This is a genomic window from Marinobacterium ramblicola, assembly GCF_019084545.1.
GTDB classification, from domain to species: Bacteria; Pseudomonadota; Gammaproteobacteria; order Pseudomonadales; family Balneatricaceae; genus Marinobacterium_D; species Marinobacterium_D ramblicola.
In genome coordinates, this window is sequence record NZ_JAHREP010000028.1 from 1 (window position 1) to 56,643 (window position 56,643).

The window sequence follows — 56,643 nt, forward strand, 5'->3', positions numbered from 1 at the left end:
CAACTGGTTGAGAACAAGGATCATATGAAGCGGTTGGCCATGAGCGCATTGCGTAGCATCCAGAAGCTGCCGAACCTGGTCCGATCATTTTTCAGGCAACCCGAATGCCAGTATATTGTTTCATGACATTACTTTCCGAAATGTTAGTATGTTACCGAGTTACCCACGAACAGTAGACACCTTCTATAGTTAGGTTTACGCCTGACGAGCGGTACACCAGGGAGGTTGAGGCGACTCTGCATTTAAAAACGAATTGGAAGCAAGCCTATGAACCAAGAACAACCCAATAACCCATTACATGGGTTAACACTTGAAAAAATATTGACTCGGTTAGTGGAGCACTACGGTTGGGATGGTTTATACGCAAGAATAAACATCAACTGCTTCAATAACGAACCGTCGATCAAGTCGTCACTGAAGTTTCTGCGCAAAACCCAGTGGGCGAGAGACAAGGTGGAGTCTCTGTATATCAATACCTTCACCTGAGGGGCAGGCAGAAGCGGTTACAACTGGGGCCGTGCAGATTGAGTGGCTGAGGTGTCCGTTTTTTGGTGAGAAGGTAGGGGGAGGATCAATGTCCACCCCGTACCGGTAATTGATCTTGTGTCACTCGGGCAACAGGGCTCACAGGCCGTTGAGCATCATGTTGCAGGTCGCCAGTTTCGGCGCGAAAGGGGAGTATTCGGTCGCATTGACCACCGCCTTGACCGCTTTTCCGCCCTCAAAGGTGATGACCATCTCGCACAGCCCTTGAGTCGCCTTTTTGTTCTGAATCATATCGGAGTGGTAGGTCCACACCGTGGTATTGGGGTCGGGATGTACTATGGTGCGTGGCTGACCCAATACCCTTTTTATATCCTCGGGTGTCTGCTCGATCAGGTAGTCGCTCACCTCATCGGGGGTCACAAACCGACTCGTCTGCGTAGCACAGCCGGCGAACAGGAGCCCGATCAAACTGACTGCGAATATTTTGGTGATATTAACCATCAAATCATTTCCTTTATACGTCCAGAAGCCCCGGTAGATGGGGGATATTGGGCGGCATTCTATCGAAGCGCTGATTACTCTGGCGATTGAAATTTTTGACTGTTCAGCCTGTTAGTAACCACTTGATACCGGGTGTCGGAACCGTTAGACAAGGTTGATTAACTTCCGTTCTTAAACAACCCATACCGCCAACCCCGTATCGCAATGATCACCGTCGCCCCGTGCCGTTGATCTAACTCCAGGGCCACGTCTTCGCGGTTGAACTCCTCGAACTCCCGTGCCAGGCGCTGCATGCGGCGTTGGAACGCCTGGTTGGATGATTTCGACAGCATGCCGTTGAGCACCAGCAGGCATTCATCCTCGCCCTGGAAGCGGGTGCTGAAGTATTCGGCGGCGATGCGCTGCTGGAAGAACTGCTGAATCGGGCCGTTCTCGATCCAGTTGAAGTTGGTGGCGACCTTCAGCTTGATGCGGTTTTTCGGTAGCAGGTCGATGATCTGTAGCCGGTCCAGGCGCGCCAGTTTCTGGATGCAGGTGTGCTGGTCCAGCTGGTGGACGCGCAGGATGTCGTCCAGGCTCCAGCGGTTGAGCACGCAGACGGTGATTAGCAGCAGGGTCAGGTCGTTGGCGATCTCGCGCTCCTGTTCGACGGTCAGACGTTCGATCCGGCCCGCCCGCTCCTCCATCAGTTTGACCAGGTCCGAGATCTCGATACCGATCAGCTGGCAGATCTCGTCCAGGCGGGAGAGGGAGAGCTGCTGGGTGGAGAACAGCCGCTTGACGCTGGCTTCGGAGAGGCCAAGCCCCTTGGCCACGTCGGCGTAGGTTTTACCCTGGGCTTTGAGGCTATGCTTAAGGGCGGCGATCAAGGCTTTGGTTTGTTTGGCCATCCGTGTACCGACTCCGTTCTGTATAGGCGGTAGAAAGTATCAAAATATAATACCTTTTGGCGTCTATTGCGCGACACTGAAGGTGTAGGTTGTGAATAAAGAGCGGTAGGGCAGAATTTAACCACTTCTAACCCCAAGCAACGGAACCGGCTATGAACCAGCTCTTCAAGATCAAGGGATTTCTGCCCTATATCCTGGTGGTGTTTATCAACGCCTTTGTCGATCTTGGCCACAAGATCGTGATTCAGAACACCATCTTCAAAACCTGGGATGGCGAAGTGCAGGTGATTCTGACCGCGATCGTGAACGGTCTGATCCTGCTGCCCTTTATCCTGCTGTTCTCCCCCTCCGGTTTTCTCGCCGACCGCTTCCCGAAAGAGAAGGTGATGCGCTACGGCGCGCTGGCCGCGGTAGCGGGCACGACGCTGATCACGCTGAGCTACTGGATGGGCTGGTTCTGGATGGCGTTCGGCCTGACCCTGCTGCTGGCGATCCAGAGCGCGATCTACTCCCCGGCCAAGTATGGTTATATCCGCGAGCTGCTGGGGGATGAACGGCTGGCGCAGGGGAACGCGCAGGTGCAGGCGGTGACCATCGTGTCGATCCTGTCCGGAACCTTCGTGTTTTCGGCGCTGTTCGAGCAGTTCTACCAGAGCGGTTTCAGCTCCACCGCCGAGATCATGCAGGCGATCATGCCGCTGGGCTACATCCTGATCGCGCTGTCGGCGCTGGAGTGGCTGATCTGCTGGTACCTGCCCAAACGCTACGCCGGTGATGCTGCCAAGCGGTTTACCCTTGATGCCTACCTCAAGGGCAGCTATCTGCGCCGCAATATCGTCGCGATCCGCAGTAAAAAGGCGATCTGGCTGTCGATCGTCGGCTTGTCGATGTTCTGGGCGGTGTCCCAGGTGGTGCTGGCGACCTTCCCGGCCTTTGCCAAGGAGACGCTGCTGGAGACCAATACGCTGGTGATCCAGGGGCTGTTGGCGGTGAGCGGCATCGGCATCGTGATCGGTTCGGTGGTGGCGGGGCGTGCGTCGCCCAGCCATATCGAGCTGGGGCTGGTGCCGGTGGGTGCAGTAGGGATCGCGGCTAGCCTGTTGCTGCTGCCGCAGTTGGAGAGCGCCGGCTCAATCGCCGCGCTGTTCCTGCTGCTGGGTGTCTGTGGCGGCTTCTTTATCGTGCCGCTGAATGCGCTGATCCAGTACAGCGCCGGGCAGAAGCGTTTGGGTACGGTATTGGCGGGCAACAACTGGATCCAGAACATCGCCATGCTCGGCTTCCTCGGACTGGCCGTGGCTTTCTCGTTGCAGGGGCTGGACAGCCGTGGCCTGCTTTACCTGCTGGCGCTGACCGCCATCGGTGGGGCGATCTACACGATTTACCAGCTGCCGCAGTCGCTGGTGCGGATCGTCGCCGGGGTGATCCTCAAACGCCACTACCGTGTGACCGTCTCCGGGTTGGATAACCTGCCGAAAGAGGGCGGGGTACTGTTGCTGGGCAACCATATCAGCTGGATCGACTGGGCGATGGTGCAGATCGCCTGTCCGCGTTCGGTGCGCTTCGTGATGCTGCGCCGCTACTACGACGTCTGGTACCTGAAGCCGTTCCTGAAGTTCTTCGGCGCGATTCCGATCAGTCCAGGCCGCAGCCGCGACGCCTTGGCGAGCGTGAACCAGTGCCTGCAAAACGGCGAGGTGGTGTGCCTGTTCCCGGAGGGGGCGATCAGCCGCACCGGCCATCTGGGCGAGTTCAGGTCCGGTTATGAGCGCGCGGTTGAGGGTCTGGACAGCGGCGACGTGAAGATCGTGCCGTTTTACCTGCGTGGCCTCTGGGGCAGCCGTCTGTCCCGCTCACATAGCGAAAAACTACGCGAGAACACCCGCGAAGGGTTCAAGCGCGGAGTGATCGTCGCTTTCGGGGAGCCGCTGGCGGTAGAAACCAAGGCGCAGCAGCTGAAGCAGAAGGTACTCGAGCTGTCGATCACCGCCTGGGAGGGCTACACAGCTCAGCTCGACCCGCTGCCGCTGGCCTGGCTGAAGGAGGCCAAGCGCAAGCCCGCCGCCGTCAGCCTGATCGACTCAACCGGCGCGCAGTACTCGAATATCCGGGTGGTTGCCGGCACCACCGCCATCGCCCAGGCGATGCGCAGGATCAGCCCGCGCAAGACCGAGCATCAGGTAGGGCTGGTGCTGCCCTCCAGCGCTGGCGGCGTGATGGCGAACCTGGCGGTGATGCTGAACGGCCAGACCGCGGTAAACCTGAACTTCACCGCCGGTGTGGACGCGGTTCAGGCGGCGATCCGCGCAGGCGAGATTAAAACCGTGTACACCTCGGCCCGCTTCGCAAAGAAGCTCGCGGCCAAGGGGATCGAGCTGGAGGCGATGCTCTCCGGTACCCGTGTGGTCTACCTGGAGGAGCTGAAGGATCGCATGAGCAGCGCCCGCCTGCTCGGCCATCTGCTCAGCGCCCGGTTGCTGCCGGCGGCCTGGCTCTATCGCCTGCACGGCAGGGCAGTGGAGAGTGACAGCCCCGCGCAGATCCTGTTCTCCAGCGGTAGTGAGGGCACACCCAAGGGCGTGGTGCTGACCCACCGCAACCTGATGGGAAACATCAAGCAGATCAGCGATGTGCTGAACACCCGCCGCGAGGATGTGATGATGGCGACGCTGCCGCTGTTCCACTCCTTCGGCCTCACCGTCAACAGCCTGCTGCCGATGGTGGAGGGGATTCCGGCGGTGTGTCACCCGGACCCCACCGATGTGCTGAATATCGCCAAGGCGATCTCGCAGTACAGGGGCAGTATCCTCTGTGGCACCGCCACCTTTCTGCGCCTGTACACCCGTAACCGCAAGGTGCAGCCGATGATGCTGGACTCCCTGCGCATCGTGGTGGCCGGTGCGGAGAAGCTGACCGGCGATGTGCGCGATGCGTTCGAGCTGAAGTTCAAGAAGACGATCTACGAGGGTTACGGCGCCACCGAAACCGCGCCGGTGGCCAGCGTGAATATCCCCGATGCCATCGATCCGGGCAGTTGGAAGGTTCAGCAGGGGCAGAAACAGGGCACAGTCGGCCTGCCGCTACCGGGCAGCTGCTTCCGTATTGTCGATCCGGCTACCTATGAGACCCTGCCGGTGGGCGAGGATGGCCTGATCCTGATCTCAGGCGGCCAGGTGATGCTGGGCTACCTGAAGAACGAGGAGAAAACCTCCGACGCGATTATCGAGCTGGATGGCCGCCGCTGGTACAAGACCGGCGACAAGGGCCATGTCGACGAGGACGGCTTCCTGACCATCGTCGACCGCTACTCCCGTTTCGCCAAGATCGGCGGCGAGATGATCAGCCTGGGTGCGGTGGAGGCTGTCGTACGCGAGGTTGTGGGCGAGTTTATGAAGGGCGATGAGATCGAGTTCGCCGCCACCAATGTGAAGGACGACAAGAAGGGTGAGCGGGTGGTGCTGCTGATCACTCCGGGGGCTGATGCTGCAACCCTGCGTCAGCGCCTGATCGACCGCGGTACCAATCCGTTGATGATCCCCTCTGAGATCATCGAAGTGGAGGCGCTGCCCAAGCTCGGTAGCGGCAAGATAGACTTTGCCGGGCTGAAGCGGCTGGCGGCGTGACCTGGGGAATTTCGCACCGAATGTTCCAAGGTTGGGATGGGAGTTGATTTTCGGGACAGTCTGCCGCCAAGTATGGCGGCAGACTGTTCCCCGGGTGGTTGTATGGCGTGTTCCGTAAAGCGATGCCCCTTCCAACCGGGCAGGGTCGACGGTTCTAGAACAGCTCCAGTACGTTGCCGTCGAGCGGGTTGCTCACATTAACCGCCTGAACCTCCTGCACCGTCAGAGAGCCTTTACCCACTACCGCATAGGCACTGGCCTCGTTATTGGTGGTGGTTACCTCGTAGGGTGCGCCGGTATCCGGGTCATAGGCGGTATAGGTGCCGTTGGTCACATCGGCACTGGAGAGTGCCTGCGCGACCACTTCGACCCTATGATCGCCCGGTGCCAGATCGTGCATGACAAAGTTGAAGTGATGGGCCGCCGTGGTGCTCAGCACCAGGCCGATCTCTTCGTCCGATACCAGACAGTCGCGCTCGATCACCACCGTGCCTTCATATACGCCATCGCCATCCTCATCGGTGCTGGTGACCTGGCAGCTTTCGATCACGCCGCCGAGCGTGGCGCTCAACTCCTGGAAGCGTTTGGCGAAGGTTACCTGACCGGGCATCGCCGGTACTCCGTCGACCAGCACGCTGACCTGTATACCGCCTTCGGCGCCCGCGACCTCTGAACTGCCGTTTTTACCTTTAACGTTGGTTTCAGTGTATAGACCGGCCTCCAGAGAAACGCCGATCAGCAGATCCTTTTTATTCGGCGTGCGGATGGTGGCATTCAGAATGGTCGCGGCCTCAGGGGCATCGATTTTATTTGTGTTGCTATCGGCATTGGTCGACAGTAACTGGGTGTCGGCAACATATGCGGCGAATTTTGCGGAGGCCGCATAGGCTGGTGACATAATAAAGGCGGTTGCCAGTGCACAGGCGAGGGAAAGTTTGCTCTTGCTCATTGTTTTCTAAGCTCCAACTGCATCTGCATTAAGATGAATACAATCCACTTGCTGATACCCTCCCACCCGGGAGATATCATCAGCCGTTCCCTGGAGCCGGGGAAAAGGCTTAATAGCCCTATCGATCCGGCAAGGCGGAATGCACAGGAAGTGGATGGATACAGAGGGCACAGAGGCTGCAGAATGGCAGAGGCTTTGGCCGGTATATCGAGCTTCCAAATACATTCAAGTGAAAGACCCACAGCTACCGGCAGTAGAGAAGAGTTCTCTTCGGTAGTCCGGCTATCCATCGAGGGACCCGTGACTTTGCGTCATCCGATTGCTCGGATTTTGCCATTATCGGGAGAAGATCTTTCCGAGTTACTCCAGCGACTATAAACAAACTGAAACACTTTGGTTTATTGATAGCCCGTTTAACTCGTAAGGGAATACTAACAAGAAAAAAATAAGTATGGATATATTTATTTGTTATAAAAGTGCAGGTTTAAGCGTCCAATATTAAAATTTATTCAAGAGTGTAACGTCTGCTTTATATTGAATGTAAACTCAGCGATACATCGATTAATAATGTGATACAAAAATGAACATTTAAAATGGTGTTCTGGTGATATTGTTATCATTCGGTAACACAATATAAGTGTTTCCGGCTATGCTGCTTGTTTTACGCATTTATTACAAACCTTAAATGTCTGTTTCATCACTGCCGAAGTCCCGGATGCCAGGGCACAATGCCGCGGTCAGGGCGCAGGTCTACCTGCTCGACAGCGGCAAAGCCGCCATCGCCGATCTGCTGTGCGAGGGCGGCTGCGGTGGATAAGACTTATTTGAACTGCTTAAGCGCCTCTGCGCCCAGCGCGTAATACTTGGCCATCTCCTCCACCGGCACCATGTTACCGCCGGTGGCCCAGGCGATATGGGTGGCGTTGTGCAGAGTGGATGTCAGGCCCAGCGCCTGGAGCGTCTCCTGGTCGGCGCTCATCAACCAGGCGAACCCCGGCAGGCCCGCCGTGGCGGAGGGTTCCACAGCGAGTTTTTCGCTGTCGGTGAGCAGGGTCACCAGCGCGTACATCCGCTCGTCGCTGAGGGTGTAGATGCCGTCGAGCAGGGGTTCCATGATCTTGCCAATGAAGGCGGAGGCACGGCCGACCGCCAGCCCGTCGGCGCAGGTCAGGTTGTCCAGGCCGATATCCTGCACGCTGATGCCGTTGTGCAGCCCGGAGTGCATCCCCAGCAGCATGCAGGGGGAGTGGGTGGGTTCGGCAAAGAAGCAGTGCACGGCATCGCCAAATAGTTGCTTGAGGCCGAAGGCGATACCGCCGGGACCGCCGCCGACGCCGCAAGGCAGGTAAACGATCAGAGGGTGCTCAGCGTCCACCGGGATATTCTGTGCCGCCAGTTGCTGCTTCAGGCGTAGCGCCGCGACGCTATAGCCGAGGAACAGCGAGGTGGAGTCCTCGTCGTCGATAAAGTGGCAGCCCGGCGTATTCAGCGCCTCCTGCCGCCCCTGTGCCACCGCGACGCTGTAGTCGGACTGGTGCTCGACCACGTTGACCCCCTCCGAGCGCAGCAGCGCCTTTTTCCACTCCCGCGCATCGGCGGACATATGCACAGTCACCCTGAAGCCGAGCTGGGCGCTGATGATGCCGATGCTGAGCCCCAGATTGCCGGTGGAGCCGACGGCGATGCTGTGTTGGGCGAATAGTTGGCGAAAGGGTTCGGAGGCGAAGCAGCTGTAGTCGTCCCCGGCGTTAAGCAGACCATGCTCAAGCGCCAGTTGCTCGGCGTACAGCAGCACCTCGTAGATACCGCCGCGGGCCTTGATCGAGCCGGAGATCGGCAGGTGGCTGTCGCACTTGATCAGCAGGTTGTCCGGCACGTCGCTGTGCTGAAACTCGGCGATTAGCTTTGCGCCCCTGTCCACACGGACAAGCTCCGATTCGATGATGCCACCGCGGGCGGCGGTTTCCGGAAAGGCGACAGAGAAGTAGGTGGCGAAGCGCTCCAGCCGGGCAGCTGCGTCCTCGATATCGGCGTAACTCAGCGGCAGTTGCTGCTTCACGCGCTCGAACGTGGCTCGCTCGGGGTTTATCCACAGCTGTTCGCGGCACTGCTGCAGGTTTCTCAGTACCGGATCGTCGTTTGCACGGGCGATCCAATCGTTAACGGGGGAGAGCGCCATATTCCTAACCTTGATCTTTTGGGTGAACAGGGTAGGAGATTAGACCAGAAAACGCTCCCCGACGCTTAACGGTTGCGCACCATATCGGCGATGGCGAACAGCGGCGCCTGGAGCATCTCGCGTAGCTGCGGCTCCACGTCGACCGCTTCCAGCGCCTTGTGCATGCACAGCAGCCACTGGTCGCGTTCTGACTCGCCGATGGCGTAGCCTTTGTGAGGGCCGGTCATGCAGACGCTGCCATATTTCTCGGCGTAGATCTGCGGGCCACCCAACCAACCGATCAGGTATTCCGCCAGACGCTCGCGCATCGGGTTCAGGTCGGCCTTGTGCATGGCGCGGATGCCGGCGGCTTCCGGCAGGCTGTCCATGATGTCGTAGAAGGCGTCGGTCAGCTCGCGAATCTTCTGTTCACCAAGTACTTCATAGGGAGTGGAGTAGGCTGAGTAATCGGTCATGGCCTGGCTTATCTCGTCGTTATTATCGTAGGTACCCCTAACGGGAGCTCTTGGAGTGTGTCGGCAGGGCGGATGTGCGGCAAGGCTCGGGGGCGCGAATCGGGGGCGATACTGACGCCGGTCAAGGTTCGGTCATGTCCCGGAAACGGAGTTATGCTGCAGTGCCGTTAGACTAAAGTCTACGAACGCCGCGGGTACAGTTTTCACTACACTGCTCCTCCCCCCCTATAGGGGAACTCACTTACAGGACTGAATAACAGGAGTCCGGTTATGAAACTGAGCGCAAGCGACTTCATCCAGCGCAAGGGAGTTAAACCGATCCCGATGCTGACCGCCTATACTTGCCCGGTTGCCCGTGGCATAGAGGAAGCCGGAGTACCAGTGATCCTGGTCGGCGATACGGTCGGCATGGTTGAGATGGGGTTCGACAGTACACGCGACGTGACCATCGAGCATATGGAGTACCACATCGGCGCGGTTCGCCGCGGCGCGAAGGAGACCCATATCATCGGCGACCTGCCCTACCTGACCGATGCCAACCCGGAGATCGCACTGGCCAGCGCCAGGCGTCTGATGGCAGCCGGTGCCGACAGCATCAAGCTGGAGGGGCCGAAGCTCGACGTGATCGAGCATCTGGTCGCCAACGGCATCCCAGTGGTGGGACATACCGGGCTGACGCCGCAGACCGCCGAGAGCTTCAAAAAGGTGGGCAACACCAGCGAAGACGCCCAGCGCATCCTCGACGAAGCGCTGGCGATCCAGCAGGCGGGCGCCTTCATGCTGGTCATCGAGCATGTGCCGGCAACGCTGGGCCTGTCGATCACCCAGTCACTGCGTATCCCCACCATCGGTATCGGTGCCGGCCCCGACTGCGACGGCCAGGTACTGGTGATCAACGACGCCATGGGCCTGGGCGATTACTGGCCGCCGTTCTCCAAGCAGTACGCCCACGCCAGCAAGATTATCCTGAAGGTGGCGACGGAGTTCGCGTCGGAAGTGGAGACGATGGAGTTCCCCAACAATATCCTGCAGTTCACCGGTACCGGACGCCGGTAACAAAAAACGCCCCGTACGTATGAAACACGTCGGGGCGCTTTTTTGTCCTTACTATTCTGCCTAAGCAAGTCTTCCTGAGTAAGCTGCTATCTGCGTCTGACTCAAGTTTACTTCTCCGGCGGCGCGTCTCTCAGGAATACCCAGTTATCTCCCTGGGAGTGCTCGGGGCTGAAGTAGTAACCCTCCAGATCGAACCCCTTCAACGCCTCCGGCTCATCAATACGGTTCTCGATGATGTAGCGGCTCATCAGTCCGCGCGCCTTTTTGGCGTAGAAGCTGATGATCTTGTACTGGCCGTTCTTCAGATCCTTGAACTCAGGGGTGATGATACGGCAGTTCAGGGCTTTGGGTTTGACCGACTTGTAGTACTCGTTGGACGCCAGGTTGACCAGTACCGGGTTGGCCTGCTCGCTCAGCTCGGCCTGCAGCGCTTCGGTAATGATATTGCCCCAGAACTGATACAGGTTATCGCCACGGCTGTTCTTCAGCTTGGTGCCCATCTCCAGACGGTAAGGCTCCAGCAGGTCCAGCGGGCGCAGCACGCCGTAGAGGCCGGAGAGGATGCGCAGGTGCTGCTGGGCGAACTCGAACTGCTCAGCGCTGAACGTCTCCGCTTCCAGCCCGGTATAGACATCGCCCTTGAATGCCAGCACCGCCGGGCGGGCATTGTTCAGCGTATGTTCGGCGCTCCAGCTCTCATAGCGTGCCACGTTGAGGCTGGACAGCTTGTCGCTGAGTTTCATCAACTCGGCGATATCCTGTACCGCCAGGGTGCGCAGCTGTTCGATCAGCTCGGCCGAGTGCTCCAGAAAGCGTGGCTGGGTGTGCGTGTCGGTGGCGAGCGGCGACTCGTAGTCGAGTGTCTTGGCGGGCGATATCAGCGTCAGCATCTTGGTCGGGCCTGAGTCTAAATGTGTGAAGCCCTCGATAATACCCAACCTGGCCAGTAGGCAAAAGCGCAAGGGCCGGATATGGAAAAGGGGGATAGAGTGCAGGGGGGCGCTTTGCCTGCACTCTAATGAATAGCGGTCGGATATAGGGCGGGCGTCAGTGCGTACTGCGCAGGCGGCTGTTAAGTTCATCCACCACTTCAGCCCAGTCGGAGTCGGAGTAGATCGCGTCCTTCAGGAATTCGGCCTGGGAATTGCTCCAGAAGGTCGCCTGATGCAGCGGGATCTCCTGGGTAAACAGGCGATGGGTGGCGATAAAACGCTCGATCTCTACGGTGGTGCTGGGAAGCCCAAGCTGTTCAAACAGCGTATTCAGCGTATGGGGGCTGGTATCCATGGGTTACCTCCCTGGTTCTTTGAATTAGTTATTCGATAAAACACAGGAGACCGTTCGCGCGACACCCTCCGTCGCGGCATGTGCGGCTGAGTTAAGTATGGTGTCAGTCGCCGGGCTGTCAACGATAGCAAGGGCTTAGCCTCTGCGTTTTACATACCATTGCTGAGCCAGTACGCAGATCAGGGCGCCCATTACCACCAGCGCCGAGTTGAGCAGAGCGGGACTGCCTTCGCCGAGCACACTGATCAGCGCCCCGGCGAACAGCAGGCCGCCAAACATGCAGAACAGCGCCACCAGCAGCGTGTGCGCGATATGGCTGGCAGAACGCTCCGGCTGGCGCTTCAACATGATGCCGGCGGGCAGCAGAAAGCCGGCCAGGGTGATCAGGGAGGGGAGCATGTCGGACATTGTTATTCTCATCGTGATTACCGAACCTCTGTTGTATCACCGTGGCCGCTCGGGAGCTACCCGCCATTGGTCAAAGGCTGGCCGAGTTCGTGTATGATATCGGGCCTTAAAACGCCAAGAACCCAATAGAGCAGACGATGAGCAAGAAGACCGTACTGACTGGTATCACCACAACAGGTACACCGCACATAGGCAACTATCTCGGCGCCATCAAACCGGCGATCGAAGCGAGCGAGAACCCGGCGTTCAACAGCTTCTTCTTTCTGGCCGATTACCATGCCCTGATCAAGTGTCACGAGCCGGAGCGTGTGGCACGCTCCACCCGTGAGATTGCGGCTACCTGGCTGGCGTTGGGGCTGGATACCGACAAGGCGACCTTCTACCGTCAGACCGATATTCCCGAGATCACCGAGCTGACCTGGCTGCTCACCTGTCAGACCTCCAAGGGGTTGATGAACCGCGCCCACGCCTACAAGGCGGCGGTGGACGCCAACCGCGAAGCGGGCAACGAGGATCTGGACGACGGCATCACCATGGGGCTGTTCAACTACCCGATCCTGATGGCCGCCGACATCCTGATGTTCAACGCCGATATCATCCCGGTGGGCAAGGACCAGATCCAGCATATCGAGATGGCGCGCGATATCGCCGGGCGTTTCAACCACGTCTACGAGCCGCTGTTCACGCTGCCGGAAGCCCAGGTCGACGAAGAGACCCAGCTGATTCCGGGGCTCGACGGGCGCAAGATGTCCAAGAGCTACGACAACACCATTCCGCTGTTCTGCTCCAGTGACGAGCTGCGTTCGCTGATCAACAAGATCAAGACCGATCTGCGCGAGCCGGGCGAACCGAAGGATGCCGACAACAGCACCCTGTTCCAGCTCTACAGCCACTTCGCCACCGCCAGCGAGAGAGCGGCGATGCGTCGCCAGTACGAAGAGGGGATCGCCTGGGGAGAAGCCAAGCGCGAGCTGTTCGAGTTCCTCGATGCCAAGCTGGCCGCACCGCGTGAGCGCTATAACGCGTTGCTTAACGATCTCGGCTATGTGGAGAAGATTCTGCACGAGGGTGCCGAGAAAGCCCGCGCTTATGCGACGCCGTTCCTGCAGAAGGTGCGCATCGCCTCTGGTATCCGTCCGCTGACCTACGTGCCGGCGCAGAGCACTACGGACGAGGGCGCGAAGAAGGAGAAGAAGAGCGCCGAGGAGCTGGCCCGCATCGAAGAGGGGCGCCGCCGTGCGATCCTGAAGCAGGTGCAGCACCTGATCGATCGTGTCGATAACGCCGACGACAAGTCTGCCGAAGCGGGAAGGGTGATCGAGGAGAAGAGTTCCGAGGTCGAGCAGTTGAAGAAGAAGGCGAAGCAGAAGGCGCAGAATGAACTCGATATCCTGCGCGAAGAGCTGGCCGCTTACCTTTGACGCCTGGCTTTAAATAGGGCCCGCATGGCCGGCGCCAAAATTTTTAACTATCTGATAACAGGGGGATCCATGTACGAAACGCTGATCGAGGTAGACCAGCTCAAGGCGCTGGAGACCCCCCTGATTTTCGATTGCCGCTTTGTGCTGTCGACCCAACCCGAAGACCGGGATGCCGGTCAGCGCGCTTTCGCCGAAGGCCATATTCCCGGTGCGCACTACCTGCACCTGGAAGATGATCTTTCTTCACCGATCACACCGGCAAGCGGACGCCATCCGCTACCCGATCCGGATCGTCTGTTGGCGAAGCTGACGGCGCTGGGGCTGACGGCCGAACGCCAGGTGGTGCTCTACGACGCCTCCGGCGGCGCCTTTGCCGCCCGCGGTTGGTGGCTGCTGCGTTGGCTCGGCCATCGTGCCGTGGCGGTATTGAACGGCGGCTGGCCCGCCTGGCAGGCGGCCGGCGAGCCGTCCGAGCAGGGTGCCGGTACCGAGGTGCTGAGCACGGCTGGCGTATCCAGTCATCCGGGTGAGGTGGTGACGGCCGCGCAGCTGCAACAGGTACTGGCGAACGATGCCTGCCTGCTGGTGGATGCCCGCGCGGCGGAACGCTTCCGCGGCGACGTGGAGCCGCTGGACCCGATCGCCGGACATGTGCCGGGCGCGGTAAACCTGCCGTTTACCGAGCACCTGGTCGATGGACGCTTTGTGCCTGCTGAGCAGATGCTTGAAAAATGGCAGGCCGTGCTGGCTGGCAGAGCGGCGTCAGAGGTGGTGCATATGTGCGGCTCCGGGGCCACCGCCTGCGTCAACCTGTTGACCATGGAGCATGTCGGCCTCACCGGGTCGAAGCTGTATGCCGGTTCCTGGAGTGAGTGGATTCGCGACCCTGCACGGCCGGTGGCAACAGGGGCATGATGTCGTTGAATTACAGTTTCACCACCCCTGAAAACTGATATCGATCAATAACTGTCTATATTTTCACCAATGGGCTGTGGTCGAAGTGTAATCACGTTGTCATACGCCGCTTCTAAGCTATACTTGTGTAGTTAAATTACAAGAATAGGAAACCTGGGGGTGAATATGGAAATGCAGCAGACGGTAAAGATGATCGCCATTCTGGGCGTAGATGGCGATACCTTCGAGGTGGACGGCGTGTATATTGGCGAGGCACATAAACCCAGCTGGTATACGCTGACCAAAGCGAACGACCGCAGTGTCTGTTTTGAAAAGCTGGAAAGCTTCCCGAGCCACGATCAGATCCGGGAAATGATTCACTGATCGACGCTCTGGAAAGAAAAAGAAGCCGTGGCCTGAACCACGGCTTTTTTGTTACGTACAGGACGTACGGTATGCCGCGGGCGCATGGATGCGCAGGAGCGGCGATGCACGGGATGTACGGTATGCGTGTTACTGCACCATCTCGTTGTCGCTGAACACACCTTCGAACAGGGCGGAGGAGAGGTAGCGTTCACCGGAGTCGGGCAGGATCACGACAATCATCTTGTCCTTGTTTTCCGGCTTGGCGGCAATGCGCAGCGCGGCAGCGGTGGCGGCGCCGCAGGAGATGCCGGCCAGAATCCCCTCTTTCTCCATCAGTTCGCGGGCGGTGGCGATCGCGTCGTCATTGCTGACCTGCTCTACACCGTCCACCAGATCCAGCTGCAGGTTTTTCGGTACGAAACCGGCGCCGATACCCTGGATCTTGTGCGGTGCCGGTTTCACCTCGTCACCGTTGATCGTCTGGGTAATTACCGGCGAGTCGGTGGGCTCCACGGCGATGGAGGTGATCGCCTTGCCCTGGGTCTGCTTGATGTATTTGGATACGCCGCTGATGGTACCGCCGGTACCGACGCCTGCGACCAGAATATCGATCTGGCCATCGGTATCGTTCCAGATCTCCGGGCCGGTGGTCTGCTCGTGAATCGCCGGGTTGGCCGGGTTCTCGAACTGCTGCAGCATCAGGTATTCGCCGGGGTTGGCATCGACCAGTTCCTGCGCCTTGGCGATTGCGCCCTTCATCCCCTTGGCGGGTTCGGTCAGCAGGATCTCGGCACCGAGTGCTTTTATCAGCTTGCGCCGCTCAAGGGACATGGAGGAGGGCATGGTCAGGATCAGTTTGTAACCCTTGGCCGCCGCAACAAACGCCAGTGCGATACCGGTATTGCCGCTGGTCGGCTCGACCAGGGTGGTACCCGGCTTGAGCTGACCGCTAGCCTCGGCAGCGTTGATCATGCTGGCGCCGATACGGCACTTCACGGAACCTGCCGGGTTGCGTGACTCGATCTTGCCGTACAGGTTGCCGGCAGGCCAGAGGTGCTTGAGCCGAACCAGGGGGGTGTTGCCGATAGTCTGGGAGTTGTCGTCGTAGATTTTCATAAAGCTCCACTTCCTTGAAGTCGTTTCACTTCTGGTGTTTTGAAGACAGGTTCTTTCAGCCAGGTCCCCGTTGGACTGCTCTGAAATACACCAGTCGGCAGTTGCAACTTGCGAGTTGGCTGACAGTGTAACCAATATAGCGGGCAATGCTCATACAGTCTTTGCATAAGGTTATAAAAAATCTATTCGATATAATGTATGGCCCTATTGGGTCTCTCCTGCTTTGGATATGTTGGTCGGCTGGGGTAGATTGAGCCGAGTCTGGATTCGTGTCACAGGGAGTCGCTATGCGCCTGGTTATGAAGTTGCTCGCACCACTGCTGTTCTGGATCGCCTATGGCCTGTTTCGCAGCCGCGTTTGGCGCGGTTCGCGCCGGCGCCATACGCTGGCGATGAAACTGTTCCGGCTGGCGGCCGATAACGGCAACCGCCGGGCGCTGTCCGTTTACGGTCACCTGCTGCATTTCAGGGGGGAGGGGGTGGCAAACCGGATTCAGGGCGCGATCTACCTGCAGCGCGCCGCCGAAAAGGGGGATGTGAAGGCGCTGTATCAGATGGGGCGGATCCATGAGCAGGGCTTTGAACACCATTTCGGCATTGAACCGGCGCAGGCTGTGCAGGCCTATCGGCGTGCTGCCGAACTGGGCCATCCGTTGGCAGTAAAGCGCATGGTCGAGCTTTGCCGAGAGGGTGGGCTCGGGTTGAGCCCTGACGCCGAACAGTTGACCTACTGGCAACAGAAACAGGCGGTATTCCCCTCTAACGGCTAAGCAGGACGTTCACTAGCGGCGGGTGAGCTCCACCTGGTAGCTGAGTGTGGTCGAGCCGCCTGCCGGTATGTCGATACGCCACAGCGCTCTGGCACCCTGGCTTTCGGCGGGGTGGCTGCTCTGGGTGATCTGCCAGTTCTGGTTAAAGTCTGCTGTCAGCTCAACGGTCTTGCGTTGGTTTCCGGCGTTACTCAGAGTTACCTGATAGGCCATCCGGGTAGTGTTGCCCAGGCGTTCGTACAGGCTCTGGGTCTGTTCGATGCCGATATCGAACGCCTCTCCCAGCATCATTTCCACCTCCTCACCGGCCGCATGGGCGGGCAGGTTCTGGCCACCAATAAAGCTCAGTCCTGCAGTTTTGCCCTTTACATAGACGCGGGCGTTACCGGCCGGCAGCGAAAACTCCCGCTGCTCCTGCTGAGGCAGGGTGAAACTGATGGTCCTGCTCGGTCGCCCCTTGATCGGCTCGGGCTGGGCGTTACCGTACACCGGCATCTGGAACCGGTAGCTGTTGTGGTAATCCAGTTTCTGTGTCGGCATCAATGCCACGCTGGTGCTGGCGCCGGAGGGCAGGTCGATTCTGCTGGGCAGGGTGTACAGATGGTAGTCCTCGAACGCCTGCTCGGTCGGCATGCTGTCCGTGGCCATCTCCATCGCCGCCTTGGCCATGTACAGGCGCGGTGCGCCCTGCGGCTGATTGACCTGGCCCGCCAGCAGGCGCACCTGACTTTGCGGCAGGTCGATACCGGTGTGGTTGCTCAGTGTGGCTTGAGCCTGCAGCCACAGGGTATTGGACTGGGCTTCCAGCGTCAGTGCGTAGTCCGCCTGCCAGTTCAGACCGCCGGCCATGTAGTTCAGGGTGAGGGTATCGGAGGCGTCGCCACTGCGTTTGATCTGCAGGTAAGGAGTGTTGGCGTAACGTGGAGCGGGTCCGGGCAGCAGCAACTGCCAGTCCGATTGTAGCGGTAGATATTCAACTCGCTCGCCATCTTCGAGCAGCAACTGGTTACCCTCGATGCCGAGCAGGCGGGCCTCGCGATAGATGGCGCTGCCATCCTGAGCGTAGCGTTTAAGGCCGAGTGTTTCGCCGATCATCCCTTGCAACCGCTGTTGTATTCCGTCGTTGGGCGAGATCAGGGCGATCTGCTCGATATCACCGGCGCCTTCGACCAGTGCCGAACCGGGCTGCATCTGAGGATTGATCTGCGCGATTTCGATAATGCGATCGGCTGTTTTGTCTGCCAGCTGATACTGTTCGCTGAACAGTGACTGGCCCGACTGGAAAATCATCAGTTGGCGCTGGTTCAACGCCTGATCGGCGAGTCTGAGCGGTTCGCCAGCGACACTCTGTCCGGCCATCGCCAGTAGCACGCCGGCAGCCAAGGTGCGGATCATCATGCTGTTTACTCCCTGTATGCTGTCGCGGCCTGAAAGCCGCGCTTGTCTATTCGCTGTTGGGCAGATCCAGCGCCACGCGGAAACCCCAACTGTTACGGCTGGTGTTGGCCGGATGACGGTAGCGGCTGGCGGATCGGATCAGGCGGGGAATCTCGAACCAAGAACCGCCCCGCATGACGCGGTGACTGCAGTTGGAACCCGTGCTGGCACTGCCGTCTGTCGGTGCGCCGTCATAAGTGCCGCTGTAGCAGTCCTCGACCCACTCGTCGACATTGCCGTTGAGGTCATGGATGCCCCAGGGGTTGGCTGGAAAGCTACCGACCGGTGCCGGGCGTTGTCCGTCCCATTGGGTGCCGCATCCATCACAGACCGCTATCCCGTCACTGAGTTCATCACTCCACCAGTATTTGGTTTCAGTACCGGCGCGGGCGACATACTCCCACTCCGCCTCTGTGGGCAGGCGATAGGGTTGGCCGCTCTGTTCCGCCAGCCAGCGGGTGTAGTCCTTGGCATCCTGCCAGCTGACATTGATCACCGGCTGGTTGCCGCGTCCCCAGCCCTGGTCATCGGGCAGGGGGCGGCCAGTGTCCTCGGCGAACTGGTCATATTCGGCGAAGGTGACCTCGAAGCGGCTCAGGGCGAAGGCGCGACCGATGATCACCTGGTGCACCGGATATTCGTTGTCGTCCCCTGCACCGTGGAGATCGCCCATCCGGAAGCGCCCCTTGGGGATCACCACCATCTGTGGCGCGAAGCGGTCCGGTGCCCATTGGTCGCGGAAAGCGCTGAGGTTATCGGCCGGCTTTTCCGCCTCGCGCATCGCTTCGCCCGTTGTAACGTCGCCTGTCGTAACCGCTGCAGGGGGGATCTCCGCCCGCGTACTGCTTTCAGCTGGCATGGAGTTGGCTGAATCGGTGGCCGTGACCGCCCCTTGCAGTTGCTGCAACCGCTCCTTCAGAATTAGGTTTTCCTGCCGCAGTTGAGTCAGCGGCTGTGTATCGGATGTTGGCGCGCTAGTGGTTGCAGTTGTCTCTGAATAGGCCAGCCAGTAGCCCAGCGCCACACCGCCTGCAAACAGTGCCAGCCCGGATAGCACAGGCCTGGTCCAGCCGGTTGGCAGCGCCCATCTTCTGGACGGACGGCTTGCGGGCTGAGTATCGATTTCGGCCGGCAGTTCCGGTGTGGAGTCGGCGGGCTTTTCCGCCTGAACTTTCGCTTCGTCGGCCTTGTCTGCATAGAGCTGTCGCACCAATGCCAGCGGTGAGTCGGGGCGTTGCTCAGTCTCGTAGGCGAGGGCGCTGTGCAACACTTTCCACTGCTCCTTGCTCAGACCAGAGGGGGCTTTCAGCTCTTTTTCGCGACGGCCCTGTTCGCCATCCTCTGCGCTGAATGGGGGCTTGCCGGCATACAGTTCGTAGACCAGGCAGGCGAGGGCGAATACATCTTCACTGGCATCCAGCAGATTGGGGTGGAAGGCGTCGGCGGACTGCCAGTCGAGGTAGCCCGGAGGTGACTCCAGAAGCGGAACTACGGGCTCCAGCAACGCGCGCCACTGGTATCCCATCAACCGCACGCCGTTGCTGCGGTTCAGGTAGATAAACTCCGGTGCCAGCGTGGCGTGGGGCTGGTTGAACTGCTTGAGATGGGCTTGCAACGCTTTGCCGACCTGAATGATCAGACCGCGCTTTTGTGGCTCTTTCATCTTGTAGGCACGGCCGTCGGCCAGCATCTGTGCCAACGTCAGGTCGTCGAGTGCTTCCCAGGAGCAAAAGAACATTCCGCGCCAGCTGAACAGGCCGTAGCAGCGGGCGGCCAGCGGATCCTTGATGGTTCGATTGCGGTTAAGCACATCGCGAAGCTTGTCGACGAAACCGCTTTGGCCGAGCAGTTGCGTACTCAGGAACAGCAGGGTCACTGGGGTCGGCTGGGTGGTGGAGATGTCCTCTGCCTGCCAGAGCTGGCCCAGCATATGGGGGGATAGCAGTGTCTTAAGCCTGAAACGATGATGTTCTGGTCCTATGACCAGCTCGGGTTTCAGGGCGTCCAGCGGTGGTTTGGCGGTGCTATCCATAGACGGCTATTCCTGATCGCTACACCCGGCAGCTGTGCAGGGTGTAGCAGAAGGCTCCGGTATCAGCCCGAGGTGTCCAGCGCCGGGAACTGCTTGACCAGCTCGTCGATCGCCTTCATCTGTGCCAGGTACGGCTCGAGTTTGTCCAGCGGAAGGGCGCAGGGGCCGTCGCACTTGGCCTTGGCCGGCTCCGGGTGGGCTTCCAGGAACAGCCCGGCAATCGCCTGGGACAGACCCGCGCGGGAGAGCTGGGCGACCAGGGCACGACGTCCGTCGGCGGAGTCGGCGCGGCCGCCCGGCATCTGCAGGGCGTGGGTAGCGTCGAACATCACCGGGTAGCCGAACTCCTTCATGATGCTGAAGCCGAGCATATCGACCACCAGGTTGTTGTAACCGAAGCTGGTGCCGCGCTCGCACAGGATCAGGCGGTCGTTACCCGCTTCCTTGCACTTGTGCAGGATATGTTTCATCTCCTGCGGTGCCAGAAACTGCGCCTTCTTGATGTTGATCGCGGCACCGGTTTCGGCCATCGCCACCACCAGGTCGGTCTGGCGCGACAGAAATGCAGGCAGCTGGATAATGTCGCACACTTCGGCGACGGGAGCGGCCTGGTACGGCTCATGTACATCGGTGATCAGCGGTACGTTGAAAGTGTTTTTTACCTCCTCGAGGATTTTCAGACCCTCATCCATGCCGGGGCCGCGGAAGGAGTTGAGCGAGGAGCGGTTGGCCTTGTCGAAGGAGGCCTTGAACACATAAGGGATGCCGAGCTTGGTGGTGACTTCGACATAGTGCTCGGCGATCTTCAGCGCCAGGTCGCGGGACTCCAGCACGTTCATGCCGCCAAACAGCACCATGGGCTGATCATTACCGATGGCGATATCGCCGACACGTACCACTTTCTGTTGCATATCCTTAACTCATCCAGTTTGCATAGAGCGGCCATTATAGCAGGCTCGGGGAAAACTACCCGCAGGGTCGATCCGACCCAGAACCCTCGATTAGAGGCCCTCGGTCGGAAATTGTTCAGCGAATTTTTCGACCCATTCCCGGGCGGCGTGTTCCAGTGTCGACGGTTGCCCTTCTGTATCAAGAATGTGACGGTAGTGCTCGATGTGGCAGAGCTGCTCCATCATGCGAAGGGTGTAGAGGTCTTCACTGCTGTAGAAAGCCACCCCCAGTTGATAGCGATCGCCCAGGCGGCGGCACCAGATGATCTGGCCCAGGCTGCGCATATCCGGCGCCAGATGTGGACTGCTGATCTCGACCAGGGTGCCGTTGGCAAGTTCCTGTAACGAATTGCAGATCAGGCCAAGCGGGAGGGGCGGTTTGTTGGGAGGTAGAGAGGGCCGTGCATCCAGACTGAGGGGGGTGTTGTCCGGGTGTCGTATATAGCTGATTGGGCTGGGTAAAGAGGTCATTCCGGTGCCTCACTTTAGCTCACAATCTACTCTATTCACCGTTATCGGCAGTTGGCGCTACAGCTTTAGGCTGTCGTCGTCAGCAGTAACTCCAGTCCTACCCAGAATGCAAGCAATGCACATGCCATGTAGCCGGCAAGATACCAGCGAAAGCGGGTCAGCAGTCGCTCTTCGTCTAGGGTGGAGAGCAGAAACGGCTGCCCCGGCTGCTCCGGATCCTGCAGCAGATCCACGGTCGGCATGGCGTCCAGCTCATGCTGCCGGGACTTGGCCTGTTGTACCGCAGCATGCTGTGCCTGCGTCCACTCCTCGCTGTCGATCTTGCCGTCGCCATCGGCATCGAAGCGGCCAATCAGTGCCGCCTGGTCGCTTTTCCACTGGCGCAGGAGGTCACGGCTTGCCGCCTTCAGGTCGAGTCGGTCGCGACCGCCACCTAGGCTGCGAAAGCGGCCCAGGGCGTAGACCCGCTCCTGTTCGAGTATCAATTGCTCGGTATAGCGATAGCGCCCGCTGCCGCCGATGATCGAGATGGCGTAGTGCTCGAAACCGGCGCTGTCGGCCCGGCCCGCCGGCATCTCCGTACTGCCATACCAGACCTTTTTGTACTGAGTGTCGGTTTCGGCACCGGCAGGGTCGATCAGACAGACGCCGGTGCCATCATCGATCTGAAACCAGCTGCTTGATGTATCGCGAAAGACCCGCTCCCAGCGCCCGCCCTTGCGGCTTGCGTTGCGCACATAGCGGTCGACCCGGGTGTGGTACCAGACGCAGGGAGTGGCCGATAGCGGGGAGCGCAACAGGCCGTCCTCACCGGCGATCACCTGGCCGATCAGCTCGACATAGCCCTGGGGCGCGGAGCGGATCAGGGCGGTGGGCGTGTCGGCAACCAGACGGTAGCGAGTGAAACGGCGGAAGGCGAGGAAGATACAGAGTGTAAAGCCGATGATACAACCGATCAGGCCGAACAGCCTTTCATTGCTGGAGATATCCAGGTCAAGCAGCATGTGTAAACTCAGCTGAACAGTTTCTGCATATCCACATCGGCCTTTTCGGCGTCGTCGAATTCCAGCAGGGTGGCGGCCGCAAATCCCATGCGGCGAGCGATGATCAGATCAGGGAACTGTTCGATACGGATGTTGTACAGGTTGACCGAGTCGTTGTAGTACTCGCGGCGGTCGGCGATGGCGGATTCCAGTCCGCTGATGCGGTTGTGCAGGTGGTGGAAGGATTCGCTGGCGGTCAGTTCCGGATAGGCCTCGGCTACGGCGAACAGGTTGCCCAACCCCAAACGCAGCTGGCTCTCAGCCTGTCCCAACGCCTTGATATCACCCTGTTCGCTGGCGCTTGCCACCGCACTGCGGGCGCGCATTACCGCTTCCAGCGTTTTCTGCTCGTAGCCCATATGCTGTTTGCAGGTTTCGACCAGCTTGGGCAGTTCGTCGTGGCGCTGTTTCAGCAGCACGTCGATATTGGAGAAGGCGCGGGAGACGTTGTGCTTCAGTCGTACCAGATGGTTGTAGATGAAGATGGCATAGAGAATAGCCAGCGCCAACAGCACGAAAACAGTGATCAAAACCGGGTCCATGGGGCACTCCCTGCAAAACGTCTTTGCAGGGACTATAACGCAGCTCGGCCTGGATCGTAACCGCCGCTGGGCGGATGTGATCGGCGCTGTACAACTTTTTGTACTAAATGGCCTGTCGGAATCTGACAAGAGGTCAGATAGTGCCACCTTCGATCAGCTCGACGACGACGGTTTTGACCAGAAAGGCGGCCAGGCCCAAGCCCAGCGCGAAGAAGAGCACAAAGGTACCGAAGCGTCCCGCGTTCGATTTCTTGGCCAGGTCGTAAATGATGAAGAAGATAAAGCCGGCAAAGACGACCAGGCCAATGTTCAGCATCAGGCTTTCAGCTTCGGCAAGACGCATGGGGGAATCCTCGAAATTGGTCAAAAATTGCGCGCAGTTTACTGGTCCGCACGCCGTTAATAAACAGATTCTTTATAGGGACTTAGGGCGCTAGCCGTTGACGGAGAGGATTCAGTCCTCGGAATCCTGGCTATCCAGCACCTGGTCGCGCCAATCCGGGCCCAGCTCCTGTTCGATAAAATCGCGGATGAACTTGCGCACCATCTGCGAGGGGGTCACGTCATGTTCGAAGCAGAGCTTTTCGAATACGGCCTTTTTGTTCGGGTCGATCAGCAGCGTCAGGCGCGCCGTTCGTTTTTCGGTCTTATCCACGAGCGGTTCTCTTATCTTTCGAGTTGAAGTATCGAGTGGCCTATCGATTAGTACTATATGTTAATGTTATTAACATTGCATTCTAACTCAGTTAGCTTGTAATGTTTATATCTATAAACCTCCAACTGTTCAGGGGCTCATGACCATGTCTTCCAGTCGCGCCAGACTGCATTCGCTCTCCTTTGCCAGCGCGTTGCGTGAATCATGGGTGGCGGGATATGGCAAGCGGGATCTGGGGTCGGACCTGATTGCCGGGATCACGGTAGGGATCATCGCCATTCCGCTGTCGATGGCGTTGGCTATTGCCAGTGGCGTCCGGCCTGAAAATGGGCTGTACACGGCGATCATCGCCGGTTTTCTGATCGCGTTGACCGGCGGATCCCGCTACAGCGTATCGGGCCCAACCGCGGCCTTCGTGGTGATTTTGTACCCGGTTTCGCAAAGCTTTGGCCTGGCGGGCCTGCTGGTGGCCTCGGTGATGGCGGGGTTGATTCTGGTGGGCCTGGCGCTGGCTCGATTGGGGCGTTTGATCGAGTATATCCCCGAGTCGGTCACACTGGGTTTCACCGCCGGTATCGCGATCGTGATCGCCACGCTGCAGGTACCCGATCTGCTCGGTCTCTCCAGCGAAGGGCTTCCCTCGCACTATACCGACAAGGTCATCGCGCTGGCCCAGCGGTTAGCGGATTGGCAGGTAGCGGACGCAGTGGTTGCCGGTTGTACTCTGGCGACGCTGATTCTCTGGCCTCGGCTGCGAATACCGGTTCCGGGCCATCTGCCGGCACTGATCCTGGGTACGCTGCTGGCGTTGTGGCTGAATCAGCAGGGTGCCGATATCGACACTATCGGCAGCCGGTTCAGCTTCGAACTGTCCGATGGCACGTTGGGGCAGGGGATACCGCCGATCCTGCCGAGCTTCGAGTGGCCCTGGCTACACGCCGGTGCCGGTGGCGAACCCTTTGAGTTGAGCTGGAACACGCTCCGCGAGCTGTTGCCGGCGGCGTTTTCCATCGCCATGCTGGGAGCGATCGAATCGCTGCTCTGCGCGGTGGTGCTGGATGGCATGACCGGTTATCGCCATCACGCCAACGGAGAACTGTTGGGGCAGGGCATAGGTAACCTGGTTGCGCCTTTCTTCGGCGGGATCACGGCGACTGCGGCAATCGCGCGTTCTGCTGCCAACTACCGTGCCGGCGCGCGTTCACCGCTGGCCAGTATCATTCACGCACTGGTGGTATTGGCCGGCCTGCTGTTGTTGGCACCGATTCTGGCCTATCTGCCGATGGCCAGCATGGCCGCGCTGCTGCTGATCGTGGCGTGGAACATGAGCGAAGCACCGAAGGTGGTGGAGCTGTTGCGCAAGGCACCCCTGGGGGATGTGCTGGTGCTGCTCTGCTGTCTGTCGCTGACTGTGCTGTTCGATATGGTGATCGCGATCTCGACCGGGATCGTGCTGGCGTCGCTGATGTTCATGCGCGATATCGCCGGCATGACGCGGGTGAACGATATCTCGACCCAGCGCAAGCATGTGCCCGCCGAACTCCCTACCGGCTGGAGTGTGATCAAGGTCACCGGCCCGCTGTTCTTTGCAGCGGCCGACCGGGTGTTTGAAGAGGTGCTGGCGATGGCCGAAGAGCAGCAGGGGATAGTGCTGTATATGGATGCGGTCCCGCTGCTGGATGCGGGCGGACTGAGCGCCTTTGCTCGTTTTCAGAAGCAGTGTGCGGGACGGGGTATTCAGTTGATCGTCGCCGATCTGCAGTTCCAGCCATTGCGTGCGCTGGCGCGTGCGGGGGTTAAACCGTTGCCGGGGGCGCTCAGTTTTACGCCGACGCTGACCGCGGCACTTGAGGAGTTGGTTGGAGTCCCCGATCAGGCGTGAGACCGGGCCTGGTCCGATTGCCACTGCAATAACTGGGTGATCTGTTCAGGAGCGTTGCAGATATCGGCGAGTGTGTAGTTGCCCAGCTCACGCATGAATGCCTCCTGCGCCTTGTACAGTATCCCCTGTAAACGGCAGTTACCGACGATAGGGCAGACTGGCAGCTCGCAGTTGACCGGCTGCAGTGTCTCTTCGGTGGTTTCCACCAGTGTTCTCAGGTTGATCTTCTCCGCCGGCATACCCAGGCGTATACCGCCGCCCTTGCCGCGCACCGTATCGATGAAGCCCTCTTTACCCAAGTGGTGCACGATCTTGATCAGATGGTTGCGCGGAATCTGGAAATGATCGGAGACCTGGGTGATGGTGACCCGGCTGTCCGGTGCCTGTATGCCGAGGAACATCAGGGTACGTAGCGAGAAATCGGTGTATTTTGTTAGTTGCATCTATCCACCGCTTAAAGGTACGACATGAGTCTGATCTGCCCGCTGGGAGCGAGTTTCTCCAGTGGCGGGTGAGTCGCGCTGTTGTGTTCTATGTGGTAATACATTGCGGAATGCTAATGTATTTTCCCTGCTTTATACAGAGTCTTCCTTAAGGGCGGGTTAAGTGGCTTCTGTCGGTCGATCGGCTCCTTGATCGAGCGCAAAGATCGATGGAGAAAGAGTTTCAATGGGCGCTTAAAGATGTAGTATATATGCATCTTAAAGATGGGAGCTGACAAATGTTGATCACACCTCCGTTAGAGCCTGCCGGACCCTGGCAGCGCTTTTTCAGCAATGGCTTTCGTCCGCTGTTTCTGGTCTGTGCGCTTCAGGCGTTGTCCATCATGCTCATCTGGCTGCTGTATCTCGGCGGCAGTGTCAGTCTCAGTGCGCCAACCGGCTGGGGCGCGGTTGCCTGGCATGGGCATGAGATGCTGTTTGGCTTTGTCGGTGCCGCCGTCGGCGGCTTCCTGCTGGCGGCGGTAGCGAAGTGGACGGGACGCAGGCCGGTGCATGGTGCTCCGCTGGTGCTGCTGACGGCGCTCTGGATCGCCGGTCGCCTGGTCACCTGGAGTGGGGTCGACAGTCTCGTTCCGCTGGTGCTGGCCAATACCGGTTACTGGATATTGCTGAGCGTACTGATCGGCCGTGAGATCCTGATTAGCGGCAACAGGCGCAACCTGGTGGTGGTATTGGCACTTGGCATCATGAGTCTGTTCAGCCTGATGTTCCAACTGGGTTGGGTTGATCGTATCCACCTGTTGGAGTCGATGGTGCTGCTGATTGCGTTGATGATCTCTTTGATCGGGGGGCGTATTACGCCGGCCTTTACCCGCAACTGGCTGATCCGTCGGCAGACATCGCCGGAGCAGATGCCGGCGCCCTTCGGTTGGGTCGACAAGCTCGCCATCGGTAGTTCCATTCTGGCTACCCTGGCCTGGGTCAGTCAGTTGTCATCGGTTGTGTCCGGCGTGCTTCTGCTGCTGGCCGGTTGTGCACAGATTCTGCGCCTGCTGCGCTGGCGGGGGCTGGCGAGTCTGGCCGAGCCATTGCTGTTTGCACTGCATCTGGGCTATCTCTGGGTGGGCATAGGGTTTTTGCTGCTGGGGCTGAGCCAGTTCACTGCGATTCCGGTGACGGCGGGGATCCATGCGCTGGGCGTCGGCGCCATGGCGGGCATGATCCTGGCGGTAGCCTCTCGCGCGGCATTGGGACACACCAACCGGGAGCTGCGCGCCGGTACTCTGGTTTCGCTGGCCTTTCTGGCGATCCATCTGGCAGCGCTGGTGCGGGTGTTGGCGGCGCTGTTGCCGCAGTTGTCTCTGATGCTGATGATGCTGGCCGGCACCATCTGGTTGCTGGCGTTCGGGCTCTTTGCGGTGCGCTACGTGCCGATACTGATTGGTCCGGAGGAGAGTCTGTCAGAGGCGCTGCGCCGGGCGCGGGGCTGAAGAGGCTTAGTGTTGATGGCTGAACCGGTATTCGGTTGGCTCTTCAGTTAGATAGGTTCGCCCTTGGGCAGTCGCGCCCGGTTGTTGCGGTCGCGGCTGCGCCGGATCAGCTCATCGCCAAGCCTCAGGTCGGGCGACTTGGCCAGGCGATCGTACAGCACGACATTGACCGTGGCTGACAGGTTCATGCAGCCCGTGGTCGGGATATAGATTACGTCATCAACCCACTCCAGTATCTCCTGACCGAGCGAACCATCTTCGGGACCGAAGAGGTAGAACGCGTTACCGGGATGCTGGTAGTGCATCAGCGGTGTGGCGCCCTCGATCAACTCCACCGCAACGATACGGGCGCCCAATGGCACCACCTGTTTCAGTTCGGGCACACCGATCAGCGGGATACGCTGATGCACCTTCTGGGTGTCGGTATAAAACTGCTTGGCGCGGTCATAACGGGTGCCGGTGTAGAACACCGAATTGACCCCGTAGCAGCCCGCGGCGCGCATTACATTGCCCACATTTTCCGGACTCTTCGGGTTCTGCAGGCCGATACAGGCGAAGCCTTTTTTCATCGCTAACGTCGTGTTTGCTGGGTGAAGGGCTATTGTAGCGCGTTTTGCAGGCGGGCGGTGTTGTGGCAGCCGCCCTGGTCTCGCGTGTCAAAGCTGATTGGCCTTGCGATAGCGCCCTTCGTAGTCGAACAGGCGCTCGCGCACCCGCCAGTGATGCTTGTTGTGGCGGCGGGCGACGACGAAGTCCGGTGCCTGGAAACCGCTTGCCTGGGCAAGCACTTCGTCGACCGAGTTGAAGCGCCGGGGCTCGGTGCCGGCGTTGAAGCGGCGCCCGAACAGGCGGTTGAACACGGCGCGCTGCCCTTTATGTCCGAGGTCAAAACTTTCGTGTAACTCCTCCCCCTGCTCGTCGTGGTAGGTGATGCGCAGGCGCCCCTGCCGTTCGGAGAAGCTGACCCCGGCACAGCTGATCACCAGGGCATCCTTCAGTTGCAGCGCGCGCTTGAGCAGGTCGTCCGGGTCGACCACTGCTTCTCCGCACGCATGGCAGTCGCGGGCGGCGATATCGTTCTCGGCGCCGCAGTGCGGGCACTCCTTGAAGCGGAAGCGGTAGTCGCACTGTTGCGGTTTCTCCCCCTCCATCTCCAATACCCCCTGGCAGCGTCGGCCGTAGTGCTCGATCACCTGCCCCTGGGCGTCGGTCTTGCCCCAGAAGATATTGGCGAAGCCGCAGCCGGGGCAGAACACCTGTACCGGTTCGGAGTCCGAATCCGGTTTTGGTGAACCCACCTCCGGGTGGAACAGGTCGAATCCGGAGCCGGCATAGTCGATGATCAGACACTCCTGCTTGCCAAGACTCAGGCGCAGTCCGCGGCCGACGATCTGCTGGAACAGGCTGACCGAGGCGGTGGGGCGCAGGATCGCGATCATATCCACATGCGGGGCATCGAAGCCGGTGGTCAGTACCGCCACGTTGACCAGGTAGCGGATCTGGCGCTGCTTGAACGCCTTGATCGTTTCGTCGCGCTGTTCGCTGTCGGTATCGCCGACGATCAGCGCGGATTCCTGCTCGGGCAGGTAGCCGAGTATCTCTTCGGCGTGGCGCACGGTGGCGGCGAAAATCATCACCCCCTGGCGCTGCTGAGCGAGTTCGACGATCTGCTCACAGATCGCCCGCGTCACCCGCGGATGACGGGCAATCAGGCTGTTCAGCTCGGTCTCGTTGAAGTGGCCGTTGGCATTGGGCTGCAGGGCCGAAAAATCGTAGTGGGCGATGGCTGCATCGATCAACTTGGGCTCGGTCAGATAACCCTGGCGGATCATGTAGGGTAGCGGCAGTTCGTAGATGCAGTGCTTGAATAGCCGGGGTTCGCTGGCACGCACGAAGCCGCGGTAGTGGTAGCGGTAGATCCAGCCGTAGCCCAAGCGATAGGGGGTGGCGGTCAGGCCCAGCACCTTCAGCCCAGGGTTGTTCGCCTTCAGCGCCTGGATGATCTGCTGATACTGGGAGTTGTCGTCGTCGCTGACGCGGTGGCACTCGTCGATGATCAGCAGCGAGAACCGGTCATCGAAACGGTCCAGGTTGCGCGCCAGCGACTGCACGCTGGCAAAGGTGACCTGGTGTAGATGCTCCTTGCGACCGAGTCCGGCCGAGAAGATGCCGCCGTCCAGGCCCAGGGCCGCATATTTGGCGTGGTTCTGCTCCACCAGTTCGCGCACGTGGGCCAGCACCAGGATGCGGCGCCGGGCCAGGCGCGCCAGTTCCGCGATCACCAGGCTCTTGCCCGCCCCGGTGGGCAGCACGATCACCGCCGGGTCGTTGCTGTGGCGGAAATGCTTCAGCGTGGCGTCCACGGCCTCCTGTTGATAGGGGCGCAGGGTAAAGCCTGTCGTTCGATTTTGCTCGGTCACGTCGTTCCGGGTTCAGTATGAAGCAGGACGCCTAGGGTATAGGAATCGCGGTCTTGTTGACTATCTGGCGCAATACAAAGCTGGAGTGGGCGCCTGTGACCCCTTCGATGCGAGTGATCTTGTTCAGCAGCAGGTTCTGATAGTCATCCATGTCGTGGACCACGACCTTAAGTTGATAGTCCGCGTCCTGGCCGGTGATCAGCAGACACTCCAGTACCTCGGGGATGGCACTGACGGTGCGGTCGAAGTTTTCGAAGCGCTCGGGGGTGTGCCGGTCCATCGAGATATGCAGCAGTGCCATCAGGGTGCGCCCCGTTGCCTTGGCATCGACGATGGCGCGGTAGCCGGTGATCAGCCCAGACTCCTCCAGTGCGCGTACCCGGCGCAAACAGGGGGAGGGGGAGAGGCCGACGCGGTCGGCCAGCTCCTGGTTGCTGATGCGCCCCTCCTGCTGCAGGATCTCGAGAATATGGCGATCTTGACGGTCGAGTTGCATGCTATGCCCCTATTGCGTTTATGCTGGCAATAAAAATTCAATAAATAATTATTTGTTGAAATTATGTGCCAAAAATAATCTATATGGGCGCAACTTTGCAATCATCTGCCTCGGCCTTTTCTCTACACTATCTCCAGTCGACTTACCCAGACGACCTTGGCGCCATCCCCACATCCGGTGGTGGCGCTGTTTTCTCCCTTAACGCTCTATCCGGGTGTTCAGACGAGCAGGCTTCACAAGAGCCGAAACCGTGAAACTCGAACTCAACCTTTTTAATGGAATATCTCATGAACAGTTTCAACCATCAGCGTTACCAGCCCGCACCTGCCGTACCCGTACAGCAGCGTCAATGGCCGGATCGTACACTCACCCAGGCACCGCGCTGGGCCAGTGTCGACCTCCGGGATGGTAACCAGGCGCTACTGGAGCCGATGAATGTGGCCCAGAAACGGCGTCTGTGGGCGCTGCTGGTCAAGCTCGGCTTCAAGGAGATAGAGGTCGGTTTCCCCTCCGCCAGCCAGCCCGACTATGATTTCGTGCGCTGGCTGATCGAGGAGGATCAGATACCCGATGATGTCACCGTGCAGGTGCTGGTACAGGCGCGCAAAGAGCTGATCGACCGCACCTACGAGGCGCTCAAGGGCGTCAAGCGTGCCGTGGTGCATGTGTATAACTCCACTTCGACCGTTCAGCGCGAGCGGGTATTCAACAAGGACCGCGACGGTATCACCGAGATTGCTGTACAGGGCGCGCGCTGGGTCATGGAGGGCGCTGCCAGTTATCCAGAAGTGGAGTGGACCTTCCAGTACTCGCCGGAGAGTTTCACCGGTACCGAGATGGAGTACGCGGTGGAGATCAGCAATGCGGTAATCGACGTCTGGCAGCCGACGCCGGAGCGCAAGTGCATCATCAACCTGCCCTCCACGGTGGAGATGACGACACCGAATATCTTCGCCGACCAGGTGGAGTACTTCGTCACCCACGTGAACAGGCGCGACAGTCTGATCATCTCGGTACATACCCACAACGATCGCGGCTGTGCCGTGGCGGCGGCTGAGCTGGCGGTACTGGCCGGAGCCGATCGTGTCGAGGGCACACTGCTGGGCAACGGCGAGCGTACCGGCAACATGGATATCGTCACCATGGCGATGAACCTGTACAGCCAGGGCATCGATCCGCAGTTGGATCTGTCCAACCCGGATGAGATTGTCGAGGTCTACACCGAGTGCACCCGGTTACCTGTGCACCCGCGGCACCCCTGGGTGGGTGAGCTGGTCTACACTGCGTTCTCCGGCAGTCACCAGGATGCGATCCAGAAGTGTCTGCACCGTCAGCAGCAGGATGAACATTGGCAGGTTGCCTATCTGCCGATCGATCCGAAGGATATCGGCCGCGATTACCAGGCGGTGATCCGCGTCAACAGCCAGTCCGGCAAGGGCGGCATGTCGTTCGTGCTCGAGCGTGATTTCGGCCTGCATCTGCCGCGCTGGTTGCAGACCGAGCTGGCGCCGATCGTGCAGCGCGCCAGTGAAGAGCGGGGCGCCGAGATCAACAGCAGTGAGATCCATCGCCTGTTGATGGACAACTTTGCCAAAACCACCGATCCGGTCGAACTTCGCGGCTACCGTATCACTCGCGCCGACAACGAGCAGGTTGAGGCGGATCTGATTATCGGTGGCCAGCCGCGCACTATTCACGGCGAGGGCGAGGGGGCGATATCCGCCTTTACCCAGGGCTGGTGCAACGCGACCGGTGAGGTGTTGAATGTGGTGGATTACTCCGAGCACGCCATTGGCGAAGGCTCCGATGCCCAGGCTGTGGCCTACGTGCACCTCAATGTGGGTGGGCAGCGGGTGTCCGGTATCGCCTTCGACAACGATACGGTCAGCGCATCCCTGAACGCGATCATCTCCGCACTGAACCGCTCCGGCAGCGTGGCCAGCGCGGCAGCCTGATCGAATTCAGACCGATGGCGGAGCATCGGCCGATCCGGGTTTGAGTACAGAAGAGGGCCAACCGGTTTTCCGGTTGGCCCTCTTTTTGAACCTCGGTCAGAGGTTTTTATTCCTTCACCTGCTTGGATGCAGATGGGCGGGACTCAGTCCTCGCGGCTGGTCACTTCCAGCAGGTGGTAGCCGAACTGGGTCTTCACCGGCCCCTGCACCTCGTTCAGCGGCGCGCTGAACACCACCTTGTCGAACTCCGGCACCATCTGGCCGCGGCCGAAACTGCCCAGGTCGCCGCCCTGGCGTCCGGACGGACACTGGGAGTGCTCGCGTGCGAGCGCGGCGAAGTCGGCGCCGTCGAGAATCTGCTGCTTAAGGTCCTGGCACTGTTGTTCGGTGCTGACGAGGATGTGACGGGCTGTTGCGCGAGCCATTGGGGGCCTCCGAAAAAGGTGTGTGAGAAAGGTCAGCATAGCGCTTAATGATGATGTCCGCCGACGCCGTGGGCGTGGCCGTGAGCAATTTCGTCATCAGTAGCCGGACGCACATCGACAACCTGAATGTCATAAGTCAGTGTCTTGCCGGCCAGCGGGTGGTTGGTATCGACCAGTACCATCTTCAGCCCCGGCTTGACCACGGTAACCTGGCGCATGCCCTGGTTGGTCTGTACCACTGCGGTCATCCCCGCTTTCCAGCTCTTCTGTCCCTTGGGCAGGCCCTGCAGGTGCTTGAGCGGGATACGCTGCTCGCTCCCCTCCTTGCGCTCACCATAGGCCTGCTCAGGTGTCAGAGTCAGGTGCAGGGTGTCGCCGGCGCTCTTGCCCTCGAGCGCTTCCTCGATTGCGGCGATCATGTTGTCGTGGCCGTGCAGGTAGGCCAGCGGATCGGCGTTGAGACTGGTCTCGATCTGGGTATCGTCGGCGTCGGTCAGTGTGTAGTGAAACTGGACCACTGTGTCTTGGGCGATCTGGGTCATGCTTTTTCCTGTGTATTGAACGGGCTCGGCGTTGCCGGAAAATCGGCAGTATCCGGGTATCCAGGGTTATTGGCAAGCGGCCGGGAGCGACAGGGCGGGGCGGCTTCTGCGATAATCTGCGCACCATGCGACTCGATAAATTTATCTGCAAACATACCCCATACAGTCATCAGCGCTCACGCTGGCTGATCGCCAATGGCCGCGTGCGCGTGGCGGGCCGGGTGGTCAGAGATTCCAGAGCCTGGGTGGACAGGTTTGTCAGCGTCTGGTTGGACGACGAGCAGTTGCAGGGGCGCCCGGCGCATTACCTGATGCTCAATAAGCCGCGGGGTTATCTCAGCGCCACCGAGGATCCACAGCATCCAACCGTACTGGAGCTGTTGCCGAGGGAACTGCATCCGGAGCTCCATATCGGTGGGCGCCTGGATCGCAGTACTTCGGGGTTGTTGATCCTGACCAACGACGGCCTCTGGTCGCGGCGACTGACCGAGCCGAAACAGAAGGTTCCCAAGGTTTACCGGGTGGTGACCCTCGAGCCGATTACCCCGGAAACGGCGCAGCGTTTTGCGGAGGGGATCTATCTTGCATACGAGGGTCTGACCACGTCACCGGCCCAGCTGCAGCTGCTTGGCGAGCGCGAGGCGCGCCTGACCATCTACGAGGGGCGCTACCACCAGGTGAAAAGGATGTTCGCTCAGGTCGGTAATCGGGTGACGGCTTTGCACAGGGAGAGCATGGGAGGTATCGCGCTGGATCCGTTGTTGTCGCCGGGTGAATATCGGACGCTGACAGAGGCGGAGATCGCCTCCGTCAGCGCTTAGACGGCGTTAACCGAACATCCAGCTGGTCGGGTCCGGGTGGGCCTTGCCTTCGTTGAGGTACTTCAGACCCTTGACGCATCGGATGATCATCCAGATGGTCAGGAACAGCAGGACGAACCAGCCGATCATGATCATCATGGTCAACATGCCGATTACCGCCAACAGCAGACCGATCCAGAAGGTGCGGATCTGAAAGCGGTAGTGCGAGTTGACCAGGCTGTCATTGTCGCTCTTGTTGATATAGGCCATCACCAGGCCGATGATGCCGGTAATCCCGACCACCAGACTGGCCAGATACAAGATGTATATCAGCTTGGCGTTGCTGGTGTCGTTGTTTGCGCGCGTGGTTGTAATGTCCGTCATATCTTCATCCCTGTTTTAATCGTCAGCCGTCGGCATTGATTTGTGCGATCAGTTCATTGAGTACCGCTTCGGCTCTGTCGTTTTCTACCTGGCAGGTCCCCGCCGCCTGGTGACCACCGCCGCCATACTTCAGCATCAGTTCGCCGACGTTGGTGTTTGAACTGCGGTCGAAGATCGATTTGCCGGTGGCAAATACGGTGTTCTGCTGCTTCAGGCCCCACATCACGTGGATCGAGATATTGCACTGCGGGAACAGGGCGTAGATCATGAAGCGGTTGCCCGCCCAGATCGTCTCCTCATCGCGCAGATCCAGTACCACCAGATTGCCATGGACGCTGGCGCAGCGGCTCACCTGCTCCTTGAACTTCGCCTCCTGTTCCACATACAGCTCGACACGCTCACGGACATCCGGCAGCTGCAGAATCTCCTCGATCGAGTGGTTTTTGCAGTAATCGATCAGGTCCATCATCAGCGCGTAGTTGGAGATGCGGAAATCGCGGAAGCGACCGAGACCGGTGCGGGCATCCATCAGGAAGTTGAGCAGTACCCAGCCCTGGGCATTGAGTACCTCTTCCTGGGTGAACTGGGCGGAATCGCCCTTGTCCACAGCCTCCATCATCTCGTCCCAGCTCGCCGGGAAGGTGTCGTGTCCGCCGTAATGGCGCCAGACCACCCGGGCAGCGGAGGGGGCGTCGGGGTCGATGATATGGTTGGCGGCCTTTTCGTTGCGGATGGTCTCCGAAAGGTGGTGGTCAAACGCCAGATTCACGTCTTTGACATAGGGCAGGTTGGTGGTGATGTCCTGCGCGGAGATATCCACCTTGCCATCCTGCATATCCTTGGGGTGGACAAATTTAATGTCGTCGATCAGGTCAAGGTGCTTGAGCAGTACGGCGCAGACCAGGCCGTCGAAGTCACTGCGGGTTACGAGTCTGAATTTTTCACCGGCCATCGCTTTCGTTTCCTTGTTCGTTCACGTTTATCGAAACATTAACACTGGAGGAGGCGGATTCAGGTTGCCTCAGATCATTACTGCAGTATGCAGTTCTTGGTGAACTCTTTCAGCTCATTGGCAGTCCAGTCACCCTTGGGTTTTTCCTTCATATCGGTACACCATTCCGGGCTGCCCACCTTCGGGCTGCATCCGGTGATCAGCACCAGCGCCGACAGGGATGAGGCTAGCAGGACAGATTTCCCAAATCCTTTTACGAGGGCGGTCATGTGTATCTCCATGTTGGTAGTTAGTCGTGCAGATGTTAGCGGATCCGGGCGCAGCTGTCCCCCTGCTTGAACCGATGCTCCGGCTGTCTAAAGTCGAGCGATTTTTTTCCCCAGGGTGTAAGGTTGCTGCATCGATTACGACATAACTTTCAGGAGAGTGGAGGCGGCTTTGACTAGCGAAACAGAGGGGGGGCACTCCAGGGAGGAGCAGCAGGCACTGCAGCAGCGCCTGGCTGCAGTCAGACCTCGGCTCTTGGCGTTCGCCCGGTTGCAGCTTTCCGATCAGGCCAGCGCCGAGGATATGGTGCAGGAAGCCCTGGTTGGAGCGCTTGAATCGCTACACCGGTTTCGTGGGCAGGCAAAGTTCGAAACCTGGGTGTTTGGCATCCTGCGCCATAAGCTGGTCGATGCCATCAGGCTGAAAGGCCGTGAGATTACCGCCGAGGTCGATCCGGATGAGCTGCCCGATGTCGACGAGCTGTTCGATGAGAGGGCGCACTGGACTCTCGGTGCACGACCGCAAAACTGGGTACAGCCCGAAGCTTCCTGTGAGCGTGACAACTTCTGGGAGGTGTTCGACCTGTGCGTGTTTCATCTACCCAAAAGTGCCGCCCAGGTGTTTACGATGCGAGAGCTGATGGGGCTGGAAACGGCTGAAATATGTCAGAGCCTGGATATCACCGAGAAAAACTGCTGGGTGATTCTGCACCGGGCACGGCTCAAATTGCGGAGCTGTCTCGAGGCTGGGTGGTTCAGTAAAGGGGAGGGCGAAGTATGACGATGGCCTGCAAGAGAGCGACCGAGTTGATGTCGCTGCGCATCGATCGCGAATTGACTCTGGCCGAAAAGAGCTCTTTGAGATTGCATCTGGCGATCTGCCGGTATTGCCGGCGTTGTGAAAAACAGATGGCGATGCTGCACCGGATTGCGGCGCGCAGGCGCGAGAACTGCGACCAACAAGAGTGAGGCGCAACACCGATTGATTGTACCAAGGACTAGTTGTGCAACTCGGATTGCGGGTCCAAGCTTTAGTTAGACTGTAGTGAGTTTAATACAGAGTTGGCGGGCTGAAGAGCCCGATCAGCCAATATGGGTGATATATGAAAAATCTGGATGCTCAACGGCTTATCGCCGATTCGGGCCTGGATTACTTCAAAGGCGCTTCCACCTTCGGCGCCCTGAGCGATGACGCTTTGCGTTTTCTGCTGACTAACGGGCAGACGCAACGCGTTGACACGGGTGAGGCGATTTTTCGTTCTGGCGAACCTGGAAGCTTTTTCGTTGTTGTACTCAGCGGCAGGGTCGGTTATCACCGCGAGATTGGGGACAAGCGCTTATTGATCCGCGAGGTGCGGTTTGGGGAGGAGGTCGGCTATGTGTCGATGATCGGCCTGTTCAACCGCAAGGGGTCGGTCTACGCGCTTGAGCCCAGTATCGTGTTGAAGGTGGACTCCAACCTGTTTTTCCAGCTCCACATCGACTTTCCCTCCGATTTTGGCATATTGATGCTGAACCTGTCGCGAGAGCTTGCCCGTACCATCGACGGTATCAATAACAAGCTGGCGGCAGTTGCGACGGGGCAGGGTCGGGAATAAACCCCGTCGCAACTCAGCATTCAGTGCCGGGCGCTCCAGCGCCGGTAGGCGCTGAGGATTAGCCGCGATAGTAACGCTGCGCCACGAACGGCATGCGGCTTACCTTCATCGGCAGGCGCTTGCCCCGTACCTCGGCAAAAATCTGCGTATCCAGGGCGCTGACCTCGCTGCTGACATAGGCCATGGCGACCGACTGTTCGGCGCTCGGGCCGAAGGTGCCGCTGGTTACCTTGCCGACCCGCTTTCCTTCGCCATCGAACAGTTCGGTTCCCTCGCGTACCGGGGCACGCCCCTCACCGACAAGGCCGACGCGCTTGCGAGTGACCGATTTGTTATCGATCTGCTCGAGCAGGATATCGGCGCCGGGGAAGCCACCGGCACGTATTCCGCCGCTACGGCGCGCCGGAGAAACGGCCCAGATCAGGCTGGCTTCGGCTGGGGTGGTGCTGGTATCGATGTCGTGTCCGTAAAGGCACAGGCCCGCCTCCAGACGCAGTGAGTCGCGTGCGCCCAGTCCAATCGGTTCCACTTCCGGCTGGGCCAGAAGTGTGCGGGTCAGGGCATCGGCGGCGCTGGCCGGCACGGAGATCTCGTAACCATCCTCGCCGGTGTAGCCGGAGCGGCTGACGTAGCAATCGATACCCTCGATCGGCAGCGCACGGCTATCCATAAACAGCATCTCGGCAGCCGCAGGCTGCAGGCGGGCGAGGACTTCGGCGGCTTTCGGACCCTGCAGAGCGATCAGTGCGCGGTCGTCGAGGATCTCCATGCGGGTATCCGGGCTGAGGTTGGCTTGCAGGTGGGCGATATCCTCGCGTTTGCAGGCGGCGTTGACCACCAGGTAGTAGCCGGTCTCGGTGCGTGTCACCATCAGATCGTCCAGAATGCCGGCGTCGGCATTGGTGAACATCGCATACCGCTGCTTGCCCACCGGCAGATCGATGATATCCACCGGCACCAGGCGCTCGATGTCGGCACCGGCCTGGGGACCGCTCAGGAACAGCTGACCCATATGGCTGACATCGAACAGGCCTGCCGCTTCACGTGTATGCAGGTGCTCTTTGCGCACGCCCGCCGGGTACTGTACCGGCATCTCATAGCCCGCAAAGGGAACCATGCGTGCGCCAAGCTCGATGTGCAGGTCGTATAGGGGGGTACGCAGCAGTGTCTCTTCCATCCTGTGCCTCGTCTAATCAGGTCTATGCCGGCAAACAGCGGAGTGCGCCGTGAAAGCCTCGATTGTGCCAAAATTTCCAATTGGAAACAATTCTGCTTTTGGCGAATGCTGTCTCTAATGTCTGAGGTTTAACCTAAGTTCTGCCCGAATATTTACTCTATTTTGCCGATTTTTTCAGATGATATCGCCGCGCGATAGTCGGTTTTGGATGTGGGGAAGGTTTCTCAAGTTTCCAATAAGAAATTTTTCTTGCCGCACGCGCCCACTGCTGTTAGTCTGCCGCCCCATTCGGCGCAACTGGATTAAACTGAAGGTTGCGATGGCTGGTTCAGTCTAGCCTGGGTTCGTTTTCTGTTTCGGCCCCCTAGTTTAAGCGGAGGATCACGATGGCGCTCAGTATCTTTGATCTGTTCAAGATCGGAATAGGCCCCTCCAGCTCCCATACGGTTGGGCCCATGGTGGCTGCACGGCGATTCATGCAGCAGCTGGACGAGGCGGGTCTTTTGGCTCGAACCCGGCGCTTGCATGTGCAGCTGTACGGCTCACTGGCCATGACCGGTAAGGGCCATGCGACCGACACTGCCATCATGCTCGGCTTGAGCGGTGAGTATCCCGATAGCGTCGACCCTGATGCGGTGGCCGGGATCATCGATGCTATCCGTGACCGCCGTTCTATACAGCTGAGGGATGGCTCCGAAATCACGTTCGATCCCGAACAGGACCTACGCTTTAATTTCGGTGTGTCGCTGCCGGCTCACCCCAATGCGATGCGTTTCGAGGCGCTGGACGAAGCGGGAATACAGCTCTCGGAACTGGTGTGCTATTCGGTCGGTGGCGGCTTTGTCGTTACCGCAGATGAGGTGGAGAACCCACCGGCTGAACTGGGCGTGGCTGAACCCTGGCCGTTTAATAATGCCGATGAGCTGATGTCGATTGCCGAGCGTGAGGGGTTGACCATCGCCGAGCTGATGCTCGCCAACGAAGAGTCACGTACGCCCGCGGACGAGGTGCGGCCTCGTTTGCTGCAGATCTGGCAGGTGATGAATGAGTCGATTCGTCGTGGCTGCCATCAGTCGGGCGAACTGCCGGGGGGGCTGCACGTACGGCGGCGGGCGCACGAACTGTATCAAGAACTGATGCGGAAGCCGGAGTCCGCGATAAGCGATCACCTGGCCGTAATCGACTGGATCGATCTCTATGCGCTGGCGGTGAATGAGGAGAACGCGGCCGGCGGACGGGTGGTAACGGCACCGACCAACGGTGCAGCAGGGGTAATCCCGGCGGTACTGGCGTATTATGACCGCTTTGTGCCGGGCTCCAGCGACGAAGGGATTGTCAATTTCCTCGCCACGGCGGCCGCAATCGGCATGCTGTACAAGCGTAACGCCTCGATCTCGGCGGCCGAAGTCGGCTGTCAGGGCGAGATCGGTGTGGCCTGTTCGATGGCGGCCGGTGCACTCTGCGCGGTGCTCGGGGGCACGGTGCGACAGATTGAGAATGCGGCCGAGATCGGCATGGAACATAACCTGGGCCTGACCTGCGATCCGATCGCAGGCCTGGTGCAGGTACCCTGCATCGAGCGCAACACCATGGGGGCGGTCAAAGCGATCAATGCCGCCCGGCTTGCGCTCAGGGGAGATGGCAAGCATTTCGTTTCGCTCGATTCGGTGATCGAAACGATGCGCCAGACCGGCGCCGATATGCAGGACAAGTATAAAGAGACCTCCACAGGTGGTCTCGCCGTAAACGTGGTTGCCTGCTGATGCGAGCAGCACCATTAGACAATGACTAAATGAGAGATGGATTAGAACGTATGAGCAACCTACCGACCGAGCTGAAATACGCCGCTTCCCACGAATGGATCCGCGACAACGGTGATGGCACCGTTACACTTGGAATCACCGACTTCGCACAGGAGCAGTTGGGTGACGTGGTATTCGTGGAACTGCCGGAAGTGGGCCGTGAAGTGTCGGCCGGAGAGGAGTTCTCCGTGGTTGAGTCGGTCAAGGCCGCTTCCGACATCTACGCTTCTGTCGGTGGTGAGGTGGTCGAGGTGAATGAGCAGCTGCAGGATAGCCCCGAGCTGATCAACGAATCTCCCTTCGCTGACGGCTGGATCTGCAAGCTCAAACTGGCCGATGCCGGTGAGCTGGATGCCTTGTTGAGCGCCGAAGACTACGCTGAGCGCGTGGCCGAAGAGGGCTGATCGGGGTCAGGTTTATGACGGGTCGGTCGTGCACAGTGCGGCCGACCCGATCTATTTTTATTGACAGCATAACGTCAAAAAGGGGCAGCAAGATGGCAACTGAGATCCGCGGGCTGGGCGAACTGGAAGCGCATGATGAGTTTACCCAGCGTCACATTGGACCGGATGCGGTAGAACAGCAGGCGATGCTCGAAGCATTGGGGCTCAAATCTCTGGATGAACTGATCGAGCAGGCGGTTCCCGCGTCGATCCGCTTGGATGACGCACTTGCCATGCCCGAAGGGGTCAGTGAAACCGAAGCGCTGGGCGAACTCAAAGCGCTGGCGTCACGCAACAAGGTGAAAAAATCGTTCATCGGTATGGGCTACTACGGTACTCATGTGCCGGGTGTCATTCAGCGCAACGTGTTGGAAAATCCGGCCTGGTACACCGCCTACACCCCCTACCAGCCGGAGATCTCCCAGGGCCGTCTTGAAGCGCTGCTGAACTTCCAGCAGATGGTGATGGATCTGACCGGCATGGATCTGGCCAACGCCTCGCTGCTTGATGAAGCCACCGCCGCTGCCGAGGCGATGACCCTGTGCAAGCGCTCCAACCGCAAGAAGAGCGATATCTTTTTCGTTGCCGACGACGTGCACCCGCAGACCATTGATGTGATCCGTACTCGCGCCGAGTATTTCGGTTTCGAGATCGCCGTCGATGCTGCCGACAAGCTGGATCAGTACGACAGCTTCGGCGTACTGCTGCAGTATCCTGGCACCCATGGCGATATCCACGATATGGAGGCGCTGATCGGCAAGGCCAAGGCGCAACAGTCGATGGTCTGTCTGGCCTCCGATCTGCTGGCACTGGTGCTGTTGAAGTCGCCAGGTTCGCTCGGTGCCGACGTGGTTTTTGGTTCCGCTCAGCGTTTCGGTGTGCCGATGGGCTTCGGGGGGCCACATGCCGCCTTCTTTGCCACCTCGGACAAGCTCAAGCGTTCGGTGCCTGGGCGTATCATCGGCGTTTCTGTGGACAGTCGCGGCAATCAGGCGTTGCGCATGGCGATGCAGACCCGTGAGCAGCATATCCGCCGCGAGAAGGCGACGTCCAACATCTGTACCGCGCAGGCGCTGCTGGCCAATATGGCCTCGTTCTACGCCGTATATCATGGGCCTGAGGGGCTGCGCCGTATCGCCGAGCGCGTGCATCGCCTGACCGCCATTCTGGCCAATGGCCTGCGCAGCAAGGGGCTCAAGCTCAACGACACCTTCTTCGATACCCTGACGCTGGACCTGGACAACCCGGGCGAGGTGCTCGAGGGTGCGCTGGCCGGCGGTTGCAACCTGCGTCTGTTCGGCGGCCACCATATCGGCATCAGCCTGGATGAAACCACCACCCGTGCCGATGTGGAACACCTGTTCGAGATCCTGCTCGGCGCCAATCACGGGCTGTCGGTCGACGCGCTGGATCGTGCCATCGTCGAGGGCGAAACCGCCGGCATTCCGGCCCAGCTGCTGCGCGATGATGCCATCCTGACCCATCCGGTGTTCAACAGCTATCATAGCGAAACCGAGATGCTGCGCTATCTGAAGAAGCTGGAGAACCGCGACTACTCGCTGGTACACGGCATGATTCCGCTTGGCTCCTGCACCATGAAGCTGAACGCGACCGCCGAAATGGCGCCGATAACCTGGCCCGAGTTTGCCAATATCCACCCCTTCGCGCCGCACGACCAGACTCAGGGCTACCTGGAGATGATCCGCCAGCTCGAGGAGATGCTGGTGGAGATCACCGGCTATGATGCCGTGTCGATGCAGCCCAACTCCGGTGCCCAGGGCGAGTACGCCGGTCTGCTGGCGATCCGCAAGTATCAGGAGTCGATCGGCCAGGGCCATCGCGATATCTGCCTGATCCCATCCTCCGCCCACGGCACCAACCCGGCGTCCGCGGCGATGATGGGGTTGAAGGTGGTGATCGTCGAGTGTGATGAGCAGGGCAACGTCGATGTCGCCGACCTGGCGGCCAAGGCCGAGGCCCATGCCGACAACCTGTCCACACTGATGGTGACCTACCCCAGTACCCACGGGGTGTATGAGCAGGAGATCGTCGAGATCTGCCAGATCGTGCACAAGTTCGGCGGCCAGGTGTACATGGACGGTGCCAACATGAACGCGCAGGTCGGTATCTCCAAGCCCGGCCTGATCGGCTCCGACGTATCGCACCTGAACCTGCACAAAACCTTCGCCATCCCTCACGGTGGCGGTGGTCCGGGCATGGGGCCGATCGGTGTCAAGTCGCACCTGGCGCCCTTCCTGCCGGGCCACGCAGTGACGCATGTCGCCGGTCAGCAGCAGAACAACGGTGCGGTATCGGCATCGCCTTACGGTTCCGGTGCGATCCTGCCGATCAGCTGGATGTATATCCGTATGCTGGGCAAGACCGGCCTCAAGCGTTCGACCCAGATGGCGATCCTGAATGCCAACTACCTGACCCAGAAGCTGTCCGAGCACTACCCGGTACTCTACCGCGGCAAGCATGGGCGCATCGCGCACGAGTGCATCATCGATATCCGCCCGCTCAAGGAGATCACCGGGGTGACGGAAGAGGATATCGCCAAGCGCCTGATGGACTACGGCTTCCACGCGCCGACCATGTCGTTCCCGGTGCCGGGCACGCTGATGATCGAGCCGACCGAGTCGGAGTCCAAGGCGGAGCTGGATCGCTTCATCGAGGCGATGGTCAGCATCCGCGGCGAGATCGCTCGTGTTGAAAGCGGTGAGTGGAGCGCGGAGCAGAGCCCGCTGCACAATGCTCCACATACCCTGGCCGATATCACCGGCGAGTGGGCGCGTGGTTACAGCATCACCGAAGCAGTGTTCCCGACCGCGGCGACCCGCGACAGCAAGTTCTGGCCCAGCGTGAATCGCATCGACAACGTCTATGGCGACCGTAACTTCGTCTGCTCCTGCCCGTCGGTGGATGCATATCGGGATTGATTATCCGGGTTGAGTCCTCGCGATTCGACCATCGATCCGTACCAAAGGCTCAGCGTCATGCTGGGCCTTTTTTCTGGCCTTTCGCAATGTCGAGGAGCAAATATGTGCGATTTTGAGTGTATGTGTCGCGCTCAATAACTTAACATTAGCGTATAAGACGATCTTGAAAATGGATGTTCAGATGGCTGTGCAGTCTCGCTCCCTTGAGTCCCATCGCAAAATCAATCCAGTCGCAATTCTGGCGCTTACCGGGATCTTGATCGCTGCGCTGTGGTCGGCGTTGATATTTGAACAGGGGCGGAACTATGAGGATGTGAGTCGGCACTCCTGGAACGATGCCGGTAGTGTCGCACGTACCTTTGAGGAGCATGTCGCTCGAACCTTCAATAATATCGATGCCGTGCTATTGGTGTTGCGCCAGGCCTGGGTTGACGACCGCTCGAAGTTTGAAACCAAAGTACGGATCATGCAGGCGGCCTACGATGACTCTCTGCTGGTGCAGATAGCGGTCATCGATGCGAACGGCAAGCTTGCCTACTCCAACCTCGATCCTGATGCTGCCCCGGTAGACCTGAGCGACCGTGAGCACTTTCGGGTGCATCGCGATCGCAGTGCCGATGAGCTGCATATCAGTAAACCGGTCAAGGGCAGGGTGTCGGGCCGATACAGTATCCAGTTGACGCGCCCGATCTGGTTGCATGACGACCGCTTTGGTGGCGTCTTGGTGATATCGCTTAATCCAAGTTACTTCTCCGGATTTTTCGGTTCTCTTGATCTTGACGATGGGGGCAGCGTTGCGCTGATCGGTCTCGACGGCGTAGTGCGGGCCAGGGGGATAAACCTCAAATTGGATGAGAGCGCCATCGGCAAGGTTGTACCCGGTGACCGGCCTTTTATGAAAGCCAATTCGGCTGATGTAGGCACTTTCGAGGCTGCCAGCGTTATTGATGGTGTTAAGCGCCGCATCAGCTACAGACGGATGAACGAGTATCCGATGGTTGTCACGGTGACGAAAGTGACCGAGGCTGTCTTCGCCGAGCACAACGAGCTCTGGCTCCACTACAAATGGGGCGCGGCTGCTGTTTCCGTTCTGCTTCTCGCCGCCGGCACCTGGCTCGCCCGGGCTGTTCGGCTTCAGTATCAGTTAAAGGCTCACCTGCTGGTGGCGAATGACAGCTTGAGGACACTCAACACCATCGCCATTCAAGCCGGAGCCGAGCTGGGCGACAAGTTTTACAAGGCGCTGGAGTTGGGGTGCAAGCACCTGGGTGTGGAGATGGGGGTGGTTGGAGCCCTGCACGACAACGCTTATGTTGTGGATAAATGCTATTCGGCAGTCTTTACCGACCTGAAAGAGGGGGATGAGCTGGAGCTCCCCGCCCACTATTCACGCGACATGTTTAACAGTCGAGATGTGGTCATTGCTCGGAGAGACAGCCAGTCTCATGGTGCCAGCCTGCTTAGCAGCGCGGTGCTCGAGCATGAGTGCTTTATCGGTACCTCGATCTGGGTTGGCGATACGCTCTACGGTGCCCTGGGCTTTTACTCGACCAAGCCCTATGCGCAGGAGTTCGATGACAGTGATCGCGAATTTGTTCGCTTGTTGGGGCGTTGGGTGGGCAGTTCCATCACTGAGGATCGCGCGGTCAAGAAGCTAACCGCGCTGGCCACAACCGATTCGTTGACCGGTGCGAAAAGCCGGGGCTATTTCACCGCAGCCGTGGATGACGAGATCAACCGGGCTCATCGTTATCGGCGTCCTCTGTCGTTGATTCTGGTGGATCTGGATTATTTCAAACACGTCAACGACCTGTTTGGCCATCATGCCGGCGACGAAACGCTCCGGCACTTCTCCGGGGTTGTTCAAGGACTCTTGCGCACGACGGATCTGTTTGCACGGCTTGGTGGTGAGGAGTTTGCCATACTGATGCCGGAAACCCAGGAGCATGAGGCGACGATTGTCGCGGAACGCCTGCGGATCAGCGTGTCTAACTCAAAGATCGAGACGCCAAGCGGAGATGTGCAGATCACGATCAGTGCGGGTATAGCACAGTTGAAGACTGGCGAGGATTTCAAAACCATCTATAACCGAGCCGATTCGGCGCTGTATAAAGCCAAGTCGCTGGGTCGAAACAGGGTGGAACTGGCCGGTTCCTCCAGCATGATCGGTGTTTGATCGATAGGCGACCGATAACGTATAAGAGTCTATAGCGCAGCTGGTTTCAGTCCGCTGTCTGCCGAGTGTTGAAGGCCACAAGCGTCGTGGCGCTCTCCGTTTTCGCAATGTTCACCAAGGATGAGTTACTGCTGATGTTTTTGCGCGCCATCCTGTTCACAGTTCAGTTCGCTCGGGGAGCGGGTTCAACGCTTATCGTCGGCTGTGCCCTGCTGCTTCTCCTGCTGTTGGGGAGCGCTGTTGCCCCAATGGCCGCGGCTGCCGAAGAGCTGGAGGTGGTGATCGAAGGGATCGATGGCGATCTGGAAAGCAATGTGCGTGCTCATCTGTCTTTGTCGCGTCTGGTCGGAGATGCTCCGCTGCCGAGTGCTAGCCGTATCCGCTATCTGCACCGGCAGGCGGCACAGGAGGTGGATGCCGGTTTGCGCCCTCTGGGATATTTCAATGGTCAGGTCGAGGCTGAGCTGGAGCGTACGGAGACGGGATGGCGCGCGCACTACACCGTCGAGTCTGGTCCCCGGACCGTGATCGGGCGCAGCGAGCTAAAGGTAACCGGTGACGGTGTTGACGAGCCTCTGCTGACTGACTGGCTGCACAGTCCGGTTCTGCAGTCTGGTGCGCCTTTGGATCAGCAGGCTTATGAGAACATCAAAACCGAGGTACTGGAACAGGCGGCTGGTCTTGGCTATTACGAAGCCCGCTTTGCCGAGGCGCAGATTGTGGTGGATCCGCCGCGTAATTCCGCAGATGTACGGCTGACCTTCGATACCGGCCCGCTCTATCGGTTGGCGGAGATTCAGTTTAACGAAGTGCCGGTCAGAGAGGCGCTGCTGCAACGCTACCGGACCCTGGAGGATGGCGAGCCGGTGGCGACCGACCGGTTGCTGGAGATGCAACGCGGGCTGGTCGACAGCGGTTATTTCAGCGGCGTTGAGGTGCAACCGCTCTGGGACCGGGCCGATGATCGGCAGCGAGTGCCGGTACAGGTCTATCTGACCCCCGATCAGCGCACGGCCTATCGATTCGGTGCCGGTTACGGTACCGATACCGGTGTGAGGTTGAGCGCCAGTCAGCGCCGACGTTGGGTGAATGATCGCGGGCATCGTATGGAGACCATTCTGCGCTTGTCGGAGGTGACCAATACTCTGCTGCTCAACTACGAGATTCCCGGTCAAAACCCCGTGTCCGATACCTATCTGGGGCGTGCTGCCTATGAGCAGGAGCAGACCGAATCGACCGATTCGGAAACCTGGCGCATAGGTGCGCAGGCGCAGCGTGCCCGAGGCGGTCAGCGCTGGCACTGGGGGCTGGGGGTGGAGCAGGAAACTTTCCGCTTCGGGAGCGAGGAGGAGAGCAGCATGCTGCTGGTGCCCGAAGGGGGCTGGTCCATGGTCGACACCGATAACCGGTTGAATCCAAGTCGCGGCTATCGACTGAGTGCAGACCTGTCGGCGGCATCGGAGAGCCTGCTGTCGGATACCAGTTTCGTGCAGGTCGACGTCAGCGGCAAAACGGTCTATAGCCTGACGTCGAAGATGCGTCTGTTGGGGCGACTCGATCTGGGGGCGACCGCCGCCACCGATTTCAATCGAATGCCGGCGTCGAGGCGCTTTTTCACGGGTGGAGACACCACTGTACGTGGCTACGGATACAAGGAACTCGGTCCCACCGATAGCGCCGGGGAAGTGCGAGGGGGACGCTATCTTCTGGCGGGTAGCCTGGAGTTCGATTACCGGGTGGCGCCCAATTGGCGGGGGGCGGTGTTCTGGGATGCGGGTAACGCCTTTGACTCGCTGGATACACCGCTCAAAAACAGTTTGGGTGTCGGAGGCCGCTGGCAGTCGCCAGTGGGCCCCGTGCGTGTAGACCTGGCCACGCCGTTGAATGACGGCGGTTTTCGCATTCACTTCACACTGGGGCCGGATCTGTGAGTGTGGCGATTAAACGTGCAATGCGCTTCGCATTGCTCGCGTTGTTGATTCTATTGCTGCTGGTTGTGAGTCTGCTTGGCTGGGCCTTGGCGACGGAATCCGGAAGCCAGTGGCTGGTTCAGCGTGCTACCGCTTTTGTGCCCGGAGAGCTGAAGATCGGGCAGGTATCCGGACGGTTGATTCGTGATCTACGACTGCGCGATATCGAGTATCGCAACGATCAGCTGCTGCTGATCGGTGAATCGCTGGCGCTGGATTGGCAACCCATGCAGTTGTTGTCGGGGGCGTTGCGGGTTGAGCGCCTGGCTGTTGGCAGTGTCGATCTGCATCTTCCATCAACCTCTAATGAGCAGGCTCAGACGCCATCCGACGCTCCCCTGCTGTTGCCGGAACGGGTCGCGTTGCCGCTGGCCATCGATATCCAGCAGCTGACCCTGCAACGGGTACGGCTCTTTACGGGAGAGACCGATGCGCCGGCTCAGCAGCTCGACAGCGCACAGTTGAGCCTGAGGGCTCAGGAGCAACGGCTGGAGTTGCAGCAGCTGATATTGCGCTCCCCGTTGGCGGATCTGGATCTGGCCGGTCGTGCAACGCTGGCTGCCGACTATCCCCTCGAACTCACCACGCAGTGGCGGTTGCGCCTGCCGGGCGCGGCGCAGAACGGTGACGTGCAACGGACGGCTCAGTTGGATGGGCAGGGAACGCTGAATGGCACCCTGCGTCAGCTTGATCTTGAGCAGCGGATAGAGGGGGCGGCGGATCTGCAGCTAAATGCTCGGCTGGAGCAGGTCTTGAGTGCCCCTCAGTGGCAGGCGCAGCTGGAGCTGAGCCGACTCGATCTGAAGCAGTTGCTGCAGGACCCCGCACCCGAACTGCTGGAACTTCAGCCCCAAGCCAGCATCCGGGCAAAAGGGGGGCTGGAGTCCGCCGAGCTGGATCTGGTTCTGGAGGTTACGTTGCCGGAGCTGAAGAGGACCCGGGTAAACCTGCTTGCCGATGCGTCGGCGCAGCGTATCGAGATCCGCACACTCTCCTTGCAACCGGAACAGGGCGACGCCCGATTCGACGCGTCCGGCCAGATTGTCGATCCTCTTGGTGCTCGCCGACTCGATGCCCGGATTGGCTGGCAGTCGCTGCACTATCCGCTCGGCCAGATCTCCCCGATGCTGTCGTCGCCGGCTGGCGAGTTGAAGCTGTCCGGCACGCTGGATGACTACCGGCTCGAACTGCACACCGAGCTAGAGGGTGCCGAGCTACCGCCCACCCGGCTCACAGCCCAGGGGCGGGGCAGTATGGATGGTTTGAACCTGCAGCAGTTGAGGGCCGATACGCTTGGCGGTCGTATTGAGGTCGACGGCGATCTGCACTGGACCCCAAGGGTCGATTGGGATCTGCAGTTGAGCGCCGAAAGGCTGCAGCCCGAGCTCAAGTGGCCGCAGTTAAACAACGGCAGTCTGAACGCGAGGCTGCGCAGCCAGGGTGAGATCGGGGAGCAGTTGCAAGCCCTGATTCAGGTCGACCAGCTGGGTGGCAGGCTGCAGGGGCAGGCGTTGAAAGGCAGCGGGCAGGCGAAGATTGCCGGTAGCGCGCTGAGCTTGGAGCAGTTGGATCTGAGTTGGGGTGAGGCCAGGGTTCAGGCGAGCGGCGATATCGCCGAGCAGTTGGCGCTGCAGTGGCAGCTCAGGATTCCCGATCTTGGCACGCTGCGGCCTGGCGCCGGGGGGCAGATAACGGGGGAGGGGCGGCTGAGTGGCGCACGCCAGCTCCCGACCTTGAGCGCAACGCTTGATGTCTCGGCGTTGCATTATGGCACCACCCGTGTCGAACAGCTGGACGCGCAACTGGCATTCGATCCCAGCTGGAAGACGCCTGCGGATATCCGCGTGGATGTCCGGCAGATCGTCAGTGCCGGGCAGACGATCAGCAGTGCGGCGCTCAATATCAGCGGTACGGACCAGCAGTTGAGGATTGCACTTGATGCCGATGCGGATCCGGCTGCGCGTCTTAGCCTTCGCGCGGATGGGCAGTTATCCACCGATCTGCAACGGGATCCGGCGTACTGGAGTTGGAGTGGTCGGCTAACCCGGCTAGACCTGTCCAACTCTCAGGCTGGACGCTGGGCGATGACCGCGCCGGCGGCGGTTGAAGCGGATCCGCAACGTTATCGGCTTGGCCGCGTTTGTCTGGCCTCGGTGGATCTGGAGGGTAGCGCCTGCTTAGAGGCCAACGGCGAACAGGGAACGGCGCAGCCCAGTGCACAAGCCAATCTGAATATTGCGGGGCTGTCGCTGCAGATACTCGCCCCCTTTATGCCTGAGCCAACGGAGATCGATGGCCGTGTCGATGCCCAGGCCGAGTTCAGTCTGCATGCAGGGGCCAGTCGCTATAACGCCCGCGTACAACTGCCGCAGGCGGCTCTGTCGCTTCCGGATAGCGATCTGGATCTGACACTTGACGGCAGTCTGATCGAGCTTCAAGGCGATAGCAAAAGTGCGCAGGCGCAGCTCGACATCGCCATGGAACCTCTGCAGGGTGGCATCCGGGGACAGGTCGGCGTACAGGATCTGAGCGGGACTCAGCGCCTCAAGGGGGAGATAAATGGCCGGATCGAGCAGCTACGTCCCTTGGCTCTTCTGCTGCCGGCGTTGCAGATTCATGGCGGTTCGGCCAGCGCTGCACTGGCGATAGGAGGCAGAGTAACAGAGCCGGAGCTAAACGGCCGCTTATCCCTCAGTGAGGGCGATATCGAACTGCCTGGCGCCGGTATTCGTGTTTCCGAGATCAACCTGAAACTGGCGGATGACCCCGCTCACACAGGGCAGATGCGTGTCGATGGCAGTGCGCTGTCGGGGCAGGGGCGGCTGACGCTGAATGGCACACTGCTGCCGATGCAGCAGCGTGCGGAGCTGGCGGTCAAAGGGGCACGTTTCGAAGCGGTGAATACCTCCCAAGTGCAGCTGCTGGTATCGCCGGATCTGCAGCTGGCGCTGTCGCCGCAGAAGGTCAGTGTGCGGGGTGAACTGTTGATACCCCAGGCACTGATTCAGACGCCAAAGTTGGAACAGAGCGCGGTCAGCGAGTCGCCCGATCTGGTGGTACGTTCCCAGGAGGGGGCGGAGAGCTCCCGTGGGCCCGAGCTGGATGTGGATCTGCGCGTCGTGCTGGGAGAGTCGGTGCGCGTCGACGCCTTCGGTTTCAATGGCTTGCTTAACGGCGCGTTGAACCTGCAGCAGGGCAGGGGGCTGGCGCGGGGTACAGGCAGCGTGGGTGTTGCCAGCGGTCAGTACCGGCTGTATGGGCAGAATCTGGAGATCAGTCGCGGAAACGTGATCTTCACCGGCGGTCCGCTGAGTAACCCCGGCCTGGATCTGCGGGTCGAGCGTGAGGTGGACGATGTGATTGTGGGCGCGCTGGTGGGCGGTACGCTGCGCAAGCCCGATCTGAAGCTGACCTCGTCGCCCGCGATGCCGGATAACCGCATACTCTCCTATCTGGTGCTGGGGCGGGCGCCGGACGCGACATCCTCCGGCGAACAGCAGATGTTGATGAAGTTGGCTCTGTCACTCGGCGCCAAGGGCGGCACCAGCATCACCGAGAAGTTGACTCAGTCGCTGAATGTGGACGAGATTGGCTTCTCGTCGGGCGAAACGGTGGACGATACCTCGTTCTATATCGGCAAATACCTGTCACCGGAGTTGTATATCAAGTATGGCGTTGGCCTGATCAATCCGGTCAACACCTTCCTGATGCGTTATCAGCTCAGTAAACGGCTGTCGCTGGAGACCGAAACCAGTGCCGAGGGCAGTGGCGGCGACCTGATCTACAGCTTCGAGAGCGATTGACTATCCGATCTGCTTGCGCCACTTGCTTCGCCGGCGATGGATAAGCGTGCGAGCTGTTGTTACAACCCGGGCTAGTGCTCGGCAATATCGCCATATATGCGGGCGTGCAGTGAGTTGACGTTTCTGCGCACATAATCCAGGAACGCCTGCATGACCGGTGTGGGTTGTTTGGCGGAGGGGTAGACGGTGCACCAGGAGCGACGCAGCGGAAAGCCTTCCACCTTCACGATGGCCAGCTCTCCCAGTCTGATCTCGGCGCTGACGCTTAGCTTGGGCAGCACCGCAACGCCCAGGCCCGCGAGTACGCCATGTTTGATTGCGGCATTGGAGCCGAGCTCCATTTTGGGGTTCAGGCTCAGTCGCTTGCGTCGGCACCACTCCTCCAGGGCTAGGCGGGTGCCGGAGCCCGGTTCGCGAATCAGCAGACCGGCGTCGAGAAACGACTGTGGCGTAAGATCTTCCCGGAACCGCAGCGGGTCGTCCGCACGCACCACCGCCACCATCTCGTTATCGAGGAAGGGCATGCTCGACAGGGAGCGCGCATCGGGCACCATGCCCATGATGATCAGGTCGTCGCGGTTCTCGTTCAGGCGCTCTGTCGCCTGGGCTCGGTTTACCACTCTCAGGCGAACGCTGACCTGGGGGTACTCCTTTAAAAATCCCTCCAACAGATAGGGCACCACATACTGGGCGGTACTGACGGCGGCCAGGCGCAACTCACCGCGAACCTGGCCCTGAAGCTCGTCAAGTTCCATCTGCAACCGCTCCAGATCGGCGAAGATCGAGCGTACAGCCAGCATCAGCTGCTCCCCGGCCGCGGTCACGTAAAGCTGTTTGCCGACGTACTCGAATACCGGCTGTCCCAGTGCCTGCTCCAGTTGGCGAATCTGAGCACTGACGGCGGGTTGGGTAAGACCCAGCTCCTCCGCGGCGCGGCTATAGCTCTGGCGCTGATATACCGTTCTGAACACCTGTAGTTGGCGGAAGGACAGCCTGTTGAGCAGTTGCGTAAGGGTGTAGGGCATGGAGCTGCGTTGCCAATAAACCGTTGTTGGATATTGCGTATAAGTAAAACCTTATAGTATTCAGAAAAAATATCAATTTATCCTTTTCGCCCGAGTCGTCTAGTCTGGATTGATCTGATCGATGCACTCTTCAGGGAGAAGATCCATGTTGAAAAAGATCCTGATTGCCAACCGCGGCGAGATTGCGGTCCGTATCGTGCGGGCCTGCGCCGAAATGAATATCCGCTCGGTGGCGATCTTTACCGAACCGGACCGCTATTCGTTGCACGTCAAGCGCGCCGACGAAGCGCATTACGTCGGCGAAGATCCCCTGGCCGGCTATCTGGATCCGCGTCGGATCGTTAACCTGGCGGTTGAAACCGGTTGCGATGCGATCCATCCCGGTTACGGCTTCCTGTCCGAAAACAGCGAATTTGCCCGAATCTGCGCCGAGCGCGGTATCACCTTTATCGGCCCCAGGGCCGATGTTATCGCCAAGATGGGCGACAAGACCGCTGCGCGTGCAAGCATGATCGCCGCGGGCGTACCGGTGACGCCGGGCACCGAAGGCAACCTGGCCGATCTCGACGAAGCGTTGCGCGTGGCGGACGAGATCGGCTATCCGGTGATGCTGAAGGCGACATCGGGTGGCGGCGGCCGTGGTATCCGCCGTTGCGACAGCGCAGCCGAACTGAAGGCTCAATACCCGCGTGTCATTTCCGAGGCGACCAAGGCGTTCGGTTCCGCCGAGGTATTCATGGAGAAGTGTATCGTCGATCCCAAGCATATCGAGGTGCAGGTGCTGGCGGACAGCCAGGGCAACGCGATCCATTTATATGAGCGTGACTGCTCCATCCAGCGCCGCAACCAGAAGCTGATCGAGATCGCGCCCAGCCCGTCGCTGACCCCGGAGCAGCGCAACTATGTCGGCGAACTGGCGGTGAGGGCCGCGAAAGCCGTCGGTTACGAGAATGCTGGTACCGTGGAGTTCCTGGTCACCGGCAACGAGATCTACTTCATGGAGATGAACACCCGCGTGCAGGTGGAACACACCATCTCCGAGCAGATCACCGGCGTCGATATCGTACGCGAACAGATCCGCGTCGCCTCCGGCCTGCCGCTGAGCTACCGCCAGGAGGATATCAGCTACCGCGGCTATGCCCTGCAGTTCCGTATCAACGCCGAGGACCCGAAGAACAACTTCCTGCCCAGCTTTGGTCGCATCACCCGCTACTATGCACCGGGCGGCCCCGGCGTGCGTACTGATACCGCGATCTATACCGGCTACACCATTCCGCCGTACTTCGACTCCATGTGCCTTAAACTGATCGTCTGGGCGTTGAACTGGGAGGAGGCGCTGGACCGCGGTGCGCGGGCGCTGTCCGACATGCGTGTGCAGGGGGTCAAGACCACCGCACGTTACTATCAGGAGATCCTGCAGGATCCCGATTTCCGCAGTGGCGAGTTCAATACCAGTTTCGTGCCCAACCACCCGCAGCTGCTGAACTATTCCGAGAAACGAGATCCCAGCGAGATCGCCCTGGCGATCGCCGCCGCCCTTGCCGCCCATGCCGGCGTGTAAGCCGTTGCGAAAAGGAGAGATTTGATGAGCAAGATTAACGTTACCGATGTGATTCTGCGCGATGCCCACCAGTCCCTGATCGCGACCCGCATGCGCACCGAGGATATGCTGCCGATCTGCGACAAACTGGACAAGGTAGGGTTCTGGTCGCTGGAGGTCTGGGGCGGCGCTACGTTCGATGCCTGTGTGCGCTTCCTGAAAGAGGACCCCTGGGAGCGTCTGCGTGAATTGCGCAAGGCGCTGCCCAATACCCGACTGCAGATGCTGCTGCGCGGTCAGAACCTGCTCGGTTACCGTCACTACGCCGATGACGTGGTGGAGGCGTTCGTCGCCAAGGCGGCGGAAAACGGTATCGACGTGTTCCGCGTGTTCGACGCCCTGAACGACCTGCGTAACCTGGAGGTGGCGATCAAGGCGGTGAAGAAAGCGGGCAAGCACGCCCAGGGTACCATCTGCTACACCACCAGCCCGGTGCACACCGCAGAGCTGTTTGTAAAACAGGCGCAGGCACTCAAGGCGATGGGCGCCGACTCCATCGCGATCAAGGATATGGCCGGTTTGCTGACGCCATACGCGACCTACGATCTGGTCAAGGCGATCAAGGGCGCGGTGGATCTGCCGCTGTTTATCCACAGCCACTCGACTGCCGGTTTGGCGGCCCAGTGCCAGCTCAAGGCGATCGAAGCGGGCGCCGAGCATATCGACACCGCGATCTCCTCCTTTGCCTGGGGTACCAGCCACCCGGCTACCGAATCCCAGGTTGCCGCACTGCGCGGTACCCAGTGGGATACCGGGCTGGATCTGGAGCTGCTCGGCGAGATCGCCGACTACTTCCGCGAGGTGCGCAAGAAGTACCACCAGTTCGAATCCGAATTCACCCGCGAGGATGTATCGGTACAGATCAACCAGGTACCGGGCGGCATGATGTCCAACCTGGCCAATCAGTTGAAGGAGCAGAATGCGCTGGGCCGCATCCGCGAAGTGTTCACCGAGATTCCGGCCGTGCGCAAGGACCTGGGCTACCCGCCGTTGGTCACGCCGACCTCCCAGATCGTCGGTACCCAGGCGGTGCTGAACGTACTGACCGGCGAGCGCTACAAGTCGATCACCAACGAGGTCAAGCGCTACCTTCAGGGTGGCTATGGCCAGCCGCCGGCCGAGGTGGATGCCAAACTGCGCACCAAGGCGGTGGGTAAGGAGGAGTTGATCGAAGGTCGCCCGGCTGATCTGCTCAAGCCGGAGATGGCGCGTCTGCGCAAGGAGATCGGCGACCTGGCGCTGAGCGACGAAGATGTGCTGACCTTCGCCATGTTCCAGGATATCGGCCGGCAGTTCCTTGAACAGCGCGCCGCCGGCACCCTGGAGCCGGAAGCGCTGCTACCGTTGGAAAAGGCGGGTCGAACTGTCGAGGAAGGCGTTGCCACCGAGTTCAAGGTCGATGTGCATGGCGAAACCTACGAGATCGCCATCACCGGCGTCGGCGGCCATGAGAGCGGCAAGCGCCATATCTACCTGACCCTGGACGGCATGCCGGAGGAGGTGCTGTTCGAACCGCTTAACGCTTATGTCTCCACCGGTGCAAGCGGGCGTCGCCAGGCCTGCGCGCCGGGCCATGTCACCACCGGTATGCCGGGCAACATCGTCGATGTACTGGTTGCGGTCGGCGACAAGGTCAGCGCCGGTCAGCCGGTGTTGATCACCGAAGCGATGAAGATGGAGACCGAGATTCAGGCACCGATCGCCGGTACCGTCACCGGCGTGCATGTGGCCAAGGGCGACCGCGTCACTCCGGGCGAGGTGCTGATCGAGATCGAAGCGTAAACACATTCCCCAAGTTGCAATGGAGATTGGCCCCCACCGAGGCATCGGCGGGGGTCTTTTTTATCTCCCCCAGCAGTCGTCGACATCGCCGCTCGCACCTTTGACCCCGGCAAAACTGTAGGTCAGCGTGCCGCACCTGTCTCCGGCCATGGCGCTACCCGCTTTGGGCTCGGCTTTCAAGGTATACGAGTTGGCATTGATGGAGCTGAATGACAGGTCATAGTATTTGGTGCTGCCGTCTTTGGGTGACTCGTTATAGGGCAGTGTCGGCGCCGCATTACTGGTGTTGAGATACATCCCGTTACTTGTGTGATATCGCTCCATAAACTGCGACAGCTCCAGCAGGTTGACGCGAGCGTCGGAACGCCTCGCCTCGCGGACATACTCCAAATAGGAGGGGTAAGCGATGGCGGCCAGGATACCGATGACGGCGACGGTGATCATCAGTTCGATCAGGCTAAAGCCGGAACTTCGATTGGCGGACAAATTCTCTACTCCCCTTACTGCTCGGTCAATTCGCGCCAGGATACCCGGCCAATGTTGGTGAAACCGCTTACCAGCACACATTTGGGCTGGGTGTCGTTCGATTCCGCGAAGCATACCCACCGCTCGCCGGTAAGCGTGCTTTCGATGGTTGTTGGCGTGGCGACCCCCTCTGATTTCATTCCGGAAGTTACAACCTTGGTATCTTGCTGGTTACCCTGGGCGTCTGTCTCTGTGGTAGGAACGGCATCTTGGTCGT

At 59.7% G+C, this 56,643-nt stretch carries 52 protein-coding genes, 1 pseudogene and 1 riboswitch (1 of these 54 only partly in view); of the genes and pseudogenes, 23 read left to right on the forward strand and 30 right to left on the reverse strand.

The annotated features are described in order from the left end of the window. Together KQ940_RS18595 and KQ940_RS18600 are read left to right on the forward strand one after the other, a co-directional pair. A pseudogene (locus tag KQ940_RS18595) lies at positions 1-126 on the forward strand (IS630 family transposase); the annotation flags it as partial. A 141-nt stretch (positions 127-267) separates the two neighbouring features. Then, a complete protein-coding gene (locus tag KQ940_RS18600; protein ID WP_217415379.1) occupies positions 268-486 on the forward strand; it encodes a VF530 family protein in 219 nt (72 codons plus the stop codon). A 138-nt stretch (positions 487-624) separates the two neighbouring features. Here the strand turns inward: KQ940_RS18600 and KQ940_RS18605 are convergent, their stop codons facing one another. Both KQ940_RS18605 and KQ940_RS18610 read right to left on the reverse strand, forming a co-directional pair. Continuing rightward, on the reverse strand, positions 625-987 hold the full coding sequence (locus tag KQ940_RS18605; RefSeq protein WP_217415381.1) for a hypothetical protein: 363 nt from the start codon (positions 985-987) through the stop codon (positions 625-627). A 158-nt stretch (positions 988-1,145) separates the two neighbouring features. Further along, on the reverse strand, positions 1,146-1,877 hold the full coding sequence (locus tag KQ940_RS18610) for a helix-turn-helix domain-containing protein (protein ID WP_217415382.1): 732 nt from the start codon (positions 1,875-1,877) through the stop codon (positions 1,146-1,148). Between the two features lie 152 nt (positions 1,878-2,029). Between KQ940_RS18610 and KQ940_RS18615 the strand changes: the two genes are divergently transcribed. Further along, complete coding sequence (locus tag KQ940_RS18615; protein ID WP_217415384.1) at positions 2,030-5,500, forward strand: acyl-[ACP]--phospholipid O-acyltransferase; 3,471 nt, start codon at positions 2,030-2,032, stop codon at positions 5,498-5,500. Positions 5,501-5,654: 154 nt separating this feature from the next. Here KQ940_RS18615 and KQ940_RS18620 read toward each other — a convergent pair whose 3' ends face one another. The 3 genes from KQ940_RS18620 to KQ940_RS18630 form a co-directional block, all read right to left on the reverse strand. Then, entirely contained in the window at positions 5,655-6,449 is a 795-nt protein-coding gene (locus KQ940_RS18620; protein WP_217415385.1) for a hypothetical protein, read from the reverse strand. Between the two features lie 269 nt (positions 6,450-6,718). After that, positions 6,719-6,794: riboswitch (cyclic di-GMP riboswitch) on the reverse strand. Positions 6,795-7,269: 475 nt separating this feature from the next. After that, positions 7,270-8,628, reverse strand: coding sequence for a D-serine ammonia-lyase (dsdA, locus tag KQ940_RS18625; RefSeq protein ID WP_217415386.1), 1,359 nt, complete (start codon positions 8,626-8,628; stop codon positions 7,270-7,272). 65 nt (positions 8,629-8,693) lie between these two features. Further along, a complete protein-coding gene (locus KQ940_RS18630) occupies positions 8,694-9,083 on the reverse strand; it encodes a group II truncated hemoglobin (protein WP_217415390.1) in 390 nt (129 codons plus the stop codon). 270 nt (positions 9,084-9,353) lie between these two features. Here KQ940_RS18630 and panB point away from each other — a divergent pair, with 270 nt between their 5' ends. Further along, positions 9,354-10,139, forward strand: coding sequence for a 3-methyl-2-oxobutanoate hydroxymethyltransferase (panB, locus tag KQ940_RS18635; RefSeq protein ID WP_217415391.1), 786 nt, complete (start codon positions 9,354-9,356; stop codon positions 10,137-10,139). A gap of 107 nt (positions 10,140-10,246) precedes the next feature. On the opposite strand, the gene yaaA is transcribed toward panB, so the two are convergent. The 3 genes from yaaA to KQ940_RS18650 form a co-directional block, all read right to left on the reverse strand. Further along, a complete protein-coding gene (gene yaaA / locus KQ940_RS18640; RefSeq protein ID WP_217415393.1) occupies positions 10,247-11,029 on the reverse strand; it encodes a peroxide stress protein YaaA in 783 nt (260 codons plus the stop codon). Positions 11,030-11,186: 157 nt separating this feature from the next. After that, entirely contained in the window at positions 11,187-11,426 is a 240-nt protein-coding gene (locus tag KQ940_RS18645) for a DUF2789 domain-containing protein (protein ID WP_217415395.1), read from the reverse strand. 135 nt (positions 11,427-11,561) lie between these two features. Next, positions 11,562-11,834, reverse strand: coding sequence for a hypothetical protein (locus KQ940_RS18650; protein WP_217415397.1), 273 nt, complete (start codon positions 11,832-11,834; stop codon positions 11,562-11,564). Positions 11,835-11,971: 137 nt separating this feature from the next. On the opposite strand from KQ940_RS18650, the gene KQ940_RS18655 reads away from it, so the two are divergent. The 3 genes from KQ940_RS18655 (at position 11,972) to KQ940_RS18665 (ending at position 14,533) form a co-directional block, all read left to right on the forward strand. After that, on the forward strand, positions 11,972-13,255 hold the full coding sequence (locus tag KQ940_RS18655; protein ID WP_217415399.1) for a tryptophan--tRNA ligase: 1,284 nt from the start codon (positions 11,972-11,974) through the stop codon (positions 13,253-13,255). Between the two features lie 69 nt (positions 13,256-13,324). Continuing rightward, on the forward strand, positions 13,325-14,170 hold the full coding sequence (locus KQ940_RS18660; RefSeq protein ID WP_217415400.1) for a sulfurtransferase: 846 nt from the start codon (positions 13,325-13,327) through the stop codon (positions 14,168-14,170). A gap of 171 nt (positions 14,171-14,341) precedes the next feature. After that, a complete protein-coding gene (locus KQ940_RS18665) occupies positions 14,342-14,533 on the forward strand; it encodes a hypothetical protein (RefSeq protein ID WP_246590188.1) in 192 nt (63 codons plus the stop codon). A gap of 129 nt (positions 14,534-14,662) precedes the next feature. On the opposite strand, the gene cysK is transcribed toward KQ940_RS18665, so the two are convergent. After that, positions 14,663-15,631 (reverse strand): cysteine synthase A, encoded by a 969-nt coding sequence (gene cysK, locus KQ940_RS18670; protein WP_217415402.1) that lies wholly within the window; start codon positions 15,629-15,631, stop codon positions 14,663-14,665. A gap of 287 nt (positions 15,632-15,918) precedes the next feature. Between cysK and KQ940_RS18675 the strand changes: the two genes are divergently transcribed. Continuing rightward, the gene (locus KQ940_RS18675) at positions 15,919-16,401 is read left to right on the forward strand and encodes a tetratricopeptide repeat protein (RefSeq protein WP_217415403.1); all 483 of its coding nucleotides are present in this window, start codon (positions 15,919-15,921) and stop codon (positions 16,399-16,401) included. Between the two features lie 12 nt (positions 16,402-16,413). On the opposite strand, the gene KQ940_RS18680 is transcribed toward KQ940_RS18675, so the two are convergent. The 8 genes from KQ940_RS18680 to KQ940_RS18715 form a co-directional block, all read right to left on the reverse strand. After that, positions 16,414-17,799 carry a DUF4139 domain-containing protein gene (locus tag KQ940_RS18680; protein ID WP_217415404.1) on the reverse strand — a complete coding sequence of 462 codons (1,386 nt, stop codon included), beginning with the start codon at positions 17,797-17,799 and terminating at the stop codon, positions 16,414-16,416. Positions 17,800-17,845: 46 nt separating this feature from the next. Further along, complete coding sequence (locus KQ940_RS18685; RefSeq protein WP_217415408.1) at positions 17,846-19,870, reverse strand: SUMF1/EgtB/PvdO family nonheme iron enzyme; 2,025 nt, start codon at positions 19,868-19,870, stop codon at positions 17,846-17,848. A 62-nt stretch (positions 19,871-19,932) separates the two neighbouring features. Further along, a complete protein-coding gene (kdsA, locus tag KQ940_RS18690; protein WP_217415409.1) occupies positions 19,933-20,781 on the reverse strand; it encodes a 3-deoxy-8-phosphooctulonate synthase in 849 nt (282 codons plus the stop codon). 90 nt (positions 20,782-20,871) lie between these two features. Next, positions 20,872-21,291 (reverse strand): hypothetical protein, encoded by a 420-nt coding sequence (locus KQ940_RS18695; RefSeq protein WP_217415413.1) that lies wholly within the window; start codon positions 21,289-21,291, stop codon positions 20,872-20,874. 65 nt (positions 21,292-21,356) lie between these two features. Beyond that, the gene (locus tag KQ940_RS18700) at positions 21,357-22,295 is read right to left on the reverse strand and encodes an E3 ubiquitin ligase family protein (RefSeq protein WP_217415415.1); all 939 of its coding nucleotides are present in this window, start codon (positions 22,293-22,295) and stop codon (positions 21,357-21,359) included. An 8-nt stretch (positions 22,296-22,303) separates the two neighbouring features. Then, positions 22,304-22,876, reverse strand: coding sequence for a LemA family protein (locus KQ940_RS18705; RefSeq protein ID WP_217415416.1), 573 nt, complete (start codon positions 22,874-22,876; stop codon positions 22,304-22,306). A 133-nt stretch (positions 22,877-23,009) separates the two neighbouring features. Continuing rightward, complete coding sequence (locus tag KQ940_RS18710; protein WP_036192434.1) at positions 23,010-23,219, reverse strand: DUF2788 domain-containing protein; 210 nt, start codon at positions 23,217-23,219, stop codon at positions 23,010-23,012. Between the two features lie 111 nt (positions 23,220-23,330). Continuing rightward, positions 23,331-23,531: a CopG family transcriptional regulator gene (locus KQ940_RS18715; protein WP_217415417.1), complete on the reverse strand. Its 201-nt coding sequence runs from the start codon at positions 23,529-23,531 to the stop codon at positions 23,331-23,333. A gap of 145 nt (positions 23,532-23,676) precedes the next feature. Here KQ940_RS18715 and dauA point away from each other — a divergent pair, with 145 nt between their 5' ends. Further along, entirely contained in the window at positions 23,677-25,413 is a 1,737-nt protein-coding gene (dauA, locus tag KQ940_RS18720) for a C4-dicarboxylic acid transporter DauA (protein ID WP_217415418.1), read from the forward strand. Here dauA and KQ940_RS18725 read toward each other — a convergent pair. After that, complete coding sequence (locus tag KQ940_RS18725; RefSeq protein WP_217415420.1) at positions 25,404-25,856, reverse strand: Rrf2 family transcriptional regulator; 453 nt, start codon at positions 25,854-25,856, stop codon at positions 25,404-25,406. The two genes, dauA and KQ940_RS18725, sit on opposite strands and share 10 nt — an antisense overlap. A gap of 278 nt (positions 25,857-26,134) precedes the next feature. Here KQ940_RS18725 and KQ940_RS18730 point away from each other — a divergent pair, with 278 nt between their 5' ends. Continuing rightward, the gene (locus tag KQ940_RS18730; protein WP_217415421.1) at positions 26,135-27,346 is read left to right on the forward strand and encodes an NnrS family protein; all 1,212 of its coding nucleotides are present in this window, start codon (positions 26,135-26,137) and stop codon (positions 27,344-27,346) included. Between the two features lie 47 nt (positions 27,347-27,393). Here KQ940_RS18730 and KQ940_RS18735 read toward each other — a convergent pair whose 3' ends face one another. From KQ940_RS18735 to KQ940_RS18745, 3 genes are all read right to left on the reverse strand, one after another. Next, positions 27,394-27,915, reverse strand: a complete 522-nt coding sequence (locus KQ940_RS18735) for an RNA methyltransferase (RefSeq protein WP_217415423.1) — start codon at positions 27,913-27,915, stop codon at positions 27,394-27,396. Positions 27,916-28,002: 87 nt separating this feature from the next. After that, entirely contained in the window at positions 28,003-29,766 is a 1,764-nt protein-coding gene (gene radD, locus KQ940_RS18740) for a DNA repair helicase RadD (protein WP_217415424.1), read from the reverse strand. Positions 29,767-29,797: 31 nt separating this feature from the next. Further along, a complete protein-coding gene (locus KQ940_RS18745) occupies positions 29,798-30,262 on the reverse strand; it encodes an Lrp/AsnC family transcriptional regulator (protein ID WP_188746030.1) in 465 nt (154 codons plus the stop codon). A gap of 287 nt (positions 30,263-30,549) precedes the next feature. On the opposite strand from KQ940_RS18745, the gene leuA reads away from it, so the two are divergent. Next, the gene (gene leuA / locus KQ940_RS18750) at positions 30,550-32,217 is read left to right on the forward strand and encodes a 2-isopropylmalate synthase (protein WP_217415426.1); all 1,668 of its coding nucleotides are present in this window, start codon (positions 30,550-30,552) and stop codon (positions 32,215-32,217) included. A gap of 143 nt (positions 32,218-32,360) precedes the next feature. On the opposite strand, the gene KQ940_RS18755 is transcribed toward leuA, so the two are convergent. Next, the gene (locus KQ940_RS18755) at positions 32,361-32,681 is read right to left on the reverse strand and encodes a peptidylprolyl isomerase (RefSeq protein ID WP_485020579.1); all 321 of its coding nucleotides are present in this window, start codon (positions 32,679-32,681) and stop codon (positions 32,361-32,363) included. 5 nt (positions 32,682-32,686) lie between these two features. Continuing rightward, entirely contained in the window at positions 32,687-33,184 is a 498-nt protein-coding gene (locus KQ940_RS18760; RefSeq protein WP_217415430.1) for an FKBP-type peptidyl-prolyl cis-trans isomerase, read from the reverse strand. A gap of 125 nt (positions 33,185-33,309) precedes the next feature. Here KQ940_RS18760 and KQ940_RS18765 point away from each other — a divergent pair, with 125 nt between their 5' ends. After that, a complete protein-coding gene (locus KQ940_RS18765; RefSeq protein ID WP_217415431.1) occupies positions 33,310-34,005 on the forward strand; it encodes a 16S rRNA pseudouridine(516) synthase in 696 nt (231 codons plus the stop codon). A gap of 6 nt (positions 34,006-34,011) precedes the next feature. On the opposite strand, the gene KQ940_RS18770 is transcribed toward KQ940_RS18765, so the two are convergent. The 3 genes from KQ940_RS18770 to KQ940_RS18780 all read right to left on the reverse strand — a co-directional run bounded on the left by KQ940_RS18770 (position 34,012) and on the right by KQ940_RS18780 (position 35,589). After that, positions 34,012-34,368 carry a DUF4870 family protein gene (locus KQ940_RS18770; protein ID WP_217415433.1) on the reverse strand — a complete coding sequence of 119 codons (357 nt, stop codon included), beginning with the start codon at positions 34,366-34,368 and terminating at the stop codon, positions 34,012-34,014. A 22-nt stretch (positions 34,369-34,390) separates the two neighbouring features. Next, positions 34,391-35,320 carry a DHH family phosphoesterase gene (locus KQ940_RS18775; protein ID WP_217415434.1) on the reverse strand — a complete coding sequence of 310 codons (930 nt, stop codon included), beginning with the start codon at positions 35,318-35,320 and terminating at the stop codon, positions 34,391-34,393. A gap of 77 nt (positions 35,321-35,397) precedes the next feature. After that, complete coding sequence (locus KQ940_RS18780) at positions 35,398-35,589, reverse strand: DUF3012 domain-containing protein (RefSeq protein WP_217415436.1); 192 nt, start codon at positions 35,587-35,589, stop codon at positions 35,398-35,400. A gap of 169 nt (positions 35,590-35,758) precedes the next feature. On the opposite strand from KQ940_RS18780, the gene KQ940_RS18785 reads away from it, so the two are divergent. The 3 genes from KQ940_RS18785 to KQ940_RS18795 all read left to right on the forward strand — a co-directional run bounded on the left by KQ940_RS18785 (position 35,759) and on the right by KQ940_RS18795 (position 37,184). Then, the gene (locus tag KQ940_RS18785) at positions 35,759-36,367 is read left to right on the forward strand and encodes a sigma-70 family RNA polymerase sigma factor (RefSeq protein ID WP_217415437.1); all 609 of its coding nucleotides are present in this window, start codon (positions 35,759-35,761) and stop codon (positions 36,365-36,367) included. Continuing rightward, positions 36,364-36,555 (forward strand): zf-HC2 domain-containing protein, encoded by a 192-nt coding sequence (locus KQ940_RS18790; RefSeq protein WP_246590189.1) that lies wholly within the window; start codon positions 36,364-36,366, stop codon positions 36,553-36,555. The genes KQ940_RS18785 and KQ940_RS18790 overlap by 4 nt, the downstream gene beginning before the upstream one ends. A 134-nt stretch (positions 36,556-36,689) precedes the next feature. Continuing rightward, complete coding sequence (locus KQ940_RS18795; RefSeq protein ID WP_217415438.1) at positions 36,690-37,184, forward strand: Crp/Fnr family transcriptional regulator; 495 nt, start codon at positions 36,690-36,692, stop codon at positions 37,182-37,184. Positions 37,185-37,242: 58 nt separating this feature from the next. Here KQ940_RS18795 and gcvT read toward each other — a convergent pair whose 3' ends face one another. Beyond that, positions 37,243-38,361 carry a glycine cleavage system aminomethyltransferase GcvT gene (gcvT, locus tag KQ940_RS18800; protein ID WP_217415440.1) on the reverse strand — a complete coding sequence of 373 codons (1,119 nt, stop codon included), beginning with the start codon at positions 38,359-38,361 and terminating at the stop codon, positions 37,243-37,245. A gap of 386 nt (positions 38,362-38,747) precedes the next feature. Here gcvT and KQ940_RS18805 point away from each other — a divergent pair, with 386 nt between their 5' ends. From KQ940_RS18805 to KQ940_RS23110, 6 genes are all read left to right on the forward strand, one after another. After that, complete coding sequence (locus KQ940_RS18805; RefSeq protein WP_217415442.1) at positions 38,748-40,124, forward strand: L-serine ammonia-lyase; 1,377 nt, start codon at positions 38,748-38,750, stop codon at positions 40,122-40,124. 50 nt (positions 40,125-40,174) lie between these two features. Further along, entirely contained in the window at positions 40,175-40,567 is a 393-nt protein-coding gene (gcvH, locus tag KQ940_RS18810) for a glycine cleavage system protein GcvH (protein WP_217415443.1), read from the forward strand. A gap of 92 nt (positions 40,568-40,659) precedes the next feature. After that, the gene (gene gcvP, locus KQ940_RS18815) at positions 40,660-43,545 is read left to right on the forward strand and encodes an aminomethyl-transferring glycine dehydrogenase (protein ID WP_217415445.1); all 2,886 of its coding nucleotides are present in this window, start codon (positions 40,660-40,662) and stop codon (positions 43,543-43,545) included. A gap of 181 nt (positions 43,546-43,726) precedes the next feature. Further along, positions 43,727-45,721 carry a sensor domain-containing diguanylate cyclase gene (locus KQ940_RS18820; RefSeq protein WP_217415449.1) on the forward strand — a complete coding sequence of 665 codons (1,995 nt, stop codon included), beginning with the start codon at positions 43,727-43,729 and terminating at the stop codon, positions 45,719-45,721. Positions 45,722-45,786: 65 nt separating this feature from the next. Beyond that, complete coding sequence (locus tag KQ940_RS18825) at positions 45,787-47,652, forward strand: autotransporter assembly complex protein TamA (RefSeq protein ID WP_217415450.1); 1,866 nt, start codon at positions 45,787-45,789, stop codon at positions 47,650-47,652. A gap of 2 nt (positions 47,653-47,654) precedes the next feature. Next, positions 47,655-51,494 (forward strand): translocation/assembly module TamB domain-containing protein, encoded by a 3,840-nt coding sequence (locus KQ940_RS23110; protein ID WP_217415452.1) that lies wholly within the window; start codon positions 47,655-47,657, stop codon positions 51,492-51,494. 71 nt (positions 51,495-51,565) lie between these two features. Here the strand turns inward: KQ940_RS23110 and KQ940_RS18835 are convergent, their stop codons facing one another. After that, entirely contained in the window at positions 51,566-52,519 is a 954-nt protein-coding gene (locus tag KQ940_RS18835) for a LysR family transcriptional regulator (RefSeq protein ID WP_217415454.1), read from the reverse strand. Positions 52,520-52,664: 145 nt separating this feature from the next. Between KQ940_RS18835 and KQ940_RS18840 the strand changes: the two genes are divergently transcribed. Beyond that, positions 52,665-54,080 (forward strand): acetyl-CoA carboxylase biotin carboxylase subunit, encoded by a 1,416-nt coding sequence (locus KQ940_RS18840; protein ID WP_217415456.1) that lies wholly within the window; start codon positions 52,665-52,667, stop codon positions 54,078-54,080. Positions 54,081-54,104: 24 nt separating this feature from the next. Further along, entirely contained in the window at positions 54,105-55,901 is a 1,797-nt protein-coding gene (gene oadA / locus KQ940_RS18845; protein WP_217415457.1) for a sodium-extruding oxaloacetate decarboxylase subunit alpha, read from the forward strand. Between the two features lie 60 nt (positions 55,902-55,961). Here oadA and KQ940_RS18850 read toward each other — a convergent pair whose 3' ends face one another. Beyond that, complete coding sequence (locus tag KQ940_RS18850; RefSeq protein ID WP_281419292.1) at positions 55,962-56,387, reverse strand: type IV pilin protein; 426 nt, start codon at positions 56,385-56,387, stop codon at positions 55,962-55,964. A 14-nt stretch (positions 56,388-56,401) separates the two neighbouring features. Next, on the reverse strand, positions 56,402-56,643 hold the end of the coding sequence (locus tag KQ940_RS18855; RefSeq protein WP_217415460.1) for a pilus assembly protein. Its footprint extends 3,763 nt past the window's final position; 242 of the gene's 4,005 nt are visible here — the last part of the coding sequence; its start codon lies beyond the right edge, outside the window; the stop codon is at positions 56,402-56,404.

Excerpts from the sequence above, each read along its gene's own strand:
- KQ940_RS18600 (WP_217415379.1), top strand. The coding sequence starts at position 268 with ATGAACCAAGAACAACCCAATAACCCATTACATGGGTTAACACTTGAA.
- KQ940_RS18605 (WP_217415381.1), bottom strand. The coding sequence starts at position 987 with ATGGTTAATATCACCAAAATATTCGCAGTCAGTTTGATCGGGCTCCTG.
- KQ940_RS18610 (WP_217415382.1), bottom strand. The coding sequence starts at position 1,877 with ATGGCCAAACAAACCAAAGCCTTGATCGCCGCCCTTAAGCATAGCCTC.
- KQ940_RS18615 (WP_217415384.1), top strand. The coding sequence starts at position 2,030 with ATGAACCAGCTCTTCAAGATCAAGGGATTTCTGCCCTATATCCTGGTG.
- KQ940_RS18620 (WP_217415385.1), bottom strand. The coding sequence starts at position 6,449 with ATGAGCAAGAGCAAACTTTCCCTCGCCTGTGCACTGGCAACCGCCTTT.
- dsdA (WP_217415386.1), bottom strand. The coding sequence starts at position 8,628 with ATGGCGCTCTCCCCCGTTAACGATTGGATCGCCCGTGCAAACGACGAT.
- KQ940_RS18630 (WP_217415390.1), bottom strand. The coding sequence starts at position 9,083 with ATGACCGATTACTCAGCCTACTCCACTCCCTATGAAGTACTTGGTGAA.
- panB (WP_217415391.1), top strand. The coding sequence starts at position 9,354 with ATGAAACTGAGCGCAAGCGACTTCATCCAGCGCAAGGGAGTTAAACCG.
- yaaA (WP_217415393.1), bottom strand. The coding sequence starts at position 11,029 with ATGCTGACGCTGATATCGCCCGCCAAGACACTCGACTACGAGTCGCCG.
- KQ940_RS18645 (WP_217415395.1), bottom strand. The coding sequence starts at position 11,426 with ATGGATACCAGCCCCCATACGCTGAATACGCTGTTTGAACAGCTTGGG.
- KQ940_RS18650 (WP_217415397.1), bottom strand. The coding sequence starts at position 11,834 with ATGTCCGACATGCTCCCCTCCCTGATCACCCTGGCCGGCTTTCTGCTG.
- KQ940_RS18655 (WP_217415399.1), top strand. The coding sequence starts at position 11,972 with ATGAGCAAGAAGACCGTACTGACTGGTATCACCACAACAGGTACACCG.
- KQ940_RS18660 (WP_217415400.1), top strand. The coding sequence starts at position 13,325 with ATGTACGAAACGCTGATCGAGGTAGACCAGCTCAAGGCGCTGGAGACC.
- KQ940_RS18665 (WP_246590188.1), top strand. The coding sequence starts at position 14,342 with ATGCAGCAGACGGTAAAGATGATCGCCATTCTGGGCGTAGATGGCGAT.
- cysK (WP_217415402.1), bottom strand. The coding sequence starts at position 15,631 with ATGAAAATCTACGACGACAACTCCCAGACTATCGGCAACACCCCCCTG.
- KQ940_RS18675 (WP_217415403.1), top strand. The coding sequence starts at position 15,919 with ATGCGCCTGGTTATGAAGTTGCTCGCACCACTGCTGTTCTGGATCGCC.
- KQ940_RS18680 (WP_217415404.1), bottom strand. The coding sequence starts at position 17,799 with ATGATGATCCGCACCTTGGCTGCCGGCGTGCTACTGGCGATGGCCGGA.
- KQ940_RS18685 (WP_217415408.1), bottom strand. The coding sequence starts at position 19,870 with ATGGATAGCACCGCCAAACCACCGCTGGACGCCCTGAAACCCGAGCTG.
- kdsA (WP_217415409.1), bottom strand. The coding sequence starts at position 20,781 with ATGCAACAGAAAGTGGTACGTGTCGGCGATATCGCCATCGGTAATGAT.
- KQ940_RS18695 (WP_217415413.1), bottom strand. The coding sequence starts at position 21,291 with ATGACCTCTTTACCCAGCCCAATCAGCTATATACGACACCCGGACAAC.
- KQ940_RS18700 (WP_217415415.1), bottom strand. The coding sequence starts at position 22,295 with ATGCTGCTTGACCTGGATATCTCCAGCAATGAAAGGCTGTTCGGCCTG.
- KQ940_RS18705 (WP_217415416.1), bottom strand. The coding sequence starts at position 22,876 with ATGGACCCGGTTTTGATCACTGTTTTCGTGCTGTTGGCGCTGGCTATT.
- KQ940_RS18710 (WP_036192434.1), bottom strand. The coding sequence starts at position 23,219 with ATGCGTCTTGCCGAAGCTGAAAGCCTGATGCTGAACATTGGCCTGGTC.
- dauA (WP_217415418.1), top strand. The coding sequence starts at position 23,677 with ATGTCTTCCAGTCGCGCCAGACTGCATTCGCTCTCCTTTGCCAGCGCG.
- KQ940_RS18725 (WP_217415420.1), bottom strand. The coding sequence starts at position 25,856 with ATGCAACTAACAAAATACACCGATTTCTCGCTACGTACCCTGATGTTC.
- KQ940_RS18730 (WP_217415421.1), top strand. The coding sequence starts at position 26,135 with ATGTTGATCACACCTCCGTTAGAGCCTGCCGGACCCTGGCAGCGCTTT.
- KQ940_RS18735 (WP_217415423.1), bottom strand. The coding sequence starts at position 27,915 with ATGAAAAAAGGCTTCGCCTGTATCGGCCTGCAGAACCCGAAGAGTCCG.
- KQ940_RS18745 (WP_188746030.1), bottom strand. The coding sequence starts at position 30,262 with ATGCAACTCGACCGTCAAGATCGCCATATTCTCGAGATCCTGCAGCAG.
- leuA (WP_217415426.1), top strand. The coding sequence starts at position 30,550 with ATGAACAGTTTCAACCATCAGCGTTACCAGCCCGCACCTGCCGTACCC.
- KQ940_RS18755 (WP_485020579.1), bottom strand. The coding sequence starts at position 32,681 with ATGCTGACCTTTCTCACACACCTTTTTCGGAGGCCCCCAATGGCTCGC.
- KQ940_RS18760 (WP_217415430.1), bottom strand. The coding sequence starts at position 33,184 with ATGACCCAGATCGCCCAAGACACAGTGGTCCAGTTTCACTACACACTG.
- KQ940_RS18765 (WP_217415431.1), top strand. The coding sequence starts at position 33,310 with ATGCGACTCGATAAATTTATCTGCAAACATACCCCATACAGTCATCAG.
- KQ940_RS18770 (WP_217415433.1), bottom strand. The coding sequence starts at position 34,368 with ATGACGGACATTACAACCACGCGCGCAAACAACGACACCAGCAACGCC.
- KQ940_RS18775 (WP_217415434.1), bottom strand. The coding sequence starts at position 35,320 with ATGGCCGGTGAAAAATTCAGACTCGTAACCCGCAGTGACTTCGACGGC.
- KQ940_RS18780 (WP_217415436.1), bottom strand. The coding sequence starts at position 35,589 with ATGACCGCCCTCGTAAAAGGATTTGGGAAATCTGTCCTGCTAGCCTCA.
- KQ940_RS18790 (WP_246590189.1), top strand. The coding sequence starts at position 36,364 with ATGACGATGGCCTGCAAGAGAGCGACCGAGTTGATGTCGCTGCGCATC.
- KQ940_RS18795 (WP_217415438.1), top strand. The coding sequence starts at position 36,690 with ATGAAAAATCTGGATGCTCAACGGCTTATCGCCGATTCGGGCCTGGAT.
- gcvT (WP_217415440.1), bottom strand. The coding sequence starts at position 38,361 with ATGGAAGAGACACTGCTGCGTACCCCCCTATACGACCTGCACATCGAG.
- KQ940_RS18805 (WP_217415442.1), top strand. The coding sequence starts at position 38,748 with ATGGCGCTCAGTATCTTTGATCTGTTCAAGATCGGAATAGGCCCCTCC.
- gcvH (WP_217415443.1), top strand. The coding sequence starts at position 40,175 with ATGAGCAACCTACCGACCGAGCTGAAATACGCCGCTTCCCACGAATGG.
- gcvP (WP_217415445.1), top strand. The coding sequence starts at position 40,660 with ATGGCAACTGAGATCCGCGGGCTGGGCGAACTGGAAGCGCATGATGAG.
- KQ940_RS18820 (WP_217415449.1), top strand. The coding sequence starts at position 43,727 with ATGGCTGTGCAGTCTCGCTCCCTTGAGTCCCATCGCAAAATCAATCCA.
- KQ940_RS18835 (WP_217415454.1), bottom strand. The coding sequence starts at position 52,519 with ATGCCCTACACCCTTACGCAACTGCTCAACAGGCTGTCCTTCCGCCAA.
- KQ940_RS18840 (WP_217415456.1), top strand. The coding sequence starts at position 52,665 with ATGTTGAAAAAGATCCTGATTGCCAACCGCGGCGAGATTGCGGTCCGT.
- oadA (WP_217415457.1), top strand. The coding sequence starts at position 54,105 with ATGAGCAAGATTAACGTTACCGATGTGATTCTGCGCGATGCCCACCAG.